Annotated in this window: 44 protein-coding genes and 2 pseudogenes (1 of these 46 running past the window's edge); 32 read left to right on the top strand and 14 right to left on the bottom strand. The window is 73.2% G+C overall.

The features are described from left to right. Positions 1-325: 325 nt before the first annotated feature. The 6 genes and pseudogenes from leuS (at position 326) to ACFWUZ_RS16060 (ending at position 9,800) form a co-directional block, all read left to right on the top strand. Positions 326-3,199 carry a leucine--tRNA ligase gene (gene leuS, locus ACFWUZ_RS16085; protein WP_384372491.1) on the top strand — a complete coding sequence of 958 codons (2,874 nt, stop codon included), beginning with the start codon at positions 326-328 and terminating at the stop codon, positions 3,197-3,199. Between the two features lie 143 nt (positions 3,200-3,342). Then, complete coding sequence (locus ACFWUZ_RS16080; RefSeq protein ID WP_384372489.1) at positions 3,343-4,125, top strand: hypothetical protein; 783 nt, start codon at positions 3,343-3,345, stop codon at positions 4,123-4,125. Positions 4,126-4,452: 327 nt separating this feature from the next. Then, positions 4,453-5,298 carry a DegV family protein gene (locus tag ACFWUZ_RS16075; RefSeq protein ID WP_384372487.1) on the top strand — a complete coding sequence of 282 codons (846 nt, stop codon included), beginning with the start codon at positions 4,453-4,455 and terminating at the stop codon, positions 5,296-5,298. Positions 5,299-5,744: 446 nt separating this feature from the next. Further along, complete coding sequence (locus ACFWUZ_RS16070) at positions 5,745-6,413, top strand: helix-hairpin-helix domain-containing protein (RefSeq protein WP_384372485.1); 669 nt, start codon at positions 5,745-5,747, stop codon at positions 6,411-6,413. A gap of 119 nt (positions 6,414-6,532) precedes the next feature. After that, positions 6,533-8,788 (top strand): annotated as a pseudogene (locus ACFWUZ_RS16065) (ComEC/Rec2 family competence protein); the annotation flags it as partial. Between the two features lie 130 nt (positions 8,789-8,918). Beyond that, the gene (locus tag ACFWUZ_RS16060) at positions 8,919-9,800 is read left to right on the top strand and encodes a YceI family protein (RefSeq protein ID WP_384372483.1); all 882 of its coding nucleotides are present in this window, start codon (positions 8,919-8,921) and stop codon (positions 9,798-9,800) included. Between the two features lie 14 nt (positions 9,801-9,814). On the opposite strand, the gene ACFWUZ_RS16055 is transcribed toward ACFWUZ_RS16060, so the two are convergent. Next, positions 9,815-10,057 (bottom strand): hypothetical protein, encoded by a 243-nt coding sequence (locus ACFWUZ_RS16055; RefSeq protein ID WP_384372481.1) that lies wholly within the window; start codon positions 10,055-10,057, stop codon positions 9,815-9,817. A 76-nt stretch (positions 10,058-10,133) separates the two neighbouring features. On the opposite strand from ACFWUZ_RS16055, the gene holA reads away from it, so the two are divergent. Next, complete coding sequence (gene holA, locus ACFWUZ_RS16050; protein ID WP_384372479.1) at positions 10,134-11,126, top strand: DNA polymerase III subunit delta; 993 nt, start codon at positions 10,134-10,136, stop codon at positions 11,124-11,126. A 97-nt stretch (positions 11,127-11,223) separates the two neighbouring features. On the opposite strand, the gene ACFWUZ_RS16045 is transcribed toward holA, so the two are convergent. Next, positions 11,224-12,627: an MFS transporter gene (locus ACFWUZ_RS16045; RefSeq protein ID WP_384372477.1), complete on the bottom strand. Its 1,404-nt coding sequence runs from the start codon at positions 12,625-12,627 to the stop codon at positions 11,224-11,226. A gap of 93 nt (positions 12,628-12,720) precedes the next feature. On the opposite strand from ACFWUZ_RS16045, the gene ACFWUZ_RS16040 reads away from it, so the two are divergent. Next, entirely contained in the window at positions 12,721-13,341 is a 621-nt protein-coding gene (locus ACFWUZ_RS16040) for a TetR/AcrR family transcriptional regulator (RefSeq protein ID WP_384372475.1), read from the top strand. A gap of 272 nt (positions 13,342-13,613) precedes the next feature. Here the strand turns inward: ACFWUZ_RS16040 and rpsT are convergent, their stop codons facing one another. Continuing rightward, positions 13,614-13,880 carry a 30S ribosomal protein S20 gene (rpsT, locus tag ACFWUZ_RS16035; protein ID WP_030384651.1) on the bottom strand — a complete coding sequence of 89 codons (267 nt, stop codon included), beginning with the start codon at positions 13,878-13,880 and terminating at the stop codon, positions 13,614-13,616. 257 nt (positions 13,881-14,137) lie between these two features. On the opposite strand from rpsT, the gene lepA reads away from it, so the two are divergent. The 3 genes from lepA (at position 14,138) to hemW (ending at position 19,949) form a co-directional block, all read left to right on the top strand. Further along, positions 14,138-16,003, top strand: coding sequence for a translation elongation factor 4 (gene lepA / locus ACFWUZ_RS16030; protein ID WP_362396689.1), 1,866 nt, complete (start codon positions 14,138-14,140; stop codon positions 16,001-16,003). A gap of 278 nt (positions 16,004-16,281) precedes the next feature. Continuing rightward, positions 16,282-18,174: an AMP-dependent synthetase/ligase gene (locus ACFWUZ_RS16025; protein WP_384372472.1), complete on the top strand. Its 1,893-nt coding sequence runs from the start codon at positions 16,282-16,284 to the stop codon at positions 18,172-18,174. 542 nt (positions 18,175-18,716) lie between these two features. Further along, positions 18,717-19,949: a radical SAM family heme chaperone HemW gene (hemW, locus tag ACFWUZ_RS16020; protein ID WP_384372470.1), complete on the top strand. Its 1,233-nt coding sequence runs from the start codon at positions 18,717-18,719 to the stop codon at positions 19,947-19,949. Between the two features lie 50 nt (positions 19,950-19,999). Here the strand turns inward: hemW and ACFWUZ_RS16015 are convergent, their stop codons facing one another. Both ACFWUZ_RS16015 and ACFWUZ_RS16010 read right to left on the bottom strand, forming a co-directional pair. Beyond that, a complete protein-coding gene (locus ACFWUZ_RS16015; protein WP_384372466.1) occupies positions 20,000-20,803 on the bottom strand; it encodes a DUF3097 domain-containing protein in 804 nt (267 codons plus the stop codon). Positions 20,804-20,831: 28 nt separating this feature from the next. After that, positions 20,832-21,557, bottom strand: a complete 726-nt coding sequence (locus ACFWUZ_RS16010) for an MBL fold metallo-hydrolase (RefSeq protein WP_384372464.1) — start codon at positions 21,555-21,557, stop codon at positions 20,832-20,834. A gap of 147 nt (positions 21,558-21,704) precedes the next feature. Here ACFWUZ_RS16010 and hrcA point away from each other — a divergent pair, with 147 nt between their 5' ends. The 6 genes from hrcA (at position 21,705) to ACFWUZ_RS15980 (ending at position 27,262) form a co-directional block, all read left to right on the top strand. Continuing rightward, positions 21,705-22,721 carry a heat-inducible transcriptional repressor HrcA gene (hrcA, locus tag ACFWUZ_RS16005; protein ID WP_384372462.1) on the top strand — a complete coding sequence of 339 codons (1,017 nt, stop codon included), beginning with the start codon at positions 21,705-21,707 and terminating at the stop codon, positions 22,719-22,721. After that, complete coding sequence (gene dnaJ / locus ACFWUZ_RS16000; RefSeq protein WP_384372460.1) at positions 22,722-23,858, top strand: molecular chaperone DnaJ; 1,137 nt, start codon at positions 22,722-22,724, stop codon at positions 23,856-23,858. Between the two features lie 201 nt (positions 23,859-24,059). Beyond that, entirely contained in the window at positions 24,060-25,151 is a 1,092-nt protein-coding gene (locus ACFWUZ_RS15995) for a nitronate monooxygenase (RefSeq protein WP_384372458.1), read from the top strand. Further along, positions 25,148-25,891: a 16S rRNA (uracil(1498)-N(3))-methyltransferase gene (locus ACFWUZ_RS15990; RefSeq protein WP_384372456.1), complete on the top strand. Its 744-nt coding sequence runs from the start codon at positions 25,148-25,150 to the stop codon at positions 25,889-25,891. Before ACFWUZ_RS15995 ends, ACFWUZ_RS15990 begins: the two co-directional genes overlap by 4 nt. Before the next feature lie 102 nt (positions 25,892-25,993). After that, complete coding sequence (locus ACFWUZ_RS15985) at positions 25,994-26,353, top strand: histidine triad nucleotide-binding protein (RefSeq protein ID WP_384372454.1); 360 nt, start codon at positions 25,994-25,996, stop codon at positions 26,351-26,353. 3 nt (positions 26,354-26,356) lie between these two features. Next, a complete protein-coding gene (locus tag ACFWUZ_RS15980; RefSeq protein ID WP_384372452.1) occupies positions 26,357-27,262 on the top strand; it encodes a ribonuclease Z in 906 nt (301 codons plus the stop codon). Between the two features lie 51 nt (positions 27,263-27,313). On the opposite strand, the pseudogene ACFWUZ_RS15975 reads toward ACFWUZ_RS15980, so the two are convergent. After that, positions 27,314-28,237: pseudogene (locus ACFWUZ_RS15975) on the bottom strand (hypothetical protein). A 286-nt stretch (positions 28,238-28,523) separates the two neighbouring features. On the opposite strand from ACFWUZ_RS15975, the gene ACFWUZ_RS15970 reads away from it, so the two are divergent. The 6 genes from ACFWUZ_RS15970 (at position 28,524) to ACFWUZ_RS15945 (ending at position 33,410) form a co-directional block, all read left to right on the top strand. Then, on the top strand, positions 28,524-29,621 hold the full coding sequence (locus tag ACFWUZ_RS15970; RefSeq protein WP_384372450.1) for a carbohydrate kinase family protein: 1,098 nt from the start codon (positions 28,524-28,526) through the stop codon (positions 29,619-29,621). Positions 29,622-29,786: 165 nt separating this feature from the next. Beyond that, positions 29,787-30,827: a PhoH family protein gene (locus ACFWUZ_RS15965; RefSeq protein WP_384372448.1), complete on the top strand. Its 1,041-nt coding sequence runs from the start codon at positions 29,787-29,789 to the stop codon at positions 30,825-30,827. Between the two features lie 13 nt (positions 30,828-30,840). Beyond that, on the top strand, positions 30,841-31,338 hold the full coding sequence (ybeY, locus tag ACFWUZ_RS15960) for an rRNA maturation RNase YbeY (protein ID WP_031150912.1): 498 nt from the start codon (positions 30,841-30,843) through the stop codon (positions 31,336-31,338). Further along, positions 31,335-32,639 (top strand): hemolysin family protein, encoded by a 1,305-nt coding sequence (locus ACFWUZ_RS15955; RefSeq protein WP_384372446.1) that lies wholly within the window; start codon positions 31,335-31,337, stop codon positions 32,637-32,639. Before ybeY ends, ACFWUZ_RS15955 begins: the two co-directional genes overlap by 4 nt. Next, positions 32,636-32,998, top strand: coding sequence for an MmcQ/YjbR family DNA-binding protein (locus ACFWUZ_RS15950; RefSeq protein WP_384372444.1), 363 nt, complete (start codon positions 32,636-32,638; stop codon positions 32,996-32,998). The genes ACFWUZ_RS15955 and ACFWUZ_RS15950 overlap by 4 nt, the downstream gene beginning before the upstream one ends. Before the next feature lie 58 nt (positions 32,999-33,056). After that, a complete protein-coding gene (locus tag ACFWUZ_RS15945; RefSeq protein ID WP_384372442.1) occupies positions 33,057-33,410 on the top strand; it encodes a cytidine deaminase in 354 nt (117 codons plus the stop codon). An 18-nt stretch (positions 33,411-33,428) separates the two neighbouring features. Here ACFWUZ_RS15945 and ACFWUZ_RS15940 read toward each other — a convergent pair whose 3' ends face one another. Then, positions 33,429-34,733: an MFS transporter gene (locus tag ACFWUZ_RS15940; protein ID WP_384372440.1), complete on the bottom strand. Its 1,305-nt coding sequence runs from the start codon at positions 34,731-34,733 to the stop codon at positions 33,429-33,431. Between the two features lie 71 nt (positions 34,734-34,804). Between ACFWUZ_RS15940 and ACFWUZ_RS15935 the strand changes: the two genes are divergently transcribed. The 4 genes from ACFWUZ_RS15935 to era all read left to right on the top strand — a co-directional run bounded on the left by ACFWUZ_RS15935 (position 34,805) and on the right by era (position 39,082). Next, on the top strand, positions 34,805-35,908 hold the full coding sequence (locus ACFWUZ_RS15935) for a GlxA family transcriptional regulator (protein WP_384372438.1): 1,104 nt from the start codon (positions 34,805-34,807) through the stop codon (positions 35,906-35,908). 313 nt (positions 35,909-36,221) lie between these two features. After that, on the top strand, positions 36,222-37,316 hold the full coding sequence (locus ACFWUZ_RS15930) for a beta-xylosidase (protein ID WP_384372436.1): 1,095 nt from the start codon (positions 36,222-36,224) through the stop codon (positions 37,314-37,316). Between the two features lie 307 nt (positions 37,317-37,623). Continuing rightward, positions 37,624-37,941, top strand: coding sequence for a hypothetical protein (locus ACFWUZ_RS15925; RefSeq protein WP_384372434.1), 318 nt, complete (start codon positions 37,624-37,626; stop codon positions 37,939-37,941). Positions 37,942-38,131: 190 nt separating this feature from the next. After that, positions 38,132-39,082, top strand: a complete 951-nt coding sequence (gene era / locus ACFWUZ_RS15920; protein ID WP_384372626.1) for a GTPase Era — start codon at positions 38,132-38,134, stop codon at positions 39,080-39,082. Positions 39,083-39,165: 83 nt separating this feature from the next. Here the strand turns inward: era and ACFWUZ_RS15915 are convergent, their stop codons facing one another. The 4 genes from ACFWUZ_RS15915 to ACFWUZ_RS15900 form a co-directional block, all read right to left on the bottom strand. Then, the gene (locus ACFWUZ_RS15915; protein ID WP_384372432.1) at positions 39,166-39,819 is read right to left on the bottom strand and encodes a class I SAM-dependent methyltransferase; all 654 of its coding nucleotides are present in this window, start codon (positions 39,817-39,819) and stop codon (positions 39,166-39,168) included. Positions 39,820-39,932: 113 nt separating this feature from the next. Then, complete coding sequence (locus ACFWUZ_RS15910) at positions 39,933-40,754, bottom strand: GNAT family N-acetyltransferase (RefSeq protein ID WP_384372430.1); 822 nt, start codon at positions 40,752-40,754, stop codon at positions 39,933-39,935. A gap of 41 nt (positions 40,755-40,795) precedes the next feature. Beyond that, entirely contained in the window at positions 40,796-41,065 is a 270-nt protein-coding gene (locus ACFWUZ_RS15905) for a protealysin inhibitor emfourin (protein WP_384372428.1), read from the bottom strand. A gap of 9 nt (positions 41,066-41,074) precedes the next feature. Continuing rightward, a complete protein-coding gene (locus tag ACFWUZ_RS15900) occupies positions 41,075-42,148 on the bottom strand; it encodes a M4 family metallopeptidase (protein WP_384372426.1) in 1,074 nt (357 codons plus the stop codon). Between the two features lie 366 nt (positions 42,149-42,514). Here ACFWUZ_RS15900 and leuA point away from each other — a divergent pair, with 366 nt between their 5' ends. The 5 genes from leuA (at position 42,515) to ACFWUZ_RS15875 (ending at position 49,177) form a co-directional block, all read left to right on the top strand. Continuing rightward, complete coding sequence (gene leuA / locus ACFWUZ_RS15895; RefSeq protein WP_384372424.1) at positions 42,515-44,278, top strand: 2-isopropylmalate synthase; 1,764 nt, start codon at positions 42,515-42,517, stop codon at positions 44,276-44,278. 254 nt (positions 44,279-44,532) lie between these two features. Then, positions 44,533-45,228, top strand: a complete 696-nt coding sequence (locus ACFWUZ_RS15890) for a TerB family tellurite resistance protein (protein WP_384372422.1) — start codon at positions 44,533-44,535, stop codon at positions 45,226-45,228. A 666-nt stretch (positions 45,229-45,894) separates the two neighbouring features. Beyond that, on the top strand, positions 45,895-47,493 hold the full coding sequence (locus ACFWUZ_RS15885) for a nucleobase:cation symporter-2 family protein (protein WP_384372420.1): 1,599 nt from the start codon (positions 45,895-45,897) through the stop codon (positions 47,491-47,493). Positions 47,494-47,591: 98 nt separating this feature from the next. Further along, the gene (gene recO, locus ACFWUZ_RS15880) at positions 47,592-48,338 is read left to right on the top strand and encodes a DNA repair protein RecO (protein WP_361603939.1); all 747 of its coding nucleotides are present in this window, start codon (positions 47,592-47,594) and stop codon (positions 48,336-48,338) included. Positions 48,339-48,349: 11 nt separating this feature from the next. Next, positions 48,350-49,177, top strand: a complete 828-nt coding sequence (locus tag ACFWUZ_RS15875; protein WP_384372417.1) for an isoprenyl transferase — start codon at positions 48,350-48,352, stop codon at positions 49,175-49,177. A 286-nt stretch (positions 49,178-49,463) separates the two neighbouring features. On the opposite strand, the gene ACFWUZ_RS15870 is transcribed toward ACFWUZ_RS15875, so the two are convergent. The 3 genes in view from ACFWUZ_RS15870 to ACFWUZ_RS15860 are tightly spaced (at most 51 nt apart) and all read right to left on the bottom strand, a layout consistent with a single transcriptional unit that may run on beyond the window. Beyond that, a complete protein-coding gene (locus tag ACFWUZ_RS15870) occupies positions 49,464-49,907 on the bottom strand; it encodes a Fur family transcriptional regulator (RefSeq protein WP_384372415.1) in 444 nt (147 codons plus the stop codon). A 51-nt stretch (positions 49,908-49,958) separates the two neighbouring features. Continuing rightward, positions 49,959-50,822, bottom strand: coding sequence for a metal ABC transporter permease (locus ACFWUZ_RS15865; RefSeq protein ID WP_384372413.1), 864 nt, complete (start codon positions 50,820-50,822; stop codon positions 49,959-49,961). Then, positions 50,822-50,834 carry the 3' end of a metal ABC transporter ATP-binding protein gene (locus tag ACFWUZ_RS15860; RefSeq protein ID WP_384372624.1) on the bottom strand. It continues 782 nt past the right edge of the window, so only the last 13 of its 795 coding nucleotides appear in the window; the start codon falls outside the window, past its right edge; it ends in the stop codon at positions 50,822-50,824. The genes ACFWUZ_RS15865 and ACFWUZ_RS15860 overlap by 1 nt, the downstream gene beginning before the upstream one ends.

Genomic DNA, 50,834 nt, shown 5'->3' with positions numbered 1-50,834 from the left:
GCCCCTGGTTATTTCCCTTTTTTTCTTGCCCCCGTCCTTGGACTGCTGGCGTTCTTGATTAAAATACACCTACCCCCCCCCGTTCCCCGCCGCCCCCCCGGTTGGGGGGCCCCCGCTTCTCGTTGTGCGGAACGGCCGAGCACCCGTAGGGGCCGCTGCGGTACCCTGACGCCATGCGTGCCGTACGCCTTCTGCTTACCGAGCCGCGCTGATCAGTACCGACCCTTCGACGGTCGGCACCGGCGCGGCGTCCCCTCCTGTGCGAGGGGTTTTTTCGTTTGGGCAGGCAGAGACGGCAGAGACGATCGATGGAGCTTCAGAAATCATGAGCGAGACGAACACCCCGGCCCCCGAGGCGGCCGAGGCGCACCGTTACACGGCTGCCATGGCCGCCGACATCGAGGCTCGCTGGCAGGACGTATGGGACGCGCAGGGAACCTACGAGGCCCCGAACCCGACCGGTGACCTGGCCGGTGACCCCGCGGCCGTCGCACGGCCCAAGAAGTTCATCATGGACATGTTCCCGTACCCGTCCGGTGCGGGTCTGCACGTCGGCCACCCGCTCGGGTACATCGCCACCGACGTGTACGCCCGCCACCAGCGGATGACCGGTCACAACGTCCTGCACACCCTGGGCTTCGACTCCTTCGGCCTGCCGGCCGAGCAGTACGCCGTGCAGACCGGCACGCACCCGCGGGTCTCGACCGAGGCCAACATCGAGAACATGAAGGTCCAGCTGCGCCGGCTGGGCCTGGGCCACGACAAGCGCCGGTCGTTCGCCACGATCGACCCCGAGTACTACAAGTGGACGCAGTGGATCTTCCTGCAGATCTACAACTCCTGGTACGACTCCGAGGCCGGCCGCGCCCGGCCCATCACCGAACTGGTCGCCGCCTTCGAGGACGGCTCCCGTGAGGTCCCCGGGAGCCGCGCCTGGAGCGGGCTGACCGCCGCGGAGCGGGCCGACGTACTGAACGGCCACCGGCTGGCGTACTCCTCCGACGCGCCCGTGAACTGGTGCCCCGGCCTGGGCACCGTACTGGCCAACGAGGAGGTCACCGCGGACGGCCGTTCCGAGCGCGGCAACTTCCCCGTCTTCAAGTCCAAGCTGAGCCAGTGGAACATGCGGATCACCGCGTACGCCGACCGGCTGCTGGACGACCTGGAGGCGCTGGACTGGCCCGAGGCCATCAAGCTGCAGCAGCGGAACTGGATCGGCCGCAGCGAGGGCGCGCGCGTCGACTTCGCCGTGGGCGACGCCGGTGCGATCACCGTCTTCACCACCCGCCCCGACACGCTGTTCGGCGCCACCTACATGGTGCTGGCGCCCGAGCACGAGCTGGTCCCCGCCGTCGTCCCCGCGCAATGGCCCGAGGGCACCCACGCGGTGTGGACCGGCGGCTACGCCACCCCCGCCGAGGCCGTCGACGCGTACCGCAAGCAGGCCGCCTCGAAGTCGGACGTCGAGCGGCAGGCCGAGGCCAAGGACAAGACCGGCGTCTTCACCGGCGCGTACGCGACCAACCCGGTCAGCGGCGAGCAGGTCCCCGTCTTCATCGCCGACTACGTGCTGATGGGCTACGGCACCGGCGCGATCATGGCCGTGCCCGCGCACGACAGCCGTGACTTCGAGTTCGCGCGCGCCTTCGAGCTGCCGATCCGCTGCGTGGTCCAGCCGACCGACGGGCGCGGCACCGACACCGCCGAGTGGGACGAGGCGTTCGTCTCGTACGAGGCCGAGCTGGTGAACTCCTCCGGCGAGGGCATCTCGCTGGACGGGCTGGGCGTCGTCGAGGCCAAGGCCGCCGTCACCGCGTGGCTGGCCGAGCGCGGCATCGGCGAGGGCACGGTCAACTTCCGGCTGCGCGACTGGCTGTTCAGCCGCCAGCGCTACTGGGGCGAGCCCTTCCCGATCGTCTACGACGAGGACGGCGTCGCGCACCCGCTGCCCGAGTCGATGCTGCCGCTGGAACTGCCGGAGGTCGAGGACTACTCCCCGCGCACCTTCGAGCCCGACGACGCCGCGTCGAAGCCCGAGACCCCGCTGTCGCGCAACGAGGCGTGGGTCGAGGTGGAGCTGGACCTGGGCGACGGTGCGGGCGTCAAGCGCTACCGCCGCGAGACCAACACCATGCCCAACTGGGCCGGCTCCTGCTGGTACGAGCTGCGCTACCTGGACCCGCACAACGCGTCGGCGCTGGTGGACCCGGAGATCGAGCAGTACTGGATGGGCCCGCGCGAGGGACAGCCGCACGGCGGCGTCGACCTGTACGTGGGCGGCGCCGAGCACGCGGTGCTGCACCTGCTGTACGCCCGTTTCTGGTCGAAGGTGCTGTTCGACCTGGGTCACGTCTCCTCCGCGGAGCCGTTCCACAAGCTGTTCAACCAGGGCATGATCCAGGCGTACGCCTACACCGACGCGCGCGGTGTGTACGTTCCGGCGGCCGAGGTCGAGGAGCGCGACGGCGGGTACTTCCACCAGGGACAGCCGGTCAAGCGCGAGCACGGCAAGATGGGCAAGTCCCTGAAGAACGCCGTCACGCCGGACGAGATGTGCGAGGAGTACGGCGCGGACACGCTGCGCCTGTACGAGATGGCGATGGGCCCGCTGGACGTCTCGCGTCCGTGGGACACCCGCGCCGTCGTCGGCCAGTACCGGCTGCTGCAGCGCCTGTGGCGCAACATCGTGGACGAGGAGACCGGTGCGGTCACCGTCGTCGACGCCGAGCCCGCCGAGGACACCCTGCGCGCCCTGCACAAGGCCATCGACGGGGCCGGCGCCGACCTGGCGGGGCTGCGGTTCAACACCGCCATCGCGAAGATCACCGAGCTGAACAACACCCTGACGAAGGCGGGCCGCCCGCTGGAGCGCTCGGTCGCCGAGCGGCTGGTGCTGCTGGTCGCCCCGCTGGCCCCGCACATCGCGGAGGAGCTGTGGCACCGCCTGGGTCACAGCGACTCGGTCGTCCACCAGGACTACCCCGTCGCGGACCCGGCGTACGTCGTGGACGAGACCGTGACCTGCGTGGTGCAGGTCAAGGGCAAGGTCAAGGCGCGCCTGGAGGTGTCGCCGGCGATCTCCGAGGCGGAGCTGGAGCAGCTGGCGGTAGCCGACGCGGGCGTGGTGGCGGCGCTGGGCGGCGCGGAGATCCGCAAGGTGATCGTGCGCGCGCCCAAGCTGGTGAACATCGTCATCTGAGGCCGTCCCGTCCCTTCCCGGTAGGTGTGGGGGACATCCCGTACGGGCAGGTTGGGGGTTCGATGGGAACCCCTGGCCTGCCCGTTGCGTTTACCGTGGAGGGGACGGAAAACAGCTGCCTGGGGACTGGGGAAGGGACACTCATGGAGGCCGCGCTGATCATCTTCGCGCTGATGGTGCTTTTCACCTTCCTCGGACTGGGTGCGTACGCCACCGTGAAGGTGGTGGGGGCGGCCAAGCGGGGCGTGGACCGTACGATCACGCAGGCCCGCCGGACCGTGGAGGACACCACCCTCAGGGCGAAGAGCTTCGGCCAGGTCGGGGTCGCCGGGGCACTGGCGCAGCTGCGGCTCGACCTGCGGACCTCGATGAGGACCACACAACAGGCCCTGCACGACGGGGTTCGGGTGGACAGGTCGCTGACGGAGTCGATCGGGCTCTTCGAGCGGCTGAGCGCGCACGGGCACGAGCTGGACGAGGAGCTGAAGCGGCTGGAGCAGGAACCGGACCGCGGGCGGATCGCCGCCTCCCTGCCCGATCTGCGGGAGCGTACGGCGAAGATCACGCAGGCCGCCGACTCCCTGCGCTGGGCCGCGCGCGACCGGGCCCGCCGCTTCGCGGCCGACGACCTGGACGCGCTCTCGGCCCAGATCGAGACCGAGTCGGATGCGCTGCGGGACTGGTCTCCCGAGTCGGTCGACGAGCTGGCGGCGGCGGCCGCCGCGTGGGACGCGGCGCAGGCGGCGGGTGGCGGCGGTACGCCCCGGGCGGCGGCTGCCGGGCCGGGCTCCGGCCCCGCCGCGGCCCCGCCGCAGCCCCGGGCAACGGAGCCGGCCGGGGGTGCCCAGCCGGCTGCGCTGGACCCGGCGGCCCCGGCGGCTCCGTACTCCTGGCAGAAGACGCGACGGCCGGAGAGCACGACCTGAGGCCACGGACGCCGCTCGGTCTTCCTGCGGTGCTTCGTCCGGTCTTCGTCGGTCTTCGCCCGGTCGGCTGTCCGCGGAGGTCCCGGGCTCGGATGTCCGGCGCGATCGTCCGGGGCGGGAGGGTGCTTGCGCCGGTTTTCCGGTGCGGGCGGACGGCCCGCGCGGTCGGAGTGGGGCTCGGCGCGCCTGCGGACGGCCTCCGGCCGGCTGCTGCACGGCTTCGCGGCGGCCTTCGGACTGCGGTCGGACGGCCTTCGGACGGCCTTCGGTGGCCCGGCAGGGGGCCGAGGCTGCCGTCCGACCCCCACGGGCGGTAATCTCCGCCTCATGTCCCGCCATGTCGCGATCGTCACCGATTCCACGGCCTACCTGCCCCAACCGGCCCTGGCGCGGCACGGAATCACCTCCGTCCCGCTCACCGTGGTGCTCGGCGGCGAGGCGCTCGTAGAGGGCACCGAGATCTCGGCGCGCAGCCTCGCCCTCGCCCTGCAGAAGCGCCGCTCGGTCACCACCTCGCGCCCCAGCCCGGAGGAGTTCGTCCAGGCCTACCGGGCAGCGGCGGACGCCGGTGCGACGGGCATCGTCAGCCTGCACCTGTCCGCGGAGTTCTCCGGCACATACGACGCCGCCGTGGTCGCGGCCAGGACGGCCCCCGTGCCCGTCCGGGTCGTCGACACCGGCATGGTCGCGATGGCCCTCGGATTCTGCGCGCTGGCCGCCGCGGAGACGGCCGGTTCGGGCGGTTCCCTCGACGAGGCCGTGGCCGCCGCCGAGAAGCGGGCCGTGGACATGTCCGCCTACTTCTACGTCGACACCCTGGACTACCTGCGCAGGGGCGGCCGCATCGGTGCCGCACAGGCCCTCCTCGGCTCGGCGCTCGCGGTCAAACCGCTGCTGACGCTGGAGGGAGGGCGCATCGAGATGCTGGAGAAGGTCCGGACGGCCTCCAAGGCCATCGCCCGCCTCGAGGAGCTGGCGGTCGAGCGTGCCGGATCGGGGAGCGTGGACGTGGCGGTGCACCACCTGTCCGCGCCCGAACGGGCCGAGAAACTCGCGCAGCGGCTCCGCGAGCGCATCCCCGGGCTGGTCGAGCTGCACGTCAGTGAGGTCGGCGCGGTGATCGGCGCACACACCGGGCCGGGACTGCTGGCAGCCGTCGTATCGCCGCGCTGATCACCGGAACGGGTGACCGGATCATGCACAACGGGCCTGCTGTCCACAGGAATTGAGGCCTCCGAACGGGATGCGGGATGCGCCCCTACCGTCGTGGCATGACTCTTCGCGCCCGTACCCCGCGTCCCTCCGGAGCCACCAGTGGCCCGGGCCGCTCCCGTCTGTCCGACGGCCGACTCCGCCACCGCCGCGGTGACCGCCGACCCCGTCCGGAACCGGCGGCGGTGCACCGCCGGGCCGAGGCCCTGCTCGGCGGCAGCAGCCCACCGCGGGACCCCGCCCTCCCGCGGGACCCCGCCCTGCCGCGGGATCCCGCCCCGTCCGGGCCGGAACCTGGCGGTCCGCTGCCCGGGGAGGAGGCCGGTTCCCACGCGCCTCCTCCGCCCGCCGGGCCCGGCTCCCGGGAAGCGGGTGAGCAGGCCGCCGGGGGCGCGTGGAGATCCGCCGTGCGGGAACGGCTGCCGGTCTGGCTCCAGGCCCGCTGCGGGGTCGAGCCGCGCACGGTGGCCGCGGTGACGCTGGTGTTGCTGGTGGGGGTGGGCTTCGCCGCGCACCAGTACGGAGCTGCCCGGCCGCAGCCGGTCGTCGCGCCCGACGTGGTAGCCCCGGGGAAGGCGCCGCCCGAGACCCAGGCCCAGGCTCCGGCCCTCGCCGCCGCCGCGCCAGGGGCCGCTCCGGGCTCCGGTTCGCCGGTCGTCGTCGACGTCAGCGGCAAGGTCCGGGAGCCCGGAGTGCGGAGGCTGCCCGCCGGTTCGCGGGTCGAGGATGCACTGGCCGCCGCCGGGGGAGTACGGCCGGGCACCGACACCACCGGGCTGAACCGGGCCCGGGTCCTGGTGGACGGCGAACAGGTGCTGGTGGGTGCTCCCGCCGAGCCGCAGCAGCCGCCCGGCGGGGCCCGCCCCGGTACCGGGCCGGGTGCGGGCCCGATCAGCCTCGGCTCGGCCACGGTGGAGCAGCTGGACGGCCTGCCGGGGGTCGGGCCGGTGCTGGCGCAGCACATCGTGGACTTCCGCACCGCCCGCGGCGGCTTCCGTTCCGTGGAGGAGCTCCGGCAGGTCGAAGGCATCGGCGAGCGCCGCTTCGCCGACCTGCGGACGCGGGTGCGGCCGTGACCGGGCCCGAGGGGTCCGGCCCGGTCGATCTGCGGCTCGCGGCGCCGGCGCTGGCCGCCTGGGCTTCGGCCGCCCTCGCGCTGGACGCGCCGAGCGGCTGGACCGCCGCCGCCGTGGCCATGGGGGTGGTGGGGGCGGGGCTGCTGCTCGCGGCCGGACGGCGGAGGCCCGGGCCGCGGTGGCGGGTCGGCGCCGCGGTGGCCGCGGCCCTGCTGTGCGCGGCCGCCGGGGCCGGGGTGGCGGGCCTCCAGCGGGCCGAGGCGCGGGCCGGGCCCGTCACGGGGCTGGCCCGGGAACACGCCCGCGTCCTCGCGGAGTTCACCGTCACCTCCGATCCGCGGGTCACGTCGAGGGGCGCCGGGCCGCCCCTGGTGGTGCTGGACGCGGTGGTGAACCGGGTGACCGGGCCCGACGGGTCGCGGACCCGGGTCGCCACGCCGGTGCGGGTGCAGGCCGGACATCCGGGATGGGCCCGCCTGCTGCCCTCGACGCGGGTGACGGCCGTCGTCCGGCTGGCGCCGGCCCGGGGCGGGGAGCGGGCCGTGGCCCTGCTGCGCCCGGCCGGGGACAGCCCGCCCCGGATGCTCGCCGGACCGGATGCCGCGCAGCGCCTCGCCGGGCGGCTGCGGGCCGGGCTGCGGGAGGCCACCGAGGGGCTCGCGCCCGATGCCAGGGCCCTGCTGCCGGGGCTGGTGGTGGGGGACACCTCCCGCGTGCCGGCCGATCTGCACGAGGCCTTCCGGGCCACCGACCTGCTGCACCTGCTGGCCGTGTCCGGGTCCAACCTGACCGTCGTGCTCTTCCTGCTCATCGGGCCCCCGGCCCGCGCCCAGCAGGCCGAGCGGGGCGGGCTGGCACCCCGCCTCGGGCTCTCCCTGCGGGCGACCGCCCTGTGCGGGGCGGCGCTGACGCTGGCGTTCGTCGTGGTGTGCCGGCCGGAGCCGAGCGTGCTGCGGGCCGCCGCCTGCGGGGCGGTCACCCTGCTGGCCCTCGCCACCGGGCGGCGCAGGTCCCTGATCCCCGCCCTGGCCGCCGCCGTGCTGCTGCTGGTGCTCTACGACCCGTGGCTGGCCCGCAGCTACGGGTTCCTGCTCTCCGTCCTGGCCACCGGCGCCCTGCTGACCCTCGCCCCCCGCTGGGCCGAGGCCCTGCGCCGGCGCGGGGTGCGGCCCCGGCTCGCCGAGGCACTCGGGGCGGCCGCCGCGGCGCAAGCGGTGTGCGCCCCTGTCGTCGCCGTCCTGTCGGCCCGGATCAGCCTGGTGGCGGTGCCGTGCAACCTGCTGGCCGAGCTGGCGGCCGGTCCGGCCACGGTGCTCGGTTTCGCGGCCCTCGCTGCGGCTCCGCTGTGGATGCCCGCCGCGGAGCTGCTGGCCTGGTGCGCCGGGGTACCGGCCGGGTGGATCGCGGGCGTGGCCCGGGCCGGGGCACGGCTGCCCGGGGCCGAGCTGCCCTGGCCGGGCGGTGTCACCGGCGGCTTGCTGCTGGCCGCCGCCACCTGCGCCGCCGTGGTCCTCGGGCCCCGTCTCGGCCGCAGCCGGTGGGTCCTCTTCGGGCTGGCCGGGCTGCTGCTCCTCGCCGTCCTGCGGCCGCCGCAGCTCACCCGTACGGTCACCGGCTGGCCCCCGCCCGACTGGAGCTACGTGCAGTGCGCGGTAGGGCAGGGCGACGCCGGCGTACTCGCGGTCGCGCCGGGCACGGCCGTGGTCGTGGACACCGGCCCCGACCCCGGTCCGGTGGACGACTGCCTGCGCGCGCTGGGTGTGCGCAGGGTTCCGCTGCTCCTGCTGACGCACTTTCACGCCGACCACGTGGCCGGTCTGTCCGGGGTGCTGCGCGGCCGGACCGTGGGTGTGATCCAGACCACCGGCTTCGAGGAGCCGGCCGGGCAGGCCGCCTCCGTCCGGCGGACCGCGGCGGCGGCCGGGGTGCCCGTCGCGGCCGCCGCGCAGGGCGAGCGGCGCCGGGCCGGGCCGGTGGACTGGCAGGTGCTGTGGCCCTCGCCGGCCGGCCCGCCGCCGGAGGGGCCCAACGACGCGAGCGTGGCCCTGCTGGTCCGGACGGCGGGGCTGACCCTGCTCCTGCTCGGTGACCTCGAACCGCCCGCGCAGCAAGCCCTCTTGAGGGAGCATCCGCACTGGGGCCCGGTGGACGTGGTCAAGGTCGCCCACCACGGCTCCGCGCACCAGGAAGCCGCCCTGTACGAGCGGATCCGGCCACGCCTGGCGATCGTCCCGGTCGGTGCCGGAAACCGCTACGGGCACCCCGCACCGGGTACGCTCGCGCTGCTGCGGGCGGCGGGGGCGACGGTGCTGCGTACCGACACCGACGGTTCGGTCGCCGTCACCGGCAGCGGCCCACGGCTGCGCGCGTTCGCGGCCGGCCGGCGGCGGAAGCGGCGCGGGCATACCGGGCGCGACCCTTCTGTTTGCCCACAACCCGACAGCATGATCGAATGCGTCTTCGCCACAGCGGTCCAAGTCCACACAGCACGGGGGTGCGTCAGTCATGTTCGGTCGCCGACGGGGGATGGAGTCGGCCGGAAGTGCCGGCCCACACACATCCGCGACACTGACGCTGCCGCCGACGGCGCGTCTGCTCAGCTGCCGGGTCATCGACACCGTCCACCAGCCGGTCAGACAGGCCCGGTTCGAGGTGACCGATCCCATCGGCCGGCGGATCGTCAGCGGGGAGACCGACCCGTACGGCGGATTCACGGCGGCCATGCCGGAAGGGGAGTACCGCCTCTCCGTCACCGCCGAGGGGTACGCCCCCTTCCACGGGGCGACGCTGGTGGGGGACCCGGCGCAGGCCGGTACCGCGGAGATCGTCCTCGACGCCGTCGAGCCTCCGCTGCTGCCGCAGCCCGGCCACTGGGAGCTCGACCCGACGCATTCGTCGATCGGCTTCTCGGCCCGGCACATCGGTTTCGCGCGGATCCGCGGCCGCTTCAACACGTTCGCGGGGGCGGTGCGGATAGCCGACCGCATGGAGGACTCCTCCATGCACGTGATCATCGATGCGGCGAGCATCGACACGGGGGTGCGGATGCGGGACGACCACCTGCGGTCCGCCGACTTCCTGGACGCGGCCCGGCACCCCACGGTGGAGTTCTACAGCGAACGGTTCATCCACCGCAGCGGCAGCCGCTGGGCCGTCGCGGGCGCCCTCACCCTCCACGGCGTCAGCCGCTCGGTGACCTTGGACACCCAGTACCTGGGCCTGGGCACGGGCATGGAGGGCGAGCCCCGGGCCGCCTGCCGGGCCACCGCCGAACTGCAGCGCGAGGACTTCACCCTGAACTGGCAGTCCACGCTCGCCCACGGCATCGCGGCCCTCGGTTCGACCGTGGAGGTCGCGCTCGACGTGCAGATCGTGCACAAGGCGTAGGACGGGCACCGGGGCTAAGGGGCCTCCAGCCAGCCTTCGTACGCGTCGGCGAGGGCGTCCAGCGCGGTCACGTCGAGCCGCTCCTGCGGATCCTCGACGACCACCAGCCACTGGGCGTCCTCGGCGTCGTCCTCACCGGCCAGGGCGTCGCGCACCAACTGCGGTTCCTCCGGGAGTCCGAAGCGGTCGACGGCCTCCCGCGCCACCTCCTCGGCGGCGTCGCGGTCGGGCAGGACGAGTACATGTCGCACATTCACGCGACCATTCTCGGACACCGGGTGAGGGGGCCCGCGGCGCGGGGGACTGTCAGTGCGGCGTGGGATGCTGGAGGCGATGGCCACCAGGAAGAATTCCACCGACGATCTGCTTGCCCCGCTCACCCTCGCGGTGGGGCAGGAGGACCTGCTGCTCGACCGTGCCGTACGGGAGGTGGTGGCGGCCGCCCGCGCCGCCGACTCCGACACGGACGTGCGCGACCTCGCCCCCGAGCAGCTCCAGCCCGGCACGCTGGCGGAGATGACGAGCCCGTCGCTCTTCTCCGAGCGCAAGGTGCTGGTCGTGCGCAATGCGCAGGACCTCTCCGCGGACACGGTCAAGGAAGTCAAGGCGTACATCGCCGCGCCCTTCGAGGAGATCACCCTCGTCCTGCTCCATGCGGGCGGGGTCAAGGGGAAGGGGCTGCTGGACGCGGCCCGGAAGGCGGGAGCGCGGGAGGTCGCCTGCCCGAAGATGACCAAGGCGGCGGACCGGCTGGCCTTCGTTCGGGGCGAGTTCCGCACGCTGGGCCGGTCGGCGACCCCCGAGGCGTGCCAGACGCTCGTGGACGCGATCGGCAGCGACCTGCGCGAGCTGGCGAGCGCCGCCGCGCAACTGTGCGCGGACGTCGAGGGCACCATCGACGAAGCCGTCGTGGGCCGTTACTACACGGGCAGGGCCGAGGCCTCCAGCTTCACCGTCGCGGACCGGGCCGTGGAGGGCCGCGCGGCCGAGGCGCTCGAAGCCCTGCGCTGGTCGCTGTCCACCGGGGTGGCGCCGGTCCTGATCACCAGCGCGCTGGCCCAGGCGGTACGCGCCATCGGCAAGCTGGCCTCCGCCCCGCGCGGGGCCCGCCCGGGCGACCTGGCGCGGGACCTGGGCATGCCGCCCTGGAAGATCGACCGGGTCCGCCAGCAGATGCGCGGCTGGTCCGCGGACGGGGTCGCGGACGCCCTGCGCGCTGTGGCCGCCGCCGACGCGGGGGTCAAGGGCGGCGGCGACGACCCGGAGTACGCCCTGGAGAAGGCGGTCGTGGCCGTGGCCCGCGCCGCCCGCCCCCAGCGCCGGTAGGAGGTCCTCCGCCCCCCGGGACCCGCGGTCCGTCTCCGGGCCGCCCGTGCCGTTGGCGTGTGCGGAGGGAGGCGGGCGGCCGGGCGCGCCCGGCCGGTCAGTGGGCCGTCGCGCGGGCTGCCGAGGGGGAGGGGTGGCCGGCGGGGAGGAGGACCGCTGCGGCCAGGGCCAGGGCCAGCGCCGGGAAGGGCAGGGCGGTGAAGCCCCCCGACGCGAGGGCGGCCACGCCGAGGGCCGCGCCGAGTTCGTGGGCCGTGCCGACCGTGCCGGAGGCCAGGCCCGAGTGTTCCGGGGCGACCTCCGAGAGGGCGGCCGTGGTGGCGCAGACGAAGGCCGCGCCGAGACCCAGGGCCAGCAGGGCGAACCCGGGGACGAGGCCCGTCCAGAGCCCGCCGGCCGGAGCCAGGGCCGCTCCGGCCGCGGCCAGGGCGAAGGCGGCCGCGCCGACCGGACGCCAGCCGAAGCGGGCAACGGCCGGACCGCCCAGGTGTGCCCCCGCGGTGACGGCCACCGCCACCGGGAGGAAGGCCAGACCGGTGACCAGCGGGCTCCGCCCGAGGGTGTGCTGGATGTGCAGGGAGCTCAGGTAGAACCCCGCCACCAACAGTCCGGCCGCCCCCAGCATCACCGCGCTGCCGCCCAGCAGCGATCGCCGGCCCGGCAGAGCCGGGGGGAGCAGCGGGTGCGGGGTGCGGCGCTGGACCAGGGCCAGCACGGCCCCCGCCGCCACGGCCGCGGCGAGCCAGGGCCAGGAGCGTTCCGTCAGGCCGTGGACGAGGGCGGCCGAAGCGGCCGTCAGGAGCAGCGCCCCCGGCACGTCCAGGGGTGCACGGCGCGCCGCGGGGTCGCCGGGTGCGCGCAGCGGGGGCCCCAGCAGCAGCGGGACGGCGATCAGCGCCAGCACCCCGGCCGGCAGGTTGACGTAGAAGATCCAGCGCCAGCCGGGTCCGTCGGCGAGGATCCCGCCGAGCAGGACGCCGACGGCCGCGCCCGCTCCGCCGACCGCCGCCCAGACGCCGAGGGCCCGGTGCCGCGACGGCCCCTGGAACAGCGCCATGACCAGGGCCATCGCGGCGGGCGAGAGCAGTGCCGCGCCGACCCCCTGCGCCGACCGCGCGGCGATCAGCGCGGCGCCTCCCGTGGCGAGCCCGGACGCCATCGAGGCCGCGGTGAACAGCGTCAGCCCCGCCAGGAACGTCCGGCGGGCCCCGAACCGGTCGGCCAGCCGCCCGCCCACCAGCAGCAGGGACCCGAAGAAGAGGGTGTACGCGGTGACGACCCGGGTGAGCCCGGACGAGGAGAGGCCGAGGTCGTCGCCGACGGCGGGCAGGGCCACGTTCACCACGGTGACGTCCGCGATGAGCAGGAACTGGGCCAGGCACAGAAGGAAGAGCAGGCGCCACCGGTGGGGGTGCGCGGCGGACGCGTGGGCGTGGGCGTCCTCGGGCCCATGAACGCGTTCCTGCTCCTGGCCGCGGTGGTGCTCGGCGTGTGCGGGCATGACGGATCCGCCTCCTAAACTTAACAGGGGTGTTAGGAATGCAGTATGCAGGCCCGCCGCTGGAATGTGAACACAGGTGTTAAGTTTGACTGCATGGTCCCCGATGCCACCCGACCCGCCCCCCGGCCCCGCCGCGCAGACGCCGAGCGCAACACTGCCGCGATCGTCGATGCGGGCCTGGACTGCTTCCTCGCCGACCCGCAGGCGAGCATGGCGGCCGTCGCCCGCGCCGCGGGCGTCAGCCGGGTCACCCTCTACTCCCACTTCCCCACCCGCGAGGCGCTCCTCGACGCCGCCCTCGACCGGGCCGTCGCCGAAGCGGCCGCCGCCCTCGACGGGCTCCGCGGGGAGGCCCCCGGCGCCGCCGAGGCCCCGGCGGGCCCGGGAGGCACTGCCGAGGAGCTCCGCCGGCTCGTCCGTACCTCCTGGCGGCTCCTCGACCGGCACTCCGCCGTCTTCGCCGCGGTCTCCGCCGCCCTCCCGCCCGAGCGGCTGCGCGAGCGCCACGAGCGGATCCTCGCTCCCGTCCGCCGGCTGGTCCTGCGCGGACAGGAGACCGGCGAGCTGCGCTCGGACCTGTCCGCGGACTGGCTGGTCACGGTCGTCTACAGCCTCGTCCACGCCGCCGCGGCCGAGGTCCAGGCAGGGCGGATGGAGGCCGCGGAAGCCCCCGAGGTCCTCACCTCGACCGTGCTGGCCGCGCTGACCGGCTGACGGGCGGGCCGCGGCCGGTCGGCGCGGGACGGCAGGCAGGCGCGACACCGGTACGGCAGCCCCGACGCCCGCCTGGACGTCCGCCCAGCTCAGGGCCGGGCACGCACGAAGGCCCCGGCGACCACCCTGGGGAAGGGTGGAGGCCGGGGCCTTCGGTCACTGCTCGGTTGCGCCGCACCCGCGTGGCGAACGCTTCGTGTGCGGCGCGGGGTGCCGGTCGGGAGCGGGAGAGAGGGCCCGCTGGATCCTTACCCGGCGATCACATCAGGAGCTCAGCCCTGGAGGGAGGCAACCTTGGTGGCCAGCGCCGACTTCTTGTTGGCGGCGGCGTTCTTGTGGATGACACCCTTCGAGACAGCCTTGTCGAGCGCACGCGCGGCAGCGCGAGAAGCCACGGTGGCCTTCTCGACGTCACCGGCGACGACGGCCTCGCGGGCCTTGCGGATCGCGGTCTTGAGCGAGGACTTGACGGCCTTGTTGCGCAGGCGCGCCTTCTCGTTCGTCTTGTTCCGCTTGATCTGGGACTTGATGTTCGCCACGAAAGAGCCTTTGCAGGTTCAGAGTTTTGTTCTTCGGATCGTGCCTCGACAGCTGAGAGGGCATACGAGACACAGCTGCCCAGGCTACCAGGCACGCTCCGGGCGGCCCAAACCGAGCGCACTGCCCCGTCCATGGGACCATGGGAGTCTGCGTACAGATCCGAGATCACGCCGCCGAGGGCGACGGGAGCCGGATCTGCGCGCCGACCGACGCTCCGCAAACGCTTCCGACTGCGACCCGAGAATCAGGACACTGCGTGCCCGCGATCCCCAGCCACGTGCCCGAGCCGAGCCGTACCGACTCGGCGCTGATCCGCAACTTCTGCATCATCGCGCACATCGACCACGGCAAGTCGACGCTTGCCGACCGGATGCTCCAGATCACCGGCGTGGTCGACCAGCGGCAGATGCGCGCCCAGTACCTCGACCGCATGGACATCGAGCGTGAGCGCGGCATCACGATCAAGTCCCAGGCCGTCCGGCTTCCGTGGGCGCCGACCACGGGCGAGGGTCAGGGCAGCACCCACATCCTCAACATGATCGACACCCCCGGGCACGTCGACTTCACCTACGAGGTCTCGCGCTCCCTCGCCGCCTGCGAGGGCACGGTGCTCCTGGTGGACGCCGCCCAGGGCATCGAGGCGCAGACCCTCGCCAACCTGTACCTGGCGATGGAGAACGACCTCGCGATCGTTCCCGTCCTGAACAAGATCGACCTGCCGGCGGCCCAGCCGGAGAAGTTCGCCGAGGAGCTCGCGAACCTGATCGGATGCCAGCCGGAGGACGTGCTGCGCGTCTCGGCGAAGACCGGTCTCGGTGTCGAGGCGCTGCTCGACAAGGTCGTCGCCACGGTCCCGGCCCCGGTCGGCGTCAAGGACGCCCCGGCCCGCGCGATGATCTTCGACTCGGTCTACGACTCGTACCGCGGCGTCGTGACCTACGTCCGTGTGGTCGACGGCCAGCTGAACAAGCGCGAGCGCATCCGGATGATGTCCACCGGCGCCACGCACGAGCTGCTGGAGATCGGCGTCTCCTCCCCGGAGATGACCCCGTCCGACGGCATCGGCGTCGGCGAGGTGGGCTACATCATCACCGGCGTGAAGGACGTCCGTCAGTCCAAGGTCGGTGACACCATCACCAGCCTGCACAACGGCGCCACCGAGGCGCTCGGCGGCTACAAGGACCCGCGGCCCATGGTCTTCTCGGGCCTGTACCCGCTCGACGGCTCGGACTACCCGGACCTGCGCGAGGCCCTGGACAAGCTCCAGCTGAACGACGCCGCGCTCGTGTACGAGCCGGAGACCTCGGCGGCGCTCGGCTTCGGCTTCCGCGTCGGCTTCCTCGGCCTGCTCCACCTGGACGTGGTCCGCGAGCGCCTGGAGCGCGAGTTCGGCCTCGACCTCATCGCCACCGCGCCGAACGTGGTCTACCGGGTGGTCATGGAGGACGGCAAGGAAGTCACCGTCACCAACCCGAGCGAGTTCCCCGAGGGCAAGATCTCGGACGTGTTCGAGCCGGTCGTCCGCGCCACCGTGCTCGCGCCCACCGAGTTCATCGGCGCGATCATGGAGCTGTGCCAGCAGCGCCGCGGCACCCTCCTCGGCATGGACTACCTCTCCGAGGACCGGGTGGAGATCCGCTACACCCTGCCGCTCGCGGAGATCGTCTTCGACTTCTTCGACCAGCTGAAGTCCAAGACGCGCGGTTACGCCTCCCTGGACTACGAGCCCACCGGCGAGCAGTCCGGCAGCCTGGTCAAGGTCGACATCCTGCTGCACGGCGACAAGGTCGACGCCTTCTCCGCCGTCACCCACAAGGACGCCGCCTACGCCTACGGCGTGCGCCTGGTCGCCAAGCTGCGCGAGCTCATCCCGCGGCAGGCCTTCGAGGTGCCGATCCAGGCCGCGATCGGTTCGCGGGTCATCGCCCGCGAGACCATCCGCGCCATCCGCAAGGACGTCCTCGCCAAGTGCTACGGCGGTGACATCTCCCGTAAGCGGAAGCTGCTGGAGAAGCAGAAGGAAGGCAAGAAGCGGATGAAGATGGTCGGCTCCGTGGAGGTCCCGCAGGAGGCCTTCATCGCCGTCCTGTCCAGCGACGAGTCCGGCGGCAAGAAGAAGTAGCCCGCGCCGGACCCGCCCGGGCCCGGGTGCGGCTGGAACGGGCACTTGGGACATGGGTACGGAATCAGGCCCCCACGCACACGCGTGGGGGCCTCTTTCGTTATGAACCGGCCGCTTGCGGCCCCTTACGCACCGGCCGGTCGGCCTCTAGGCTGATCAACGCTCGACGGTTACTCGCCAGTTTAAAAATGGCAAACGGCTGTAAACCCGCCAGTCCCAAGCGCCCCCCAAGCGCCCCACGCCCACGCTCTGCCGCGTGGACCGGTCCGGAGGATGTCGTGAGCGACACACAGACCTATCTCGAGAACCGCCCGCCCACCGTGGCGGTGCTCTTCCTTGAGCGCGTCGCAGCGACGCCGAACGACGAGGCGTACCGCTACCCGGTGCCCTCGTCCGGCGGCCCCGGCGCCGCCGACGACTGGAAGTCGCTCAGCTGGGGCCAGGCGGCCGAGCGGGTCTTCGCCATCGCCGCCGGCCTGATCTCCCTCGGCCTCGGGACGGAGGAGCGCGTCGCGCTCGCCTCCAACACCCGGGTGGAGTGGATCCTCTCCGACCTCGGCGTCATGTGCGCCGGCGGTGCGGTCACCACCGTCTACCCCAGCACCAACGCGGACGAGTCGGCGTTCATCCTCGCCGACTCCGAGAGCCGGGTGCTCATCGCCGAGGACGCGCAGCAGCTGGCCAAGGCGCGCGAGCGCCGCACCGACCTGCCGAAACTTGCCCACGTCGTGGTCATGGAGGCCGCCGACGCGGTCGCCGCCGAAGGCGACCCCGAGGGCTGGGTGCTCTCCCTCGCCGACCTCGAGGCGCTCGGCAAGGAGTACCTCGTCAAGCACCCCGAGGCGGTGAAGGAGCGGATCGCTTCCATCACCTCCGACCAGCTCGCCACCCTCATCTACACCTCCGGCACCACCGGCCGCCCCAAGGGCGTCCGGCTGCCGCACGACAACTGGTCGTACATGGCCAAGGCCATGGTCGCGACCGGTCTGATCGGCAAGCAGGACGTCCAGTACCTGTGGCTGCCGCTGGCCCACGTCTTCGGCAAGGTGCTGACCTCCGGGCAGATCGAGGCCGGGCACGTGACCGCCGTCGACGGCCGGGTCGACAAGATCATCGAGAACCTGCCGGTCGTGCAGCCGACGTACATGGCCGCCGTCCCGCGCATCTTCGAGAAGGTCTACAACGGCGTGGCCGCCAAGGCCCGCCTCGCCGGCGGCGCCAAGTACAAGATCTTCCAGTGGTCGGTCGGCGTCGCCCGAGAGTACGCCAAGGTCACCCAGGACAACTTCCGCCGCACCGGCCAGGCGACCGCGCCCTTCGGCCTCACCACCAAGCACAAGATCGCCGACGCGCTCGTCTACTCCAAGCTCCGCGACGCCTTCGGCGGGAACCTGCGCGCCGCCGTCTCCGGCGCCTCCGCCCTGGCACCCGACATCGGCTACTTCTTCTCCGGCGCGGGCATCCACATCCTGGAGGGCTACGGCCTGACCGAGTCCAGCGCGGCCTCCTTCGTCAACCCGGGCGAGGCCTACCGCACCGGCACGGTCGGCAAGCCGCTCCCCGGCACCGAGGTCCGCATCGCCGACGACGGCGAGGTGCTGCTCCGCGGCCCCGGCATCATGCAGGGCTACCACGGGCAGCCGGAGAAGACCGCCGAGGTCCTGGAGTCCGACGGCTGGCTGCACACGGGCGACATCGGCGAGCTGTCGGCCGACGGCTACCTGCGCATCACCGACCGCAAGAAGGACCTGATCAAGACCTCGGGCGGCAAGTACGTCGCCCCGGCGGAGATCGAGGGCCGGTTCAAGGCGATCTGCCCGTACGTGTCGACCATCGTCGTCCACGGCGCCGACCGGAACTTCTGCTCCGCCCTGATCGCCCTCGACGAGCCGTCGATCCTGGGCTGGGCAGCCGGGAACGGGCTGGAGGGCAAGACGTACGGGGAGGTCCTGGCGGCGCCGGAGACCAACCGGCTCATCGAGACGTACGTGCAGACCCTGAACGAGGGCCTGCAGCGCTGGCAGACGGTGAAGAAGTTCCGGCTGCTGCCGCGGGACCTGGACGTCGAGCACGGGGACCTGACGCCCAGCCTCAAGCTGAAGCGGCCGGTGGTCGAGCGTGAGTTCAAGCACCTGATCGACGAGATGTACGAGGGCTCCCGAGAGGCCTGACGCCGGGCGCCTGCCGCGGGCTCGGTGGGGCGGGGCGGGGGACCGCCCCGCCGTTCCCCTGCCGGTGGCCGGGAGTGCCGGGCCGGGCTGCGCGCCGGCTGTGCCGTTCCCTGCGGGCCGCTTCCCGGAGCTCCGCCCCAGACCCCGCGCCTCAAACGCCGGCGGGGCTGGATTCGGCGGAGCCCGGTGCCGGCTGGATGGGCTGGGCCCGGCGGGCTGGATTCGGTGGAGCCCGGTGCCGGCTGGCTTCGGCTGCGCCCGGTGAGGCCGGATTCAGCCGGCCTGGTTCGCCTGGGCCGGGGTGGGGTGCGCCCGGTGCCGGCTGCATTCGGTGGAGGCCGGTGGGGTGGTTCGGCTGCGTCCCGTGAGGCCGGATTCGGCTGCGCCCGGTGAGGCCGGATTCGGCTGCGCCCGGTGAGGCCGGATTCGGCTGCGCCCGGTGAGGCCGGATTCGGCTGCGCCCGGTGAGGCCGGATTCGGCTGTGCCCGGTGGGATGCGGTCGGCGGGGCCGGGGTGGTGTGCGGTGCGGGACAATGGGGGTATGCCTTCCGCACTGCCCGACGGTGAACCCATGCCCGGAGACGGCTCGCTGCCGTCGCACGCCCTGGAGGGCGCGGGGGAGCGGCCCCTCGGGTTCTACCTGCACGTCCCGTACTGCGCCACGCGGTGCGGGTACTGCGACTTCAACACCTACACGGCGACCGAGCTGCGGGGTACCGGAGGTGTGCTCGCCTCGCGGGAGAACTACGCCGACACCCTGATCGACGAGGTACGCCTCGCACGGAAGGTGCTCGGGGACGACCCGAGGGCCGTGCGCACCGTCTTCGTCGGCGGCGGTACGCCGACGCTGCTGCCGGCCGGGGACCTCGTCCGGATGCTCGCGGCGATCCGCGACGAGTTCGGCCTGGCCGATGACGCCGAGATCACCACCGAGGCCAACCCGGAGTCCGTGGACCCGGCCTACCTGGCCGAGCTGCGCGCCGGCGGCTTCAACCGGGTCTCCTTCGGCATGCAGAGCGCGAAGCAGCACGTCCTGAAGGTGCTCGACCGCACGCACACCCCGGGCCGCCCGGAGGCCTGCGTGGCGGAGGCGCGGGCCGCGGGCTTCGAGCACGTGAACCTGGACCTGATCTACGGGACACCGGGCGAGACGGACCAGGACTGGCGGGACTCCCTGTCCGCGGCCCTCGGAGCCGGGCCCGACCACGTCTCGGCGTACGCCCTGATCGTCGAGGAGGGCACCCAGCTGGCCCGCCGGATCCGCCGGGGCGAGGTCCCCATGACGGACGACGACGTGCACGCCGACCGGTACCTGATCGCGGACGAGGTCATGGCGCAGGCCGGCTACTCCTGGTACGAGGTGTCGAACTGGGCCACCTCCGAGGCCGGGCGCTGCCTGCACAACGAGCTGTACTGGCGCGGCGCCGACTGGTGGGGCGCGGGCCCCGGCGCGCACTCGCACGTCGGCGGGGTCAGGTGGTGGAACGTCAAGCACCCGGGTGCCTACGCGGCGGCCCTGGCGGAGGGCCGCTCCCCGGGCGCGGGGCGCGAGCTCCTGTCCGGGGAGGACCGCAGGGTGGAGCGCATCCTGCTGGAGCTGCGGCTGGTGGACGGCTGCCCGCTGTCGCTGCTCGCCCCGGCCGGTCTCGCCGCGTCCCGCAAGGCCCTCGCGGACGGCCTCCTGGAAGCCGCACCGTACGAGGCCGGGCGGGCCGTGCTGACCCTGCGCGGACGGCTGCTCGCCGACGCGGTGGTCCGCGACCTCGTGGACTGACCGCACGCGGGCGGGTCCCGGCCGGACCGCGACGTGCCCGCCCGGTTTGGTCACGGTCCGGCCGTGACGAAGTCGATCAGCTCCTCGACGCGGCCCAGCAGGGTCGGCTCAAGGTCCCGGTACGAGGTCACGCGCGACAGGATGTGCTGCCAGGCGGCCCCCGTGTTCTCCGGCCAGCCCAGCGCCCGGCAGATGCCGGTCTTCCAGTCCTGGCCGGGCGGGACCACCGGCCAGGCGGCGATGCCCAGTGCGGACGGCTTCACCGCCTGCCAGACGTCCACGTACGGATGGCCCGCGATCAGGACGTCCGGCGAGGTCACCGACGCCGCGATGCGGGACTCCTTCGAGCCCGGCACCAGGTGGTCCACCAGGATCCCCAGCCGGGCGTCCGGGGCGGGCCCGAACTCGGCCACGACGGCCGGCAGGTCGTCGATGCCCTCCAGGTACTCCACCACCACGCCCTCGATCCGCAGGTCGTCCCCCCAGACCCGCTCCACCAGCTCGGCGTCGTGCCGGCCCTCGACGTAGATCCGGCCCGCGCGGGCCACCCGCGCCCGGGCACCCGGCACGGCGAGCGAACCGGACGCGGTGCGCGCGGGGGCCGCCGGAGCCCGTGACGGGCGGACCAGGGTGACCACGGCCCCCTCCAGCAGGAAGCCGCGCGGCTCCATCGGGAACACCCGGCGCTTGCCGAAGCGGTCCTCCAGCGTGACCGTGCCCGCCTCGCAGGCCACCACCGCACCGCAGAAGTCCGTACCGGCGACCTCCACCACCAGATCGGTTTCCGCCGCCACCTCCGGCACGGCCCGGGGGCGCTTCCACTGGGGGGTCAGGTCGGGGGAGTACTCGCGCATCCGGCCGACAGTAGGAGAGCCGCGGCCGTCACGCCTCCGACACGCCGAAACGGGCGGCCAGTGTGGCGCGTTGCTCACGGACGAAGCCGGCGTCCACCACCGCTCCGTGGCCCGGTACGTACAGCGCGTCCTCCCCGCCCAGCGACAGCAGCCGGTCCAGCGCCGCGGGCCACTGCCGAGGCGCCGCGTCGCTGCCCGCCTGGGGTTCGCCGGACTCCTCCACCAGATCCCCGCAGAAGACCACCTCGCGCTCGCCGGGCACGAAGACGGCGAGGTCGTGCCCGCTGTGGCCGGGCCCCACATTGGCCAGCAGCACCTGGAGCCCGCCGAGGTCCAGCGTCCACTCGCCGGTCACCGGGTGGCGCGGCAGCACCAGCGAGGCCGTCGCCTCGGCGGCCTCGGACGCCGCCAGGCCGTGCCGCACCGCGCTCTCCCGCAGTTCCTCGCGCTCCACGGACAGCACCGCGTCCAGGCCCACCGCCCCGAACACCTCGGCACCGGCGAAGGCGGCAGCACCCAGCACATGGTCGAAATGTCCGTGTGTGAATGCGATATGGGTCACCCGGCGTCCCGTCAGCCGCTCCGCCTGCTCGCGCAGCTCCGCCCCCTCGCGGAGGCAGGAACCGGGGTCTACCAGGAGCACCGAGTCGTCCCCCACCACCAGCCCCGCCGTGCAATCCCACACCGGGAGCCTCCTGCGGCCGGCCCGCCCGGTCAGCCGTTCCCAGCCCGCCTCTTCCCACCGTACGTCCATGCCGCGACGCTACCCTGGCGGGCCGCCCTTGCCAGGGTCTCACCACCCGGCCGTACACTGAGCGGGGGATCTCTGGCACTCGAACGCACAGAGTGCCAGTCACCAGGCGACGAACAAGGCAACGGACCACAGCTGGAGGTGTGCGCGATGCTCAGCGAACGCAGACTCGAAGTGCTGCGCGCCATCGTCCAGGACTACGTCGGGACGGAGGAGCCCGTCGGCTCCAAGGCGCTCACCGAGCGGCACCGGCTCGGCGTCTCGCCCGCCACCGTGCGCAACGACATGGCCGTGCTGGAGGAAGAGGGCTACATCGCCCAGCCCCACACCAGCGCCGGCCGGATCCCCACCGACAAGGGCTACCGCCTCTTCGTCGACAAGCTGGCGGGGGTCAAGCCGCTGTCGTCGCCCGAGCGCCGGGCGATCCAGAACTTCCTCGACGGCGCCGTCGACCTCGACGACGTGGTCGGCCGGACGGTACGGCTGCTCGCGCAGCTCACCCGGCAGGTCGCCGTCGTCCAGTACCCGAGCCTGACCCGGTCGACCGTCCGGCACGTGGAGCTGCTCTCGCTCGCTCCCGCGCGCCTGATGCTCGTACTGATCACGGACACCGGGCGCGTCGAGCAGCGGCTGGTCGACTGCCCGAGCCCCTTCGGCGAGGCTTCCCTCGCCGATCTGCGGGCCCGGCTCAACAGCAGGGTCGTCGGCCGGCGCTTCACCGACGTGCCCCCGCTCGTCCAGGACCTCCCCGAGTCCTTCGAGGCCGAGGACCGCGGCACGGTCTCCACCGTGCTCGCCACGCTCCTCGAAACCCTGGTCGAGGAAGCCGAGGAGCGGCTGATGATCGGCGGCACCGCCAATCTCACGCGCTTCGGACACGATTTTCCCCTGACGATCAGGCCCGTCCTGGAGGCGCTGGAGGAGCAGGTCGTGCTCCTCAAGCTGCTGGGCGAGGCCAACGAGTCGGGAATGGCCGTACGGATCGGGCATGAGAATGCCTACGAGGGACTGAACTCCACGTCCGTCGTCTCGGTCGGTTACGGTTCGGGCGGCGAAACAGTCGCCAAACTCGGCGTGGTCGGACCGACCCGCATGGACTACCCCGGAACGATGGGAGCGGTACGCGCAGTGGCACGTTACGTCGGACAGATCCTGGCGGAGTCGTAAGTGGCCACGGACTACTACGCCGTTCTCGGCGTGCGCCGCGACGCATCGCAGGACGAGATCAAGAAGGCCTTCCGCCGCCTCGCGCGCGAACTCCACCCGGACGTGAATCCGGACCCGAAGACGCAGGAGCGCTTCAAGGAGATCAACGCCGCGTACGAGGTGCTCTCGGACCCGCAGAAGAAGCAGACCTACGACCTCGGCGGCGACCCGCTGTCAGCCGCCGGCGGCGGCGGTGCGGGCGGCTTCGGTGCGGGCGGCTTCGGCAACTTCTCGGACATCATGGACGCCTTCTTCGGCCAGGCCTCGCAGCGCGGCCCGCGCTCGCGGACCCGCCGCGGCCAGGACGCCATGATCCGCCTGGACCTGGAGCTGGACGAGGCGGCCTTCGGGACCACCAAGGACATCCAGGTCGACACGGCCGTGGTGTGCACCACCTGCTCCGGTGAGGGTGCCGCCCCCGGCACCTCCGCGCAGACGTGTGACATGTGCCGTGGCCGCGGTGAGGTGTCGCAGGTCACCCGGTCCTTCCTGGGCCAGGTCATGACCTCGCGCCCCTGCCCGCAGTGCCAGGGCTTCGGCACCGTCGTCCCGACCCCGTGCCCCGAGTGCGCGGGCGACGGCCGGGTCCGCTCCCGCCGCAGCCTCACGGTCAAGATCCCGGCGGGCGTCGAGAACGGCACCCGCATCCAGCTCGCGGGTGAGGGCGAGGTCGGCCCCGGCGGCGGCCCCGCCGGCGACCTGTACGTGGAGATCCACGAGCTGCCGCACACGGTCTTCCAGCGGCGCGGGGACGACCTGCACTGCACGGTGACCATCCCGATGACGGCGGCGTCCCTCGGCACGAAGTGCCCGCTGGAGACGCTGGACGGCCTGGAGGAGATCGACATCCGGCCCGGCACCCAGTCCGGCCAGTCGATCCCGCTGCACGGGCGCGGCGTCACCCACCTGCGCGGCGGCGGACGCGGCGACCTGATCGTCCACGTCGAGGTCATCACCCCGAACAAGCTGGACGCGCAGCAGGAGGAACTGCTGCGCCAGCTGGCGAAGCTGCGCGGCGAGGAGCGGCCCACGGGCCAGTTCGCGCCGGGGCAGCAGGGTCTGTTCAGCCGCCTGAAGGACGCCTTCAACGGCCGCTGACAGCCCGCCGGGCGGCTGCCGGCGAGCCGCCGGCCGGCCCGCGACCTCGCGTACGAGCCCGGCCCCGGGAACCTTCCGGGGCCGGGCTCGACGCATGTCCGCGGGGCCGTGCGGAGCGGGCGCGAGGCCCCGGGGAAGCGGACTATGCCAGGCGAATGCTGAGATTCGGTGCGATGAGCGGGACATGGCACGATGCAGTCCATGTCCACCGCACTGAACGGTCTCTCCCCCCACCCGGTCGTGCAGGCTCCCATGGCGGGCGGCGCCTCGTGTCCGCCGCTCGCCGCCGCCGTGTGCGAGGCGGGAGGGCTGGGCTTCCTGGCCGGCGGCTACAAGACCGCCGACGGCATGTACCAGGAGATCAAACGGGTGCGCGCACTCACCCGGCGCCCCTTCGGCGTGAACCTCTTCATGCCGCAGACGGGATACGTGGACCCGGCCGCGGTGGAGACGTACCGCGGCCAGCTGGCGGGCGAGGCGAGCTGGTACGACGTCTCCCTCGCCCCCGACGACATCATCGGCACCTGTGACGACGGCTACGAGGCCAAACTCGCGATCCTCCTCGAAGACCCCGTCCCGGTGGTCTCGTTCACCTTCGGCTGCCCCTCGTCCGCGGTCCTCGCCGCCCTGCGCAAGGCCGGTACGCACACCGTCGTCACCGTGACCTCCGTCGACGAGGCCAGGGCCGCGCAGGAGGCGGGCGCCGACTCCGTCTGCGTCCAGGGCGTGGAGGCCGGCGGCCACCAGGGCACCCACCGCGACGATCCGCAGGCGGACGGCACCGCGGCCGTGGGGCTGCTCGCGCTGGTGGCGCAGGTCCGCGAAGGCGTGGGCCTCCCGATCATCGCCGCGGGCGGGCTGATGCGGGGCTCGCAGATCGCGGCGCTGCTCGCGGCGGGCGCCGAGGCGGCCCAGCTCGGCACGGCCTTCCTGGCCTGCCCGGAGTCCGGGGCCCACCCGCTGCACAAGAAGGCGCTGACGGACCCGCTGTTCGTCCGTACGGAACTGACCCGGGCCTTCTCCGGGCGCCCGGCGCGGGGCCTGGTGAACCGTTTCATGCGGGAGCACGGTCCGTACGCCCCGGCCGCCTACCCGCAGATCCACCACATGACCTCGGGGCTGCGCAAGGCGGCCGCCGCGGCCGGGGACCCGCAGGGCATGGCCCTGTGGGCCGGCCAGGGGCACCGGCTGGCGCGGGCGCTGCCGGCGGGAGAGCTGGTCGAGGTGCTCGCGGCCGAACTGGCCACGGCACAGAACGCGTTGAAGACACGGCAGATGAGGAGTGCGTCATGACGGCCCCGGTGTTCGTGGTCGAGGAGGTCCCCGCGGGGCCGGAGTTCGTCCTGGAGGGCCCCGAGGGCCGGCACGCGGTGTCCGTGAAGCGGCTGAACCCGGGCGAGGCCGTCGTCCTCACGGACGGCCGGGGCGGCTGGGCCGAGGGGGTCGTGAAATCCACGGAGGGCAAGGACCGCCTGACGGTGGCGGTCGCCTCGGCCGGACGGGAGCCGGAGCCTCCCGTCCGCATCACCGTGGTCCAGGCCCTCCCCAAGGGGGACCGCGGTGAACTGGCCGTCGAGACCATGACCGAGACGGGCGTGGACGCGATCGTGCCGTGGCAGGCCTCGCGCTGCATCACGCAGTGGCGCGGCGACCGGGGCGCCAAGTCCCTCGCCAAGTGGCGGGCCACCGCCCGGGAGGCGGGCAAGCAGTCCCGCCGGGTCCGCTTCCCCGAGGTGGCGGAGGCCATGTCCACCAAGCAGGTCGCGGCCCTGCTGGCCGGGGCCGACCTCGCGGTGGTGCTCCACGAGGACCGCGAGGCCCCCTCGGGCGCACTGGCCACGGCCGACCTGCCCGCCACGGGCTCCGTCGTCCTGGTGGTCGGGCCCGAGGGCGGCGTCTCCCCGGAGGAACTGGCCGCCTTCGCCGAGGCCGGGGCCCACCCCTGCCGGCTGGGCCCGTCGGTGCTGCGCACCTCCACCGCCGGCACGGCGGCGACGGCGGTCCTGCTGGCCCGCACCGGGCGCTGGTCCTAGGCGGTCTTCCGCCGGCGGCGGGGAACGCCCGGAACACCCGCCGCGCCGTGATCGGTCCGGGGATACGATGCCCGGACCGATCAACGACACGGAGGCGAAGCGATGGCCGGGGAACCGCAGGCCGACTGCCTGTTCTGCAAGATCGTCACCGGGGACATCCCGGCGACCGTCGTCCGGGAGACCGGGACGACCGTGGCCTTCCGGGACATCAACCCGCAGGCGCCCACCCACGTCCTCGTGATCCCCAAGGTGCACTACCCCGACGCCGCCTCCCTGGCCGCGGCCGAACCGGCCGTCGCCGCCGACCTGCTGCGCGAGGCCGGGCAGATCGCACTGGAGGAGGAGATCACCGACCACGGCTACCGGATCGTCTTCAACACCGGCGCCGGAGCCGGCCAGACCGTCTTCCACGCCCACGCCCACCTGCTCGGCGGCCGCGGCCTCGAGTGGCCCCCCGGATAGACCGTGTCCGTACGCGAGTTCGTGGTGCTGGGCACCGCAAGCCAGGTGCCCACCCGCCACCGCAACCACAACGGCTACCTGCTGCGCTGGGACGGCGAGGGCATACTCTTCGACCCGGGCGAGGGCACCCAGCGGCAGATGCTGCGGGCCGGGGTGGCCGCCCACGACATCAACCGCATCTGCATCACCCATTTCCACGGTGACCACAGCCTCGGCCTCGCCGGGGTGATCCAGCGCATCAACCTCGATCAGGTGCCGCACCCCGTCACCGCGCACTACCCGGCCTCAGGGCAGAGGTTCTTCGAGCGGCTGCGCTACGCCACCGCCTACCGGGAGACCGTCCCGCTCCGCGAGGAACCGGTGGCCGCGGACGGGACCCTGGCACACGGGCCCTCGTACGTCCTGGAGGCGCGGCTGCTCTCGCACCCGGTGGAGTCCTTCGGCTATCGGCTGACCGAGCCCGACGGCCGCCGCATGGTCCCCGAACTGCTCGTGCGGCACGGGATCAAGGGGCCGGACGTCGGCCGCATCCAGCGCGAGGGGCAGCTCGGCGGGGTCACCCTGGAGGACGTCAGCGAGCACCGGCCCGGACAGCGGTTCGCCTTCGTCATGGACACCCGGCTCTGCCCCGGTGTGGACGCGCTCGCCGAGGGCTGCGACATGCTGGTCATCGAGTCGACCTTCCTGGACGAGGACGAGCGCCTGGCCACCGACCACGGCCACCTCACCGCCGGCCAGGCGGCCAGGGTGGCGCGGGACGCGGGCGTGCGCCACCTGGTGCTCACGCACTTCTCGCAGCGGTACGGGGACCCGTCCGAGTTCGAACGGCAGGCGCGCGCGGCCGGGTTCGAGGGCGAGCTGACGGTGGCGGCCGACCTCGTCCGCGTGCCCTTGCCCAAGCGGGGCTGAACGCCGCCGCCCCGGCTCCGCCGGCCTCCAGCACCGGAGCCGGCGGGCCCTCTACAGCCGGGCGCCGGAGCGGCGCAGGCTCGGGGAGGGGATCAGGACGCGGCGCGGCCGGCGGCGGACGGAGATCGCGGTGACCGTGAGCTCCTGGGCGCCGACGCGGGGGACCGTACGCGGAGGGGTGCCGGCTCCGGCCGCCGGCACCGTGGCCGGCGCCCCGCCACGGCGGCGTACCGAACCCGCGGTCAGCGGGCGCCCGCCGGCGTGCAGGGCGACGGCCGCCATCGGCCCGGCCCCACCGCCGGCAGCGGCCCGCCCGGCCCCAGGCCCATGCCCGGGAAGCCCGCGCCCCCGGGGAGCAGGCTGCAGGCGATCAGCGCCGTGCCCGCGCCGATCGGGACGGCCCGGCCCAGGCGGGCGCCCGGCGCGGAGGCGGCCGTGACCCCGAGCAGGCCGGCGCCCAGGGCCGCGGCGAAGACCATGCCGAGGCCTCCGACAGCCCCGCCTGCTGGGCCCCGATCCGGCCGCTGCCCCCCCCCACAGGGCGTTCTGGGCCAGGGACCACAGCATCAGACACCCGGCCGGCACCGCCCCGGCGCGCGTACGGGAGCTGCCCCCGGCCGGGCTCCGCGCCACCCGCGGGGGCGCCGCCCGGCGGTCCCGGAGGCGGCCACGGCGGTGGCGGTACCGGAGCCGAAGCCGCCGACGACCGCGCCCGCCACCACCAGGGGCAGCAGCGGGGTCGCGGCGGCCGTGCCGTAGCCCGCGACGGCGAGGAGCAGCCCCAGCCGGGCCGGCCGGCGCGGCCCGAGGCGGGGGATGCGGGAGGCGAGGGCGAAACCGGCCGTGGCGGACCCGAGCAGCAGGGCCGTGCCGATGAGACCGGCCTGGGCGGGGCCCAGCGGAAGGTGCGCGTCGAGCCGCCCGACGACGTCGGCAGGAGGTACGGGGCGAGGTGGCCGGCCGTGAAGAGGCCACGAGGGGCCAGGCGGCGGAGGGCCCGGAAGGCGGCCCGGAGGGCGGCGCGGCGGTGGGGTGGGGCACGGGTCGTTCCTGGTGGTGCGTGGGCGCCGCGGAGAGAGCGGGGCCCCTGTCCATCAACCGGGCGGAGTTGGCGAAAAGGGCCTTCCGGGCGTGATGTGCGACACACTAGGTTTGGTCCTGCCCGAGGCGGGCAGGGCTGGCAGCTTTCCAGTGAAACCCTGCTGCAGAAACGAACCTTCAGGGCATCGGTCGGCGCACGCGAGACACCGGGGAGTACACCGTGACCAGTCGGGACAGCCTCACCAGCCGCGACGCAGCAGTGGATCCGCTCGGTCCGCTGCGCGATCCCCAGGAACCGGGGTGCGACGTCTTCCTGACCGGTCCGGTCTTCCTCGACATCATCTTCACGGGCCTCGACTCGGCGCCGGTCCGCGGGACGGAGTCCTGGGCGCGCGGCATGGGCTCCTCCCCGGGCGGCGTGGCCAACATGGCCACCGCTCTGGCCCGGCTCGGCCTGCGCACCTCGCTGGCCGCGGCCTTCGGGGACGACCACTACGGCGAGTACTGCTGGGACGCCCTCGAACAGGGCGAGGGCATCGACCTGTCGATGTCGCGGACCGTCCCCGGCTGGCACAGCCCCGTCACCGTCTCGATGGCCTACGAGGGCGAGCGCACCATGGTCTCGCACGGCCACGAGGCGCCTCCCCCGGCGGGCCCGGGGCCCTTCCCGCAGTGCCCGCCGAAGGCCCGCGCGGCCGTGGCCTCGCTCGGACCGGGCCGGGGCGAGCCGTGGATCGCGGAGGCCGCGCGGCGCGGCTCGAAGGTCTTCGCCGACGTCGGATGGGACGAGAGCGGCCGGTGGGACCTGTCGGCCCTGGCCGACCTGGAGCACTGCGAGGCCTTCCTGCCGAACGCGGGAGAGGCGATGCGGTACACCCGCACCGAGTGCCCGAGGGCGGCCGCCCGGGCGCTGGCCGAGAAGGTGCCGATCGCGGTGGTGACCATGGGCCCGGAGGGCTCGTACGCGGTGGACGGGCGCACCGGGGAGACGGCGCACGTCCCGGGGATCACGGTGGACGCCCTGGATCCGACGGGGGCGGGGGACGTGTACGTGGCCGGCTTCGTGACCGGCACCCTGGCGGGCTGGCCGCTGGCGGACCGCCTCGCCTTCGCGGGGCTGACGGCCGCGCTGTCGGTCCAGGAGTTCGGCGGCTCGCTGTCGGCCCCCGGCTGGCCCGAGGTGGCCCACTGGTGGCGGGCCGTCCCCGAAGGGCTGCGCGGCCGCTACGGCTTCCTGGACGCCCTGATCCCGCAGGGTTCGACCCCGGCGGAGCGGCGCCGGGCGGTGCCGACGATCGGCTTCCGGCACTCCGCGTAGCGGCGGGGCGGGGACGGGCCGCGGCCCGCCCCGCGGGCCCGGTCCCGGAACGGGAGGGAAAACCTCTCGGGGATGCCCCGGCGGAGACGTAGGCTTGGTAGTCCGGAGGTCGTCGATCGGCGCGGCCCCTCAGCGGGAGGTATGTGCAGGCCACAGTGCCGGCCCATGACTCAGACACCTACAGCCCACACCCCGGCGCCGGGGCAGGCGCGAGCCCACTTCACCGTTCCGGCCACCCACCCGATGGTGACCGTCCTCGGCTCGGGGGACGCGCTCCTGCGCGTGATCGAGAAGGCCTTCCCGAAGGCCGACATCCATGTTCGGGGCAATCAGGTCAGCGCGATCGGAGCCGCGGCGGAAGTCGCCCTGATCCAGCGCCTGTTCGACGAGATGATGCTGGTGCTCCGCACCGGGCAGCCGATGACGGAGGACGCAGTGGAACGCTCGATCGCCATGCTCAAGGCGAGCGGCAACGGCAAGGGCGGCCCCGAGGAGACGCCCGCCGAGGTGCTCACGCAGAACATCCTCTCCAGCCGCGGCCGCACGATCCGTCCCAAGACCCTCAACCAGAAGCGGTACGTCGACGCGATCGACAAGAACACGATCGTCTTCGGCATCGGCCCCGCCGGTACCGGCAAGACGTATCTGGCCATGGCCAAGGCGGTCCAGGCCCTGCAGTCCAAGCAGGTCAGCCGGATCATCCTGACCCGGCCCGCGGTCGAGGCGGGGGAGCGGCTCGGCTTCCTGCCGGGCACCCTCTTCGACAAGATCGACCCGTACCTGCGCCCGCTCTACGACGCGCTGCACGACATGCTCGACCCCGATTCCATCCCGCGGCTCATGGCCGCCGGGACCATCGAGGTGGCGCCCCTGGCGTACATGCGCGGCCGCACGCTCAACGAGGCCTTCGTCGTCCTGGACGAGGCGCAGAACACGACCGCCGAGCAGATGAAGATGTTCCTCACCCGGCTCGGTTTCGACTCGAAGATCGTCGTCACCGGCGACATCACCCAGATCGACCTGCCCGGCGGGGCCAAGAGCGGTCTGCGCCAGGTGCAGGAGATCCTGGACGGGGTCCCGGACATCCACTTCTCGCGGCTCACGTCCGAGGATGTCGTCCGCCACAAGCTGGTCGGCCGTATCGTCGACGCGTACGAGAAGTACGACGACGGCCAGCAGGCCGCCAACGGCCACCAGCGGAAGTAGAACCCAGCGCACCATGTCGATCGACGTCAACAACGAGTCCGGTACCGAGGTCGACGAGCAGGCGATCCTCGACATCGCCCGCTACGCGCTCACCCGGATGCGGATCCACCCGCTCTCCGAACTCTCCGTCATCGTGATCGACGAGGAGGCGATGGAGCAGCTCCACATCCAGTGGATGGACCTGCCCGGTCCCACCGACGTCATGTCCTTCCCGATGGACGAGCTGCGCCCGCCGGCGAAGGACGACGAGGAGCCCCCGCAGGGGCTCCTCGGCGACATCGTGCTCTGCCCCGAGGTGGCCAAGAAGCAGGGTGAGGACGCCCCGACGCAGCACTCCATGGACGAGGAGCTCCAGCTCCTGACCGTCCACGGGGTGCTGCACCTGCTCGGCTACGACCACGAGGAGCCGGACGAGAAGGCCGAGATGTTCGGTCTCCAGGCGGCCATCGTCGACGGCTGGCGCGGTGAGCGCGGCATGACCGGCCCGTCCCCGGCACCGACCGTCTCGTGAACGCCGCGCAACTGATCACCGGCGCCGTCCTGCTGGTCGTCGTGGCCTGGTTCGCGGCCTGCGCCGAGTCCGGGATCGCCCGCATCTCCAGCTTCCGCGCCGAGCAGGCCGTACGGGAGGGCCGGCGCGGCAGCGACAAGCTCGCACAGGTCGCCGGCGACCCCACCCGCTACCTCAACGTCGCCCTGCTGGTGCGGGTCACCTGCGAGATGGCGGCCGGGGTCCTCGTCACCTACGTCTGCCTCGACGAGTTCGGCGAGAACTGGACCGCGCTCCTCGTGGCCATCGCCGTGATGGTGCTGGTCTCCTTCGTCGCCGTCGGCGTGTCCCCCCGTACGATCGGCCGCCAGCACCCGCTGAACACCGCGACGGCGGCCGCGTACGTCCTCGTGCCGCTGGCCCGGGTCATGGGGCCGGTGCCGCAGCTGCTGATCCTCATCGGCAACGCGCTCACGCCCGGAAAGGGCTTCCGCAAGGGGCCGTTCGCCTCCGAGGCGGAGCTGCGCGCGATGGTGGACCTGGCGGAGAAGGAATCGCTGATCGAGGACGACGAGCGCCGCATGGTGCACCAGGTCTTCGAACTCGGCGACACCCTGGTGCGCGAGGTGATGGTCCCGCGCACCGACCTGGTCTGCATCGAGCGCTACAAGACGGTCCGTCAGGCGACCACGCTCGCGCTGCGGTCCGGCTTCTCGCGCATCCCCGTCACCGGGGAGAACGAGGACGACATCGTCGGGATGGTCTACCTGAAGGACCTGGTCCGCAAGACCCACATCAGCCGGGAGGCGGAGTCCGACCTGGTCTCCACCGTCATACGGCCGGCGGTCTTCGTGCCGGACACCAAGAACGCGGGCGACCTGCTGCGCGAGATGCAGCAGGTGCGCAACCACGTGGCCGTCGTCATCGACGAGTACGGCGGCACGGCCGGGATCGTCACCATCGAGGACATCCTGGAGGAGATCGTCGGCGAGATCACCGACGAGTACGACCGTGAGCTCCCGCCGGTGGAGGAGCTGGGCGGGGACCGCTACCGGGTGACGGCCCGGCTCGACATCACCGACCTCGGCGAGCTGTTCAAGGTCGAGGCCTTCGACGACGAGGACGTGGAGACGGTCGGCGGCCTGCTGGCGAAGGCACTGGGACGGGTCCCGATCGCGGGCGCGTCGGCGGTGGTGGACCTGCCGGACGGGCGTCCGCTGCGGCTGACCGCCGAGTCGCCCGCGGGGCGCCGGAACAAGATCGTGACCGTGCTGGCGGAGCCCGCGGCCCCGCCGGAGAACCGGGGCGAGGAGGGCGAATGACCCCGGCCGGACTGCGGGCGCTGTGCCTGGACTTCGAGGCGGCGGTGGAGGAGTTCCCCTTCACCCCGCAGATCTCGGTGTTCAAGGTGCTGGGGAAGGTGTTCGCGCTCTCCGCGCTGGACGCCGAACCGCTGAAGGTCAACCTCAAGTGCGAGCCGGAGCAGGCCGTGCGGCTGCGCGAGCAGCACGCGGCCGTCGTGCCCGGCTACCACATGAACAAGCGGCACTGGAACACCGTCACCGTGGGCGGGCCGGACGGGTTGCCGGAGGCGCTGGTCCGCGAGCTGGTGGAGGACTCGTACGACCTGGTGGTGGCGGGCCTGCCGAAGGCGGAGCGGCTGCGGCTCGACCGGCCGTGACCGGGGCCCCGGCGGGGCCGTTGCACGGCCCGCCGGGGCGCTCCCTATGCTTTCGACCATGACCGACAGCACCGGGATCGACCCCGAGGACAGCAAGATCATCACGCTGGCGCGCAGCGCCCGGGCCCGCAACGGCGTGCCCGAGGGGGCCGCGGTGCGGGACGAGACGGGCCGTACCTACGTCGCCGGCACGGTGGAGCTCGACTCCCTGAAGCTGAGCGCGCTGCGGACCGCCGTCGCGATGGCCGTGGCGAGCGGGGCGCAGTCGTTGGAGGCCGCCGCCGTCGTCAGTGCGGCCGACGCCCCCGCCGCGGCCGACCGGGCGGCTGTCCGCGACCTCGGCGGCCCGGACACCCCGGTCCTGCTGGCGGGCCCCGACGGCACCCTCAAGTCGACCACCCCGGCCGGCTGACCTCCCTGCGCCCCGGCCTCACCGCACCGTCACCGGCCGGGGCACCGGCCCCGGCCTTCGGATGACCATCGCCATCAGCGCCGCCATCGCGCACAGCGCACCGGAGGCGTACCAGACGACGTCGTACGAGCCGAAGGCGTCGCGTGCCAGGCCGCCCAGGAAGGCCACCACCGCCGCGCCGACCTGGTGCGAGGCGAGCACCCAGCCGAAGACGATCGCCCCGTCCTCCCCGTAGTGCTCGCGGCACAGGGCGATGGTCGGGGGGACGGTGGCGACCCAGTCCAGGCCGTAGAAGACGATGAAGAAGACCAGCGGCGGCCGCACCGACGGGGCCAGCAGCATCGGCAGGAACAGCAGCGACACCCCGCGCAGCGCGTAGTAGACGGCCAGCAGGCGCCGCGCCTCGAAGCGGTCGGTGAACCAGCCCGAGGCCACCGTGCCCACCACGTCGAACACCCCGATCACCGCCAGCAGCCCGGCGGCGGCCGTCACCGGCATGCCGTGGTCGTGGGCGGCGGGCACGAAGTGGGTGCGGACCAGGCCGTTGGTCGAGGCGCCGCAGATGGCGAAGGTGCCCGCCAGCAGCCAGAAGGGGCCGGTGCGCGCAGCGTCGAGGAGCACGGTCACCGCCCGCCGGGCCGCCCCGGGGGCGGGGTCGGGCTTCTTCGCGTACACCCCGCCGTACGGGGCGAGCCCCACGTCGGCGGGGTGATCGCGCAGCAGCAGCCACACGAAGGGGACGACGGCCAGCGCGGAGAGGGAGACCGTCACCGTCGCCGGGCGCCAGCCGTGGTGCTCCACCAGCCAGGACAGCAGCGGCAGGAAGACCAGCTGGCCGGAGGCCCCGGCCGCGGTCAGGATGCCGGTGACCAGCCCGCGCCGGGCGGTGAACCAGCGGTTGGTGACCGTCGCCGCGAAGGCCAGGGCCATCGAGCCGCTGCCCAGGCCCACCAGGACGCCCCAGAACAGCACCAGCTGCCAGGGCGCGGTCATCCACACCGTGGCCACCGAGCCGCCGGCGATGACCAGCAGGGCCAGGGCCACGACGCGGCGGATGCCGAAGCGGTCCATCAGGGCCGCGGCGAAGGGGGCGGTCAGCCCGTACAGCGCGAGGTTCACGGAGACGGCGAAGGCGATCGTGCCGCGCGACCAGTCGAACTCCTCGTGCAGCGGCTCGATCAGCAGGCCGGGCAGGGAGGCGAAGCCCGCGGCTCCGATGATCGTCACGAAGGCGACGGCGGCCACGGACCAGGCGCGGTGGACGCGTCCGCCCCGGCGCGGGGCGGGCGGGGAGACGAGGGGGTCGGAAGCTGTCTGGGTCACGGGCCAAGCCTCCGGCCTGCACGAACCCCTACGACAGTGGCCTGGCTGTCATGCTTCGCTACGATCGGGCCATGGAGTCGTCAGGCAGGTCAGCTGGGCCGCACCGCGTCGTCGTACTCGCCCTCGCCGGGCTGCTGCCCTTCGAGCTCGGCATCCCGCACCGGATCTTCGGCCGGGCCAAGGATCCGGCCGGGCGGCCGCTCTACGCGATCTCGACCTGCGGGCTCGCCCCCGGGCCGGTGCCCACGGACGCCGACTTCGCGGTCCACGTCGAGCACGGCCCGGAACTGCTGGCCACCGCGGACACGGTCGTGGTGCCGGCCTCCTACGAGCTGGGCCCGGCGTACGAGGAGGGCCGGCTGGGCGAGGAGCTCGCGGCGGCCCTCGCGCACATCCGGCCCGGCACCCGGCTCGTCTCCATCTGCACGGGCGGCTACGTCCTGGCCGCCGCGGGGTACCTGAACGGCCGCCGGGCCACCACGCACTGGGCCTCGGCCGAGCACTTCCAGCGCCTCTTCCCGGAGGTGCGGGTGGACGCGGGCGTGCTCTACACCGACGACGGCGACGTGCTGACCTCCGCCGGGGTCGCCGCGGGCATCGACCTGTGCCTGCACATCGTGCGCCGCGACCACGGCGCGGCCGTGGCGAACGAGGTGGCCCGGCGGACCGTCGTACCGCCGCACCGGGACGGCGGGCAGGCCCAGTTCATCGAGCGGCCGGTGCCGCAGCCGCAGCTCGCCAGCACCACGGCGGCCCGCGCGTGGGTGCTGGACCGGCTGCACGAGCCGCTGCGGCTGACCGACCTGGCGCGCCAGGAGGCCGTGTCGGTACGCACCTTCACCCGCCGCTTCCGGGAGGAGTCCGGGGTCAGCCCCGGCCAGTGGATCGTCGGGCAGCGGGTGGAGCGGGCCCGGCGGCTGCTGGAGCGGACGGGCCTGCCGATGGAACAGGTGGCGCGGGAGGCCGGCTTCGGGACGGCGCAGTCCTTGCGCAAGCACGTGCAGGCGGCACTGGGCGTGAGTCCGACGGCCTACCGGCGCACCTTCCGCGCGGGCGCGGGCGGCACGGGCGAAGGTGGGGGCGGTACGGGCGCGGGGGGTACGGGCGAGGGCTCGGCCGCGCCGACCCTGCCATCTCCTGATGGGTCATCAGGCGCTGCCGGGCCCGCCCATTGACTTCTCCTGCCGCCCGCTCGTGAACGGCCCCCTGTCGGGGCGGAACCCATGGGGCGGACGGGGCGGACAGGAGCGCGCAGCATGAGATGGCGGGCGGCTGTCGGCACGGCCGTGCTCGCGGCGGCCACCGGGGAGTGCTGGGTCCGCCGTCCGCCGCCGAAGGGGAGCCGCCCTCGGGACAGCTTCCGGGCCTGGCGAGCTTCCCGACGCACTGCCTACCGCCCAGGAGGCCGGGCTGCCTCCGGCCGAAGGGCCGACCACCGCCCGGATCACCGTCGACGACCCGGCGCCCCGGGTCGGTGACACCGTCACCGTGACCTACCAGCTGGCCGCCACCCCCGCCGTGAACCCGGTCGCCGGCGCGCTGCCCGCCGACGTGCTGACCCCGGCGGGCCGGATCGTGCCGGCGGGCGTGCAGAGCGGAGAGGTCACGGTCGTCGGAGCCGAACGCAGCGATCCCGTCCGTGAGGGCGAGGCACTGCCCGCCGTCACCATGAGCGGCACCTTCACGGTCACCGCCCCCGGCGGGATCACCCTCGCACCGGGCGGCTACACCCTCCGCACCAGCCACCTCCTGGACCTGGACACCGGCTGCACCGTCGCCGGAGCGTCCGCAGCCCCCGTCTCCGAACGGCTCACCGCCACCCCGCTTCCCACCGCCAACCTGCGCAGCGTCTCCCTCGCCGCGGCCCACGGCGCGCCCGGCGCCGAGGTGGGGGTCAGCGGCTCGGGCTTCGTCCCCGGCGCGGCGGTGACGGTCGCCGGGCGGGCCGGCGCGGCCGAGACCGCCGACCGGGTCGCCGCCGCGGCCGACGAACGGGGCGTGGTCCGGGCGGAGCTGCCGGTCACGGACCGGAACACCACCGCCGTGGTGGCCTACGAGGGCGCGGCCTGGTCGGCCGGGAAGGGCTCCGGCCCGGCCGCGTACACGGTCGTCGCGGCCGCCCCGCCGCAGCCGGGCACCCAGAAGGTGACGGCCGCCGTCGAACCGGGAGCCCTGGTGATGACCTGGACCGGGGAGGAGATCACCCTCGGCGCCGTCCCGTACGGCGAGGGCGGCGCGGCCCCCGGCCGGATCGCCACCGTCACCTTCAAGGACGCCCGGGGAGGTCCGGCGGGCTGGTCGCTCACCGGCAAGGTCGGCGATTTCACCGGGCCGGGCGGGGTCCGCATCCCGGGCGCGTCCCTGTCCTGGACCCCGTCGTGCGTGGCCGCTGGGGGCAGCCCGAGCCCCTGTACGCCGGGCAGCGCGGGCGTGGTCGGGCCGGACGGGGCGGTGCCGGCCTCCACCCCGGACGGCACGCCGGCCGGCGGCACCTCCACGGTCGACGCCACCGTCGCCCTCCAGGTGCCGCCGTACACCCCGCCGGGTGCGTACACGGCGGTCCTGACGCTGACCCTGTCGTGACGGGCCGCAGGCCGCCGCCGGGCGGAGCCCCGGCACGCCCCGCCGGCCGGGCGCCGCTCGTGGCCGCCGCCGCGCTCGCCGCCGTGCTGCTCGGCCCCGCCGGGCCGGTCGCGGCCGCGGACGACGGCCAGTGGTCCGTGCTGCCCGCCGCGACGGGCATCGGCCGGCGGCCCTGCTTCTGCCTCGCCGCCGCGCCGGGCCAGGCCGCCACCGACGCCGTGACCGTCACCAACCGCAGCGACCGCTCCCGCACCTTCCGGCTGTACGCCGCCGCGCCTACCCCACCGCCCGGGACGGCGGCTTCGCCGTGCGGGGCCCCGACGAGCCGCGCCGGGCCGCGGGCGCGTGGGCGCGGCTCGCCCAGGAGCGGGTCACCGCGCCCGCCGGCGGCTCGGTGAGCGTCGCCCTCACCCTCACCGTCCCCGACAGGGCCGAGCCCGGGGACCACCCCGGCGCCGTCGTGGCCCTGGAGGACCGGCCCGGCGGCGGCGCCGCCCGGGGGATCGGCGTGCGGCAGGCCGTCGCCGCCCGGCTGGACCTGCGGGTGACCGGTCCCACCGCGCCCGCCCCCGCCGTGCGGGAGGTCACCGTCAGCCGCCGTGGCGCGGGCGCGGAGGTCTCGTAGGCTCAGAGCCCGCTGGAACGATCCGCCCGCCCTGGACGCCGCCCGGGTGACGGTGTCCGCACGGGCGGACGGAACCACAGCTCAGGCCGGTGCCGCCTACGCCGGGCACCCCTTCCTCGGCACCTGGCCGGCGGGCCTGTCGGCGCTCGCCGCGGCGGCCTGGTCGGCGCGGGGGGCCGCATCGGGGAGAATGGCCCGTATGAGCGATCGTTCCCCCGAGTCCACCAGCCCGCACCGCGCGGGTTTCGCCTGCTTCGTCGGCCGCCCCAACGCGGGGAAGTCGACCCTCACCAACGCACTCGTGGGTACCAAGGTCGCGATCACCTCCAACCGGCCGCAGACCACCCGCCACACCGTCCGCGGGATCGTGCACCGCCCCGAGGCCCAGCTCGTCCTCGTCGACACGCCTGGTCTGCACAAGCCGCGCACCCTGCTCGGCGAGCGGCTCAACGACGTCGTACGGACCACCTGGGCCGAGGTCGACGTCATCGGCTTCTGCCTGCCCGCCGATCAGAAGCTCGGCCCCGGCGACAAGTTCATCGTCAAGGAGCTCGCGGGGATCAAGAAGACCCCCAAGATCGCCATCATCACCAAGACCGACCTGGTCGAGTCCAAGGTGGTGGGCGAGCAGCTCATCGCGGTCCACCAGCTCGCCGAGGAGCTGGGCTTCGAGTGGGCCGAGATCGTCCCGGTCTCGGCGGTCGGTGACAGCCAGGTCCAGCTGCTGGCCGACCTGATCGCGCCCCTGCTGCCCGAGAGCCCGCCGCTGTACCCGGAGGGCGACCTCACCGACGAGCCCGAGATGGTGATGGTCGCGGAGCTGATCCGCGAGGCCGCGCTGGAAGGCGTACGGGACGAGCTCCCGCACTCCATCGCCGTGGTCGTCGAGGAGATGATCCCGCGCGAGAACCGCCCGGCGGACCGGCCGCTGCTCGACATCCACGCGAACGTCTACATCGAGCGGCCGAGCCAGAAGGGCATCATCATCGGCCCGAAGGGCGCCCGCCTGAAGGAGGTCGGGATGAAGTCGCGCAAGCACATCGAGGCGCTGCTCGGCACCCCCGTCTTCCTGGACCTCCACGTGAAGGTGGCCAAGGACTGGCAGCGCGACCCCAAGCAGCTGCGCAAGCTCGGCTTCTGATCCCCGGCGGAGTCCGCGTACGGCCCGGGGCCGGGGGAAGCCTCCCCCGGCCCCGGGCCGGTTCCTGATCGGCACGTCGCCGTCTAGCGCACGCGCCGGACCTTCACCACGTTGTCCGGGCGGCTGCCGTCGCTCCCGTCGGGGGCCTTCATGGGCTGGGCGTGCTCCTGCGCGAGCAGGACCTCCCAGCCGCCCTCCGGCAGTTCCAGCTGCTCCAGCACCTCGCCGGGCGTGGGGAACGCGATGCCGGTGTGCGCGTCCGGGGCCCAGGAGGGGGAGCCCGCGTGGCCGACGACCAGCAGGATCCCGCCGGGGGCCACGGCCGCGGCGGCCGCGCGCAGGACCCGGGGCCGCGGGAACTCCCCGTAGGTGTGCAGGAAGCAGGCCGAGACGAGGTCGAACTCCCCTTCGGGGAAGGACACGGCGAAGTCGTGCCGCTGCCACTCCACCCGGCCGGTGACCCCCGCCTCGGCGGCGTGCTCGGCCGCGCGCCCCAGGGCCACGCCGGAGATGTCGGTCGCGGTGACCTGCCAGCCCTGCCGGGCCAGCCACACCGCGTCGGCCCCCTCGCCGCAGCCGAGGTCCAGGGCGCGCCCGGGAGCCAGGTCCTGGGCCTCCCGCACCAGGACGGCGTTGGGGTTGCCGCTCCAGATCCGGTCGCTCTCGCGGTAGCGGTCGTCCCAGAACTCCTCGCCCCCGGCGGGCTGGTCGTCGTGGGTGTGCGCGTGCTCGGTCACGGCGGTCTCTTTCCCTCTGTGTGTCCCTCGGCGTGCGTGCCCTGTGCCGCCGATGCTGCGCCCGGGCCGCCCGACGGGCAAACATCTTTGCCGTTCCGGCAAAAGGCCGGTTCTCAGGCGGCGGGCGGTTCCGCGATGAGGGCGGTCGCCACCCGGCGGAAGCCCGCCCGGGCGTAGACGCGGGCCACGTCCTCGTCGCCCGCCGAGAGGAAGACGGTACGGATCCCCCGTGCGCGGGCCCGCGCGACCAGGGCCGCCGTCACCGCGAGGGCCAGGCCCCGGCGACGGGCCGAGGGCAGCGTGCCGACGCCCACCACCTCGGCGGTGTCGCCGACCGGGTTGTACTGGCCCGAGCACAGCACCACGCCGTCCCGGGCCGCGGCCGCCATGACCGTACGGCCCGACGCCAGCATCCCGGACACCCGGTCCCTGCGGGCCGACACCTCCGGGTCGGCCGTCGCCGCCGCCAGCTCGGCGGGTCCGGCCTCGCCGACCGCCGTCCCGGGGGCCGCGAAGGCCAGGGCGGGGACCGTCACCGCCGCCGTCAGCAGCGGGTCGTCCGCACCGAGCAGCCGTACCTCCGGATGGGCGGGGAGCGCTGCCGCCGCAGGGTCGAGGACCATCAGGGGGTGTTCGTGGACGTGCAGGCCCGCCGCCTCCGCCGCGGCCCGCAGCCAGGGGCTGGTTTCGGCCACCCATTCGAAGGCCTCGGGAACCTTCAGCTCCCGCTGCCGGGCCCGTACCCGCTCGACGTCGGCCGCCGTGGCGCCGGAGCCGCCGAGCGCGGGTCGCGCGTAGTAGGGCCAGCCCGCGCCCTCCTGGACGAACAGGGTCAGCGGGCCGAAGTCCTCGGCCCGCGCTCCGCCCGCCCGGGGCGCCGCGTCGTAGTACCGCTCAAGCTGGGACAGCGTCGTGTCGATCATGTGGTCGCGCATCGGGTCATCCAAGCAAAGCGGCGCCTGCGGGGCACCTCCTTTCAGGCGCCCTCCTTCAGCACGCGCGAGATCAGCGCCCGCTGCGCCTCGGACAGGTGCGGCTCCTGGCAGGCCACCGTCCGCCCGTCGACCGTGAGCCGGTACGAGAACCCGTCCCGCACCCGGTCGGCCCCCTGGCCCGGCGGACCGGGCCGCAGGGCCAGCTGGGCCAGGGCCCGCCACTCGTCCTCGTCCGGCCGGCCCGAGGTGTCCACCTCGGCCCGGCGCTCGATGCCCGCGAAGCCGCCCGTCCTGACCACTTGGATACGCATGGGGACCCTCTACCCGGCCGGCGGGACGCCCACCGTCGACCACGCCTTCTGGAGCGCCCGGTGCTCCGCGCCCCCGTCCCCGTACCGGGTCACGGCCGCGGCCGTCGACAGCCGGGCGAAGTCCGCGAAGTCCGCGTCGGGGGCCAGCTCCCCGCCGGTCAGGGTGTCGTACCAGATCTGCCCCGCCCGCTCCCAGGCCTTGCCGCCCAGCTCGGTCGCCGCGAGGTAGAAGGCGTGGTTGGGGATGCCGGAGTTGATGTGCACGCCGCCGTTGTCGCGGGAGGTCCGCACGTAGTCGTCCATCGTCGCGGGCTGCGGGTCCTTGCCCAGCTCGTCGTCGTCGTACGCGGTCCCCGGCGCCTTCATCGACCGCAGTGCGACCCCGCTCACCGCGGGCCCCAGCAGCCCGGCCCCGATCAGCCAGTCCGCCTCCTCCGCCGTCTGTTCCAGCGAGTACTGCTTGATCAGCGAACCGAAGACGTCGGACATCGACTCGTTCAGGGCGCCGGACTGCTGGTAGTAGTCGAGGTTCGCCGTGTACTGGGTCACCCCGTGGGCCAGCTCGTGGCCGATGACGTCCAGCGACACCGTGAAGTCGAGGAACAGGTCCCCGTCCCCGTCGCCGAAGACCATCTGGCGGCCGTCCCAGAAAGCGTTGTTGTAGTCCTCGCCGTAGTGGACGGTCGCGTCCAGGGCCAGCCCGGCGTCGTCGATCGAGCGCCGTCCGAACCCCTTCAGGAACAGCTCGAAGGTGGCGCCGAGCCCCGCGTACGCGCGGTTGACACTGGCGTCCTGGCTCGCCGGATCGCCCTCCCCGCGCACCTTCCTGCCCGGCAGCCGCGTGCCGTGCCCGGCGTCGTGGACCGTGCGGTCCGGCTCGTCGGAGACGGGCGCGCCCAGGGCGGAGGCGACGCCCCGGACGGTGGTCATCCGGCGCCGGGTGCGCAGCGCGGCGTCGCGCTCCAGGGTGCGCTGCGCGAGATCGGCGCGCCGGGAGTCCTGGGACCGGGCGATCCTCTCGAGGAGGTGCGGCGGCACGACCGTGCAGAAGACGGGGTGGCGGGGGGTGGGGGAGGCATCCATGAGCCGAAATGTGGCAGCGGGTCACCGTACTGTCACTAGCTGCGACCATGATTCATTCGCTCGTCTGAATGCGGCGCGGCCGAGTTGACGAAATGAACGGACATCGGCGGAGTAAACGAGGCTTGACTCACATGAGGTACAAATCGGGCCCCCGGGTCTTGCATACTGAAACAGGTCCTCGCGTCACCGCGCGGCTCGGCTAGGCTCGGCCCATCATGCGTTTCGGGCTGCTTCTCCTTAGCTGCCGCGGCGAGGGTCTGTAGTCGTAGGCCGGCCCCCTCCCCGCGGAGTTCGGTGTTGCGGTTCATACGACCGCCGTCGGCCGTCCCAGCGAACTACACGCGGACACGCGAGGAGCCCAACGTCATGAGCCAGCAGTCTTTTGTCGGTCGCCCCACGCCCATCACCAACGCGACCCACGCCCAGAAGCCCTCCGGGATGCCGATCCACAAGTACGGCTCATACGAGCAGGTGGAGATCCCGGACCGCACCTGGCCGGACGCCCGCGTCACCAGGGCCCCCCGCTGGCTCTCCACCGACCTGCGCGACGGCAACCAGTCGCTGATCGACCCGATGACCCCCGCCCGCAAGCGCGAGATGTTCGACCTGCTGGTGCGCATGGGCTACAAGGAGATCGAGGTCGGCTTCCCGTCCTCCGGCGAGACCGACTTCGCCTTCGTGCGCTCCATCATCGAAGAGGGCGCGATCCCGGACGACGTCACCATCTCCGTACTGACCCAGGCGCGCGAGGACCTGATCGAGCGGACCGTGGAGTCCCTGGTCGGCGCCAGGAACGCCACGGTCCACCTGTACAACGCGACCGCCCCGACCTTCCGCCGGGTCGTCTTCCGCGGCTCCAAGGAGCAGATCAAGCAGATCGCCGTCGACGGCACCCGCCTGGTCATGGAGTACGCCGAGAAGCTGCTGGGTCCCGAGACCACCTTCGGCTACCAGTACAGCCCGGAGATCTTCACCGACACCGAGCTGGACTTCGCCCTGGAGGTCTGCGAGGCCGTCTGCGACGTCTGGCAGCCCGCCGAAGGCCGCGAGATCATCCTGAACCTGCCCGCGACCGTGGAGCGCTCGACGCCGTCCACCCACGCGGACCGCTTCGAGTGGATGGCCCGCAACCTGACCCGCCGCGAGCACGTCTGCATCTCCGTCCACCCGCACAACGACCGCGGCACCGCCGTCGCCGCCGCCGAGCTGGCCCTGATGGCCGGCGCCGACCGCATCGAGGGCTGTCTGTTCGGCCAGGGCGAGCGCACCGGCAACGTCGACCTGATCACCCTGGGCATGAACCTGTTCTCCCAGGGCATCGACCCGCAGATCGACTTCTCGCAGATCGACGAGATCCGCCGCACCAGCGAGTACTGCAACCAGATGGAGGTCCACCCGCGCCACCCCTACGCGGGCGACCTGGTCTACACCGCCTTCTCCGGCTCCCACCAGGACGCCATCAAGAAGGGCTTCGACGCCATGGAGGCCGACGCGGCCGCCCAGGGCAAGACCGTCGACGAGATCGAGTGGGCGGTGCCGTACCTGCCCATCGACCCGAAGGACGTGGGCCGCTCCTACGAGGCCGTCATCCGCGTCAACTCGCAGTCCGGCAAGGGCGGCATCGCGTACGTCCTGAAGAACGACCACAAGCTGGACCTGCCGCGCCGCATGCAGATCGAGTTCTCCCGCATCATCCAGGCCAAGACCGACGCCGAGGGCGGCGAGGTCACGCCGCAGGCGATCTGGGACGCCTTCGCCGACGAGTACCTGCCCAACCCCGAGAACCCGTGGGGCCGCATCCAGCTGCGCTCCGGTTCGACGGCCACCGACAAGGACGGCACGGACACGCTGACCGTCGAGGCGGTCGTCGACGGCGTGGAGGCCGTGCTGAGCGGCACCGGCAACGGTCCGATCTCCGCCTTCTTCGACGCGCTGGCCGGCATCGGCGTCGACGCCCGCCTGCTGGACTACACCGAGCACACGATGAGCGAGGGCGCCTCAGCCGTGGCCGCCTCGTACATCGAGTGCGCGATCGACGGCCGTGTCCTGTGGGGCATCGGCATCGACGCGAACACCACCCGCGCCTCCCTGAAGGCGGTCATCTCCGCCGTCAACCGCGCGGGCCGCTGACCCACCCGGCCGCGGCCCGTCCCTCCGCGCGGAGGGACGGGCCGCGCCGTTCCCCCGGGCGGGTGCCCAGCGGGCCGGGTACCGGCCGTCGACCCCCGTCAGGGCGCCGGAGGCCGGGGCCGGGGCGGGGGCGCAGACCGGCCAAGTCCGGGTCGTGGCAGAGGTTGTCTTGTCACACGACTGACGCATCCTCACCGATGTGGCTAACATCACGCCAACCCGGCGATGCTGCCGGACGGTTACGGAGGTGCGACGTGCTGCCAGTTCGGGGTGGGGACGGCCGGAAGCTCACGGTCTGGGGCACCCGTACCACCTGGAGCACCGTGGGTGACGGGGAGTTCTTCTGCCCCGCCTGCGGTGGGGACCGCAACTACCGAAGGCGGACCGGGCGCCGCCGGTTCACCGTCCTCGGCGTGCCGCTGGTGCCGCGCGGGGAGGCCGGGCCCGTCGTCGAGTGCCAGGGGTGCCGGGAGCGGTTCGGCACCGAGGTCCTCGACCACCTCACCACGACCCGCTTCACGGCGCTGCTGCGCGACGCCGTGCACACCGTGACCCTGGCCGTGCTCGCCGCGGGCGGGACGGCCTCCTCCGGGGCCCTGGAGGCCGCCGTGTGCGCCGTACGGGCCGCAGGCTTCCAGGACTGCACCGAGGAGCAGCTGGAGTCCCTCGTGGAGGCGCTGTCCACCGAGGAGGGCCGGCTCGGCCTGTACGACGTCCCCGAGTGCTGCGGGGCGGCCCTGTCGATAGAACTCCACGAGGCCCTGGAGCCGCTGGCACCGCACCTGGCCGGCCCGGGCCGCGAATCGATCCTGTTGCAGGGCGCCCGGATCGCGCTGGCGGACGGCCCGTACACCCCGGCCGAGCGCGAGGTCCTGGCCACGGTGGGCGCGGCGCTGCGGATGGGCACGGACGAGGTGGCCCGGCTGCTGTCGGCGGTCCGCGCGCCCTGAGCGCCCGGCGGCGGCGTCCGGCGGCTGCCGGCGACGGACGGCATAGGGACCGTCCAGGACAGGGGTGAGGCCCGGCGGGATCCCGCCGGGCCTCACCCCTGTCCGGGTGCGGGGCCCCGTCCCGCCTCCGTTTGCGGGCCACGGCCCTGCGGAAGCGTCCGAAACGAGCCTGCCAAGGGTAACGATCCGGCCTCGCGCGACCGCTTTCGGACCCTCCGGTGGCGGTGCGGGCGCCGGGGGTGCCGGTTCCGGGCAGGGCGCGTCCCACGCCTCGGACGGCCGGAGCGACGCCTGCGTATTTGCGCCCAGGAAGCACACGACCGGCCGTGCCGTGGGGAGTTGGCGTGCGGCTTCGCAACTGCGCGGGCGGAATCCGGGCCTCGGGGCGCCGCTCCCTTACCCCTGTGCCGCGACCTCCACCAGTGGAGGAACCCACAGATCGAAGATCGTCCAACGTCAACAATTTGTAGAAGTCGACGATATCTGTGAGACCTCCCACAGGCGTTCAATTCCGGTCACACGACGAGACGACGCCCGTAACACACCGGGGCTTCGCTTCCCGTGCACTCACGGACCACCCTGGCGGATCAACGGGTTAGCGACCCACTTCGACCAGGGCACCAGAACTCCTCTCCTTTACCTACCTCTTTGAAGGGCCAGGCAGAGATGGCACGTGTCGCCGCCCGGCTTTCCGGCAACGGAAAGCAGAGCACCCACCCGGTCGACGAGGTGCTCCCCCTCCCCAAGCTCGCGCTCTACGGCTTCCAGCACGTCCTCGCGTTCTACGCCGGCGCGGTGATCGTCCCGATCATCGTCGGCAACGCCCTCGGACTGAGCCCTGAGCAGCTGGTCTACCTGATCAACGCGGACCTCTTCACCTGCGGTATCGCCTCGATCATCCAGGCCTTCGGAATCGGCCGGATCGGTGCGCGCCTGCCCCTGATCCAGGGCGTGACCTTCACCGCCGTCTCGCCGATGATCGCCATCGGCCTCGGCGCGGGCGGCGGGACCGCCGCGCTGCTGGTCATCTACGGCGCGGTCATCACCGCCGGCATCGCGACCTTCGCCTTCGCCTGGCTGCCCGCCAAGGCGTTCCGGGCCGTCATGCGGCTCTTCCCGCCGGTCGTCACCGGCACGGTGATCACCGTCCTCGGCATCGTCCTCATCCCCGTCGGCCTCAACGACGCCGCGGGCGGCCTGGGCAGCCCCGACTTCGGCGCCCCCGAGCACTTCGCCTACGCCGGCGGCACGATGCTGTTCATCCTGGTCCTGATGAAGATCGGCAAGCCGTTCCTCTCCAGCATCTCGATCCTCCTCGGCCTGGTCGCCGGCACCGCGGTGGCCTTCCTCCTGGGAGACGCGAAGTTCGGCGACGTCGGCTCGTCGGACTGGATCGGCGTCACCACCCCCTTCCACTTCGGAGTCCCGAAGTTCGAGTGGTTCCCCATCGTCCTGATGCTCATCGTCATGCTGATCACGATGGTCGAGACGACCGGTGACACCTACGCCGTCGGCGAGATCGTCGAGAAGGACATCGACAGCGAGACCGTCGCCCGCGCCCTGCGCGCCGACGGAGCCGCGACCGCCCTCGGCGGCGTCCTCAACTCCTTCCCGTACGTCGCCTTCGCCGAGAACGTCGGCCTGGTGCGGATGACGAAGGTCAAGAGCCGGTTCGTGGTCGTCGCCGCCGGCGTCTTCATGATCATCCTGGGTCTGCTGCCCAAGGCCGCCGCGATCGTCGCCGCCGTCCCGCACGGGGTCCTCGGCGGCGCCGCGACCGTCATGTTCGCCATGGTCGCCCTGGCCGGCATCCAGACCCTGGGCAAGGTGGACCTCAAGGAGGAGAAGAACGCGCTGATCGTCGGCGTCTCCCTCGCCTTCGCCCTGTTGCCGGCCACCGTCCCGGTCTTCTTCTCCAAGCACATGGACCCGGACCTGTCCTCGCTGCTCAACAGCGGTGTCACCCTCGGCGCCACGGCGGCCGTCGTCCTCAACCTGATCTTCAACGGCCCTGCGAAGGACGACGCGCACGGCGCCGCCCCCGCCACGGCGGGAGCCCGGCCTGCGGAGCCCACCGCCGAGGCGGTCCCGGAGCCGGTCCCCGGGACGGTGTCGGAAGCCGCCGCCGAGGCCGTCTCCGCGACGGTCCCCGCCCAGGCGGCGGCCCCCGTGGCCGGGCCCGGCACGGCCGCGTCCGAGGAGCCGGCCGGCTCCGGGAAGGCCGCGTCCGGGAAGGCGGACGGTACGGGTACCTCCGCCCCCTGATCCCCCCAAGGGGTGCCTGACCCTCGTACGGACCCCGCGTCCCTGCGAGGGTCGGGCGCTGTCCCCGGAACCACCCCCGGGCGGGTGACAATGGGCGCATGAGTCTGTTCCGCGACGACGGCATCGTGCTGCGCACCCAGAAGCTGGGTGAGGCGGACCGCATCATCACGCTGCTGACCCGGGGCCACGGCCGGGTCCGGGCCGTAGCCCGCGGCGTGCGGCGCACGAAGTCCAAGTTCGGGGCCCGGCTGGAACCTTTCTCCCATGCCGACGTGCAGTTCTTCGCGCGCGGCAGCGAACTGATCGGCCGCAGTCTCCCGCTCTGCACCCAGACCGAGATCATCGCCCCCTACGGCAACGGCATCGTCACCGACTACGCCCGCTACACCGCCGGCACCGCCATGCTGGAGACCGCCGAGCGGTTCACCGAGAACGAGGGCGAGCCCTCCGTACAGCAGTACCTGCTGCTCGTCGGCGCCCTGCGCACCCTCTCCCGGGGCGAGCACGAGCCGCACCTGATCCTCGACGCCTTCCTGCTGCGCTCCCTCGCCGTCAACGGCTACGCCCCCAGCTTCGAGGACTGCGCGAAGTGCGGGATCCACGGCCCCAACAGGCACTTCTCCGTCGCCGCGGGCGGAGTCGTATGCGGGGACTGCCGGGTGCCCGGCAGCGTCGTACCCTCGTCGGAGGCCATCGCCCTGCTCAGCGCGCTGCTGACGGGCGACTGGGGGCATGCCGACGCTTGCGAGGCGCGTCACGTGCGGGAGGGCAGCGGGCTGGTCTCCGCCTATTTGCACTGGCATCTGGAGCGCGGGCTACGCTCCCTGCGTTACGTCGAGAAATAGGAGCTGGGCACATGGCACGACGCGGGATTCTGGGACGCTCCCGACGGGAGTACAAGGTTCCCGAGCCGCACCCGTCCGGTGAGCGTCCGCCGAAGATCCCCGGCGAGCTGGTCCCGAACCACGTGGCCATCGTCATGGACGGCAACGGCCGCTGGGCCAAGGAGCGCGGCCTGCCCCGCACCGAGGGCCACAAGGTCGGCGAGGGCGTCGTACTGGACGTGCTCAAGGGGTGCCTGGAGATGGGCGTCAAGAACCTCTCCCTGTACGCCTTCTCGACGGAGAACTGGAAGCGCTCGCCCGACGAGGTCCGCTTCCTGATGAACTTCAACCGCGACGTCATCCGGCGCCGCCGCGACGAGATGAACGAGCTGGGCATCCGCATCCGCTGGGTCGGCCGCATGCCCAAGATGTGGAAGTCGGTCGTCCAGGAGCTCCAGGTCGCGCAGGAGCAGACCGTCGGCAACGACGCCATGACCCTGTACTTCTGCGTGAACTACGGCGGCCGCGCGGAGATCGCGGACGCGGCGCAGGCCATCGCACGGGACGTGGCGGCGGGCCGGCTGGACCCGTCGAAGGTCAACGAGAAGACCTTCGCCAAGTACATGTACTACCCGGACATGCCGGACGTGGACCTGTTCCTGCGCCCGAGCGGCGAGCAGCGCACCTCCAACTACCTGCTCTGGCAGAGCGCGTACGCCGAGATGGTCTACCAGGACGTGCTGTGGCCCGACTTCGACCGCCGCGACCTGTGGCGCGCCTGCCTGGAGTACGCCCAGCGCGACCGCCGCTTCGGCGGCGCGGTCCCGAACCAGCCCGAGGCCCCCGGCGCGGCCGGCTGAAACCCGCGCCCGGGATCCCCGTCCGTGGACACCACGGGCGGGGATCCGCTGTACCGGCGGGTACGCGAGGCGGCGTCGGTTCATGCGCCTGCCCGGCCCCTGTGCCCGCCGCGGTGCCCATGGCGCTGGACGGCGGGGTGGCGCCCGTCACGGCGGGGCTCCTCGCGGCTGCCGTGCCCAGCCGGGTGTTCGTGCTCTCGGCCACCGCGTCCGGGCCCGGGCCTACCGGGGGTACCGCACGCGGCAGGTGACTGCCGGGCGTCCTCGACGGGAACCTGAAGCGGTCCTAGCCGGCGGCGGGAGCGGCGGCTGCCGCGCAGTCCGCGCAGGTGCCGAAGATCTCCACCGTGTGGGCCACGTTCACGTAGCCGTGCTCGGCCGCGATGGACTCCGCCCACTTCTCCACCGCCGGGCCCTCCACCTCGACCGCCTTGCCGCACTTGCGGCAGACCAGGTGGTGGTGGTGGTCCTCGGTGGAGCAGCGGCGGTAGACGGACTCCCCGTCGCTGGTGCGCAGCACGTCGACCTCGCCCGCGTCCGCGAGGGACTGGAGGGTGCGGTACACGGTGGTCAGGCCCACGGAATCGCCGCGGTGGCGGAGCATGTCGTGGAGTTCCTGGGCGCTGCGGAACTCGTCCACCTCGTCCAGCGCCGCCGCCACGGCTGCCCGCTGCCGGGTGGATCGCCCTCGTACTGGCGCGGTATTCATCTCGCCAGGCGCAGTCGCCACCGGTTCCTCCTCGTATCGGCCTCGGCCCATTGTGCCAGGCGGCCGGCCGCTCTATACCTTCACATCGTCTCGCGTGCAGACCTCTTCGGCCGCCCTCGCGGCCTTCGCCCGGCGCCGGGCCAGCGGAGCCGACACGGCGGTCATCACCATGAAGACGCCGATGGCGAACAGCACGATGGTCGGGCCGGAGGGCGCCTCGACGTAGTAGGTGGTGGCCGTGCCGGTCAACGAGACCACGAGGGCGATCACCATCGACAGCGACAGCGTCGCGGTGAACCCGCGGGTGACCCGCTGGGCGGCCGCGACCGGGATCACCATCATGGCGCTGACCAGCAGCAGGCCCACGATGCGCATGGCGACGGTGACGGTGACGGCGGCGGTCACGGCGATCAGCAGGTTCAGCAGCCGCACGGGCAGGCCGGTGACCCGGGCGAACTCCTCGTCCTGGCAGACGGCGAAGAGCTGCCTGCGCAGGCCGATGGTGATGGCGAGGACGAGCGCGGCGAGGATCACCACGGCGACGACGTCCGCGGAGGAGACCGCCGTGATCGAGCCGAACATGGCGCCGAGCAGCCGCGCGGTGGAGCCCCCGCCCAGGCTGATGATCATGACGCCGCCCGCCAGGCCGCCGTAGAACAGCATGGCGAGCGCGACGTCCCCGCTGGTCTTGCCGCGGGAGCGGATCAGCTCCATGCCGACCGCGCCGATGACCGTGACCAGGGTGGCCATCCACACCGGGCTGGTGTTGAGGACGAAGCCGAGCGCCACACCGGTCATGGCGACGTGCCCGAGGCCGTCGCCCATGACGGCCTGGCGGCGCTGGACGAGGTACGTGCCGATCGCGGGCGCGGTGATGCCCACCAGCGCGGCGGCGATCAGGGCCCGCACCATGAAGGGGGAGTCGAGGAGGTCCATCAGCTCAGCAGT

The sequence above is a fragment of the Streptomyces sp. NPDC058646 genome (genome assembly GCF_042716875.1).
Classification (GTDB): domain Bacteria; phylum Actinomycetota; class Actinomycetes; order Streptomycetales; family Streptomycetaceae; genus Streptomyces.
Note: the sequence above shows the minus strand (reverse complement) of the source record. Positions and strands in the feature narration are given on the sequence as shown.

What these genes read in the sequence shown, in the direction of transcription:
- ACFWUZ_RS15985 (WP_384372454.1), top strand. Translation starts at nt 25,994, where the DNA reads ATGGCCGGGGAACCGCAGGCCGACTGCCTGTTCTGCAAGATCGTCACC.
- ACFWUZ_RS15950 (WP_384372444.1), top strand. Translation starts at nt 32,636, where the DNA reads ATGACCCCGGCCGGACTGCGGGCGCTGTGCCTGGACTTCGAGGCGGCG.
- ACFWUZ_RS16015 (WP_384372466.1), bottom strand. Translation starts at nt 20,803, where the DNA reads ATGCGCGAGTACTCCCCCGACCTGACCCCCCAGTGGAAGCGCCCCCGG.
- ACFWUZ_RS16040 (WP_384372475.1), top strand. Translation starts at nt 12,721, where the DNA reads ATGGTCCCCGATGCCACCCGACCCGCCCCCCGGCCCCGCCGCGCAGAC.
- ACFWUZ_RS15995 (WP_384372458.1), top strand. Translation starts at nt 24,060, where the DNA reads ATGTCCACCGCACTGAACGGTCTCTCCCCCCACCCGGTCGTGCAGGCT.
- ACFWUZ_RS15875 (WP_384372417.1), top strand. Translation starts at nt 48,350, where the DNA reads ATGGCACGACGCGGGATTCTGGGACGCTCCCGACGGGAGTACAAGGTT.
- ACFWUZ_RS15910 (WP_384372430.1), bottom strand. Translation starts at nt 40,754, where the DNA reads ATGCGCGACCACATGATCGACACGACGCTGTCCCAGCTTGAGCGGTAC.
- ACFWUZ_RS16045 (WP_384372477.1), bottom strand. Translation starts at nt 12,627, where the DNA reads ATGCCCGCACACGCCGAGCACCACCGCGGCCAGGAGCAGGAACGCGTT.
- ACFWUZ_RS15965 (WP_384372448.1), top strand. Translation starts at nt 29,787, where the DNA reads ATGACTCAGACACCTACAGCCCACACCCCGGCGCCGGGGCAGGCGCGA.
- hemW (WP_384372470.1), top strand. Translation starts at nt 18,717, where the DNA reads ATGCCTTCCGCACTGCCCGACGGTGAACCCATGCCCGGAGACGGCTCG.
- ACFWUZ_RS16080 (WP_384372489.1), top strand. Translation starts at nt 3,343, where the DNA reads ATGGAGGCCGCGCTGATCATCTTCGCGCTGATGGTGCTTTTCACCTTC.
- leuA (WP_384372424.1), top strand. Translation starts at nt 42,515, where the DNA reads ATGAGCCAGCAGTCTTTTGTCGGTCGCCCCACGCCCATCACCAACGCG.
- ACFWUZ_RS15885 (WP_384372420.1), top strand. Translation starts at nt 45,895, where the DNA reads ATGGCACGTGTCGCCGCCCGGCTTTCCGGCAACGGAAAGCAGAGCACC.
- ybeY (WP_031150912.1), top strand. Translation starts at nt 30,841, where the DNA reads ATGTCGATCGACGTCAACAACGAGTCCGGTACCGAGGTCGACGAGCAG.
- ACFWUZ_RS15935 (WP_384372438.1), top strand. Translation starts at nt 34,805, where the DNA reads ATGGAGTCGTCAGGCAGGTCAGCTGGGCCGCACCGCGTCGTCGTACTC.
- ACFWUZ_RS15990 (WP_384372456.1), top strand. Translation starts at nt 25,148, where the DNA reads ATGACGGCCCCGGTGTTCGTGGTCGAGGAGGTCCCCGCGGGGCCGGAG.
- recO (WP_361603939.1), top strand. Translation starts at nt 47,592, where the DNA reads ATGAGTCTGTTCCGCGACGACGGCATCGTGCTGCGCACCCAGAAGCTG.
- holA (WP_384372479.1), top strand. Translation starts at nt 10,134, where the DNA reads ATGGCCACCAGGAAGAATTCCACCGACGATCTGCTTGCCCCGCTCACC.
- leuS (WP_384372491.1), top strand. Translation starts at nt 326, where the DNA reads ATGAGCGAGACGAACACCCCGGCCCCCGAGGCGGCCGAGGCGCACCGT.
- ACFWUZ_RS15905 (WP_384372428.1), bottom strand. Translation starts at nt 41,065, where the DNA reads ATGCGTATCCAAGTGGTCAGGACGGGCGGCTTCGCGGGCATCGAGCGC.
- ACFWUZ_RS15900 (WP_384372426.1), bottom strand. Translation starts at nt 42,148, where the DNA reads ATGGATGCCTCCCCCACCCCCCGCCACCCCGTCTTCTGCACGGTCGTG.
- ACFWUZ_RS16075 (WP_384372487.1), top strand. Translation starts at nt 4,453, where the DNA reads ATGTCCCGCCATGTCGCGATCGTCACCGATTCCACGGCCTACCTGCCC.
- hrcA (WP_384372462.1), top strand. Translation starts at nt 21,705, where the DNA reads ATGCTCAGCGAACGCAGACTCGAAGTGCTGCGCGCCATCGTCCAGGAC.
- era (WP_384372626.1), top strand. Translation starts at nt 38,132, where the DNA reads ATGGCCCGTATGAGCGATCGTTCCCCCGAGTCCACCAGCCCGCACCGC.
- ACFWUZ_RS15865 (WP_384372413.1), bottom strand. Translation starts at nt 50,822, where the DNA reads ATGGACCTCCTCGACTCCCCCTTCATGGTGCGGGCCCTGATCGCCGCC.
- ACFWUZ_RS16060 (WP_384372483.1), top strand. Translation starts at nt 8,919, where the DNA reads ATGTTCGGTCGCCGACGGGGGATGGAGTCGGCCGGAAGTGCCGGCCCA.
- ACFWUZ_RS16010 (WP_384372464.1), bottom strand. Translation starts at nt 21,557, where the DNA reads ATGGACGTACGGTGGGAAGAGGCGGGCTGGGAACGGCTGACCGGGCGG.
- ACFWUZ_RS15945 (WP_384372442.1), top strand. Translation starts at nt 33,057, where the DNA reads ATGACCGACAGCACCGGGATCGACCCCGAGGACAGCAAGATCATCACG.